This window comes from Streptomyces laurentii (assembly GCF_040635425.1).
GTDB classification, from domain to species: domain Bacteria; phylum Actinomycetota; class Actinomycetes; order Streptomycetales; family Streptomycetaceae; genus Streptomyces; species Streptomyces laurentii.
This window is the reverse complement of record NZ_JBEYHT010000040.1, coordinates 1-57,671: the sequence shown is the minus strand read 5'-3', so window position 1 is coordinate 57,671 and position 57,671 is coordinate 1. Positions and strand designations below refer to the sequence as shown.

Below are 57,671 nucleotides of genomic sequence, written 5' to 3'. Positions count from 1 at the left end.
ACCATAAATCCAGCATGGTGGCGTCTTGTCCGTCGCGTCTAGAGGGGCTTAACCCACAGGAGTGGCGCCTTGGATGGGTGTGCGAGGCGTGTCCGGGGAAGGGTGACGGGCGTGGTCGGCGGGTCACGTGGTGCCCGCGGTCTGGTAGGCGTCGGCCTGCGTACGGAAGAGGTCGGCGTAGTGGCCGCCCGTACGCAGCAGTGACACGTGATCGCCCTGCTCGACGACCCGGCCGCCCCGCAGGACGTAGATGCGGTCGGCGTTGCGGACGCTGCGCAGCCGGTGGGAGATCAGGACCACCGTACGGCCCGCGAACAGCCGGCGCAGCTGCGTGAAGAGCCGGTCCTCGGCGTGGGCGTCGAGAGCCGCGGTGGGCTCGTCCAGGATGACGAGAGGGGCGTCCCGGTAGAAGGCGCGGGCCAGCGCCAGGCGCTGCCACTGGCCGCCGGAGAGGTCCGCGCCCCCGGTGAACTCCTTGCCCAGCGGGGTGTCCAGCGCGTCCGGGAGCTCCGCCAGGAACTCCAGCGCCCCGGCCTGCCGGGCCGCTTCCCGCACCCGAGCGGGGTCGGCGGCGGTACGGGGTCGCCCGAAGGCGATGTTGTCCACGGCCGGCAGCTTGTAGCGGGTGAAGTCCTGGAAGACGACCGCGGTCCGCTCCCGATGGGCTCCGAGGTCCGTGACCGGCTCGCCGTCGAGCAGCAGGCAGCCGCTGTCCGGTGGATAGAGCCCGGCCAGCAGCCGGGCGAGTGTCGTCTTGCCCGAGCCGTTCACTCCCACCAGGGCCACGACCTGCCCCGGCCGCAGGTCCAGGCTCACGTCCCGCACCGCCGGGGTGTCCGTGCCGGGATAGGTGAAGCACAGCTTCTCGGCACGGAACTCGCCGAAGGGGACCTCGTCCACGGTCTTTTGACGAGGCATCAGAGGGAGCGGGATCGCGCCCTCGTCCGGGGCGGTGAAGGCCCTCAGGTCGGTGAGGCGGAGCAGGTTCTCGCCGATGCCGCTGAGCATGCCGGCGAACGTGTTGATCCGTACGGAGAGCAGCCACACCCCCGCGACCGCCGCCCCGGCCACGGACAGCGGCAGCAGGTGGCTGTCGGCCAGCCACCACAGCACGCCCACCGCCAGGCAGGTGAGCGCCCCTCCGACGGCCTGGGCGGCCATCCGCCGCCGGGCGTGGGACCTCAACAGCCGCTCGGTCGACTCGACTTCCCGCGCGTACTGGTCCTGCCACCGTCCGGTCAGGACGTGCCCGAGGTCCAGGGCGCGGATCTCCCGGGCCTCGTCCCGGCCGGTGAGCAGCCGTTCGAGGTACTCCCGCAGTCGCCGGTTCTCCGACAGGTCGTGATGCAGATCGTGGTACGCGCCGCGCTGCCTGCCCGCCGCCTTGACCGCGGGTACGGCGCTCAGCAGGACGAGCGGCAGCAGCCACCACGCCATGACGGCGAACGCGCCGCCCACCGCGAGCACGGTCAGGGCCGCCTGGAAGGCGGTGACGAGGAGGACGACGGCCTGGGCGGGTTGTCGGCGCGAGGCGAAGACCGCCCGCTGCAGCCGGTCGTGGAAGTCCGGCTCCTCGAACCGCCGCAACTCGGCCGCCACCGCGGCCTCCAGGACCATGCCCGCCACCAGACGGTCCACCTTTACCGTCAGCACCGCCATCCGCGCCGTCCCGGACAGCCGCAGCGCGCCGAACAGGGCACCCGCCACCAGCACCCCGATCACCCCCGGCACCAGGGCCGGCGACCGTCCGGCGGCCGCCGGGCCCTCCGCGAGGACCGAACCGAACACCTTCTGCGTCACCACCAGCGCCGCGGTCATTCCCGCCGCCGACAGGACCTGCACCACGAGCACGTGGACCAGGGCCCGCCGGTCGGCCAGCCAGGCGAGACGGACGGCGAAGGCCGCGGAGGACACCAGGGCGCGGGTACGCCGATCACCCATCAAGGGCCACCTTTCCAGCCCCGTCGGCCACGCCGAGAGCGGCATCGGTACCAACGGGTGCATATCACCATCACTGCCCCAAGTGATCCCCAGGCAGTCGACGATCTTTCCCGGCTCCGTGGCGGCGAGCCGGTCGCCTCGACGCATGCCGAGGCGACGTCCCCTCACGGACCGTCCCCGCGCCCCGGGGCAGAGTGCGTACACGACACGAGAAGAGCGCGCACTGACCCGCGCGTCCCACGGCTGCGACGCAGGCTGCGCGCATTCCCTTCCGCACCGGCGCCGGCGCGACCCGGAGCCGGGGTGAGGGCGGGACGACCGCTCAGGACCAGGACGCGGCCACCAACGAGCGCTCGGCGACCGCCAGATGGACGGCCGAGGCGAGCCAGGCGCGGGCGTAGCCGTCGGCCGACGGGTCGATCAGACGGCCGAAGGAATCGCGGGGACGGCGGTCCGCCTCGGCCGTCAGCGCCTGGGCCAGTCGAGCCGCCCCGACGAGCCCGGCCCGGCGCAGCGGGACGGTGAAGCCCGCCGTCTCCGTTCCGCGCGCCGCCTCGGCCACGGCCCGTCGGCCGCCCGCGACACCGGTCTCCAGAAGCCGGCGCACCCGCCACAGCGGCGCGTCGGCCAGCGGGTCCGGCCCGGTCGTGACCGGCCCGGAGGCCCTGCCGTCCGGTGCCGGTGCCGAGGTCGATGCCGGTGCCTCACGCGGGAAGTGACTGCCCTGGAGCCGGTCGTAGCCCAGATCCGCCCGGCCCCGCCACTCCTCGGGCAGCCGCAGCGTGTACGAGGCACCCGGCACCGGACCCACCGCCAGCGGACGGAGCGACGCCGCCCGGTCCAGGTCGGGCCGGCCCAGGACCCGCAGGACCAGACCCGGGAACGTGGCGATCAGCCGCAGGTTGCCGGCGTGCGGCAACTCGGGGTGGGGGTGGGCCGGACGCAGCCGCACCAGGGTTTCGCCGTCGAGGACCCGGACGAGCAGATGGTCCCCGGCCGCGCCGAGCACCTCCACGTCACAGCCCAGCAGCCCCGCTCCGGCCGCGTCCGCTCCCGTCCCGTTCTCCGCGCCCGCGGCGAGCGCGGCGGCCATCGCCTCGTGCACCGGCCGGGCGAACAGCGCCGCCGCGGGCTCCTCCGACCAGTCCACGCCTCGCAGCGGCGTGGCGCGCACGCCCTTGCCCGCGCCGAGCCGCCCGTCGGCGGAGACGGTCGCGCCCGCGATCAGCAGACCCCCGCGGGCCAGCCCGGCGTGGTCGAGGACGGCACCGCCGAGGGCCACCGACGCGGAGCCCGCGCCCTTGGCCCGGCCCAGGCCCCCGGGCCGTACGTCGGACAGGGTGTAGGCGGTCCCGTCGGCGCCGAGCAGATGCGTCGTCACGCCCCCGTAGCCGGTGGCGGACAGCACCGGTTCCCGGCACAGGCCGTGGACGCGCAGGCTGCCGCCCTGCTCGTACGCCCGGCGCGCGCCCCCCGCCGCGCCGGGCCCGGCCGTGCCCGAGGCGAGGGCGACGGCGCCGGCGAGCAGTTCGCGGAAGGCGTCCGTGAGGTCGCCGAGCCGCTGCCCCTGGCCGCGGTCCCGCGCCGCGCGCAGCCCCCGTACGACCCGCAGGGCGGCGGCCTCTGCCCGGGGCAGCCCGGCGAGGCGCGCGCTGTGGGCGGCGCGCAGGAGTTCGGCCTGGACGACCGCCCCGCCGGCCGCGACCCCGGCGGACAGCGCCTCGGCGGCGGCGTCCCACAGAGCGCTGGCGGCCCGCACCTGGGCGGGGGTGAGCGCGGGCTCCTCGGTGACGGGTACGGGCTCGTCCTCGGACACAGCCGACGGCGCCGGTTCGGCCGCACCGGTGGACGCGGGCGGCGGGGCGGCCGCCTCCTCGTCCGTACCGCCGGCGGACAAGACGTCCGCGTCCGCGATCGGGGCCGCGCCCAGCGCCGCCGCGCGATGCAGGCAGCGCGGTGCCAACAGGCAGGTGCACACCGCCTGTTCGGTGGTCGAGACCGCGCCCGACGGGCCGGGCCGCAGCGTGACGACGGTGTCCTCGCCGAAGCGGATCTCGACCGCCCCGCCCTCGTCGGCGGCCGTGACCCGCCCGGCGCAGTCCGCGATCGCCGCGTCGAGCTTCTTGCGGAGCCGCGCGGTCAGCTGCTCCACGGCCTCGGCGAGGACCTCGGGGGCGACGGGCGGCAGGAGTTCGGTGCTCAACGGGGTTCTCCACGGAGGCGGTCGCCGACCCAGCGGGCGAGGGCGAGCGGACTGAGGGCGGCCACCGGCATGCCGGCGGCGACGAGTTGGCGCGCCACCGGAACGGAGTAGCGGGGCGTCCCGGCGTCGTCGAGGGCCGCGCAGCCGAGCAGGTGTGCGCCGGACGAGGCGAGCGCGCGGACCTCGCCGAGGAGCCCGGCGATCGGCGCACCCTCCTCGAAGTCGCTGACCACGACGACGAGGGTGCGGCTCGGCACGGTGATCAGCGAACGGGCGTGCGCGAGGCCCGCCGCGATGTGCGTCCCGCCGCCGACGCGGACTTCGAGCAGCAGGGACAGCGGATCCTCGACCCGGTCGGTCAGATCCGCCACCTGCGTGGAGAAGGCCAGGAAGTGCGTGGACAGGGTCGGTACGCCGCCCAGTACCGCGGCGGTCAGCGCCGACCAGATCACCGAGGCCTCCATCGAGCCGGAGACGTCGACCACGAGGATGAGCCGCCAGTCCGCCTCCTTGGCCGACCGGGTGCCGAACACCGGACGTTCCGGCACGACGACCACCCGGCCGTCGTCCAGGCGGCGGGTGTGCGCCAGATTCGCGCGCAGGGTACGGGCGAGGTCGAGGCGGCCGCCGGGCCGGCGGGTGGGGCGCGGGGTGGACAGCCCGGACAGCGCCGGGCGGACCCGGGTGGCGAGTTCGCGGGCGAGTTCGTCGACGAGTCGCTTCACCAGCGGCCGCAGCCGGGCGATCCGGGCCTCCGGCAGACCGCCGGCCAGGGAGAGCACCGCGCTCAGCAACTCCACCGACGGGCGGACGGACGCCGGGTCCAGCTCGGTGAGGACGTCGGAGCGCCCGGCGTCGGCGGCCCCGGCGAGGACCTCCTCGCGGACGTCGGCCCCGAACAAGGCCTCCAGCTCCTCGGACCATTCACGGGCCGTGGGGAACGAGGCGTCCTGGCCGCCGCCGGTCCCGCCGCCGAGGTCCTCGGCGCCCTCGCCGCGGCCGTGCCCGTACAACTCGTCCAGGGCATGGGCGTACCGGCGGGCGTCGCCGCTCAGCCGCTCCTTCTGGCGGCCGAGGAGCAGACGCCAGCGGTCGGCGGTGCCGAGCAGGCGCTCCGACGACGCGGGTCCGGCGGAGGAAGCGGGACGATCCCCCGTACGGTCGTCCGTCGTACGCTCCTCCGCTGCCGGCGTGGTGGTCCCGGCCACCCCGCTCCCGTCGAGGGCCAGGCCCTTCAGCGCGGCCAGGCCGGCCGCGTCGGCCGCGGCCCACAGGGCGAGCAGCTCCGGCGGGGCGTCGAGGGACAGGTCGAGCCGGTCGCCGAGCCGTTCGGTCACCGTGGTCAGCATGCGGTCGCGGGCGGCCGGGGTGAGGACGTCGAAGCCGCCGCGCAGCGCCGGCAGCCGGTCGAGGAACTCCTGGTCGGCGAGCGTGTCGACCCGGTCGAGCAGCGGGGTGAGCGCGGCCGGCGACGACTGGAGCAGCGGTCCGGCCGCCGTGAGCAGTCCGGTGAGCCGCTTCATCAGGGCGCGCCGGGTGTCGGGGCCGGTGGCCCCGTCGATCCACCCCGCCGCGCGCTCGCCGAGCCCGTCGGCCGGATCGAGGTCGAGCATCACCCGGACCGCCCGGGCGGCGCCCTGGACGAGCGGGGAGCCGTCGGCGGCGAGGGAGGCGAGGACATGGTCCATCCGGAGCCCCGACCGGTGGGCGGCCGCCCGGTCCGCCAGGGCCACCAGGGCAGCGGCGTCCGCGGGGGAGTCGCTTCCCGCGAGTCCGGGCAGCGCGCGGACCGCGGCCTCCATCAGGTCGCCGGACAGCTCGCCCGCGGTGGTACGGGCGTCCTCCGAGGTGCCCGGGTAGTGGCCGCGCCGCAGGCCCTCCAACAGATCGAGCGCGGCGAGGAGTTCGGGCAGATCGGCGGTGCCGGGCAGCACGGCCGCGGCCTCGCGCAGCCGGACGTCGACCAGTTCGGGCAGGTCGCAGCGCGCGGCGGCGGTCAGTCCGGTGAGGATCTGCGCCGGGGTCGGGCCGCCCGCGGCGGCCTCGCGGCGCGCGGTCTCGCTCAGGGTGCCGGCGGCGGCCTGAGCGGCGGTGACCCCGCGGACCCCCGCGAGATCGAGGCGGGCGGGAACCGAAGGCGTCCAGGTCAGTCGCCACTTGCTGCCGAGCGCCGTGCCGTCTCCGGTGGCCGCGACGGCGACCGGCTCGCCGTACGAGGCACCGATCACCAGCAACCGCTGGAGCAGCACCTCGCGCCGGCCGTCCAGCGGCGACCGCAGCGGGTCGAGCCGCACCTCCCGGGGCTCGGGTTCCTCCGGGCGGGGCAGCCGCAGCCGGGTCAGCTCCTCCTCGACGGAGGGGCCGAGGCCCGACCGCGGGGCGTGCGGGGTGATCCGGCCGCGGGCGGTGCCGACGAACACGGCCTCCAGGGCGCGCGCCAGCGCCCGGCCCCGGCCCAGGGGCTCGCCCTGGCCGAGGACGGTGGTGACGGCTTCGAGGAGTTCGCCCCGGCCGGGCGCGGGCAGTCCGCGCAGCGCGGCCAGGTCGCAGGCCAGGCGCAGGGTCTCGGCCGCCTCGCCGGTGCCGGCCGTGTGGCCCGCCCGGCGCAGCTCGCGGCACAGACCCGTCAGCGCGGCGGAGGCCGCCTCACGGAGCCGGTCCGGGTCGCCGCCCGCCTCGAACACGGCCTGCTGCCAGCGCGGATCGCGGATGCCGGCCGGATAGCCGGAGCGGGAGTCGAGCAGATCGAAGGAGTACGGCACGAAGGAGGTGACGGACACCTCGCCGCCCGCCGCCGCACCTTCCGCCACGGGCTCGGTGGCACCGGTCTCGTCCATGACGAGGGCCGGGGCATGGAACGCGCCGATCACGGCGGCCACCCGGCGCCCGCCCGCCGCGGCCTCCGCGATGACCCGGCGCATCCGGGCCTCGCGCGCGAGGTCGGTCGCGGGCACCGTACCGTCCGAACGCAGCGCCCAGCCCACGCCGAGAGCCGCCCGGCGCACCGCCTCGGGTGAACTGCCGGGCGCCAGCACCTCCACGGCGCGGTCCCACATGTCGTCGCCGTCGCGGCCGGTGCCCGCCGCGGCGAGCGCGGCGGCGAAGGTACGGCGCCCGGGCCCGTCCGGTTCCGGGCGCTCCGTACCGTCCGCGTCATCCCCGTGGTCCGGACGGTCCGGAGCGCCCGGGCCGTCCGGACGCGGGGACCAGCCCGGGTCGGAGAGCGGCAGGTCGCAGGCGACGACCTCGGCGCCGCGGGCCCGGGCCCAGCGGATCGCCGCCAGCTCCGGAGAGAAGTCGGCGAACGGATAGAACGACAGCCGCCCCTCCTGGCCCGATCCGGCCAGCGCGACCGGAGCCGTGGTCTCGGGGTCGGCGAGGTGCTCCAGCCACGGCTGGAAGTCGGCGGGCAGCTCGACGCAGACCGTCTCGGCGTCCGCCGCGTCGAGGAGCGCGGGCACCATCGCGGCGAGCGCCGGGCTGTGGTGGCGTACGCCGAGCAGATACGGGGCGCGGGACGCGGCGAGCGCGTCCACGGCGTCCCGGGGGCCGAGGCGGCCGAGGGGATCGGCGGGATCGACGGTGGTCGTGGTCACCGCAGGCTCCCGCGCAGGTCCCAGAGGCGGCGCCACATGGCCGAGCCGTTCTCGGCGCGGCGGCGGACCGGCCCGTCCCAGTAGCCGAGCAGCCGGGCGTGGTCGGCCGGGTCGTCCTTGCGGACGACGCCCAGGAGGTGACCGGGCAGCAGGTCGAGGACGTCCCCGCCGGGCAGGTACGCGGCGGCCAGGCCCATGGAGGCGGCGACCTGCACCGCCTCGGCGGTGGACATGACGGTGCCGGGCCGTTCCACGTCCCAGCCCTCGGTGGAGCGGCCGGAGCGCAGGTCGCGGAAGACGGTGACGAGGGCGTCCAGGACGGCGTCGTCGACGCCGAAGTCGGCGCCCGCCCGCTGGACGGCGGCGACGGCCTGGCGGCGGATCAGGACCGCCTCGGCGTCGGCGTCGGCGATCGGGTGCACGGTCTCGAAGTTGAAGCGGCGCTTGAGCGCGGCGGACATCTCCGAGACGCCCCGGTCGCGCAGGTTGGCGGTGGCGATCACGGTGAAGCCGGGGACGGCGCTGACCACGGCGTCCTCGGTGGCGGTCAGTTCGGGGACGGTGACACGGCGGTCGGACAGCAGGGACACCAGCGCGTCCTGCACCTCGGGCAGACAGCGGGTGATCTCCTCGACCCGCACCACCCGGCCGGTGCGCATCGCGGACAGCACGGGGGAGTCGACCAGGGCCTCGGGGGTGGGGCCCTGGGCGAGCAGCAGGGCGTAGTTCCAGCCGTAGCGGAAGGCGTCCTCGGTGGTTCCGGCGGTGCCCTGCACGGTCAGGGCGCTGGTCCCGCACACGGCGGCGGCGAGCAGCTCCGACAGCATCGACTTGGCGGTGCCGGGCTCGCCGGTGAGGAGCAGTCCGCGCTCGCCGGCCAGGGTCACCACGCACCGCTCCACCAGCGCCCGTTCGCCGACGAACTTCGGGGTGATCGCGAGCTTCGTGGGCAGGCCGGCGCGGCGCTTCGGCAGGGCGAGTTCCACGCCGTCGCTGCCGCACACGAAGGTGACGACGGCGCGCGGGGTGAGCGCCCAGCCGGGCGGACGCGGACCCGTGTCCTGGGCGGCGAGGAAGGCGAGTTCGGCGGCGTGGCGTTCCTCGGCCGGCCGGACCTGCCGGGCGGGTATGGACGACGCGGTGTCGGTGTCGGTGACGGTCATGCGCGGGGTTCCTTGTGCGGGTCGGCCGGTCCGTCGGACGGACCGGGTGGGACGGATCGCGAGGGGCCGATCCGGGATCCGGAGAGGTATGGAGGGGGCCGCCGAAGCGGCCGGGGGCGGCGGGTCCGGCGTGCCCGGGCAGGGCGCGTCGGACCCGCCGCGATCGTGCGGCGACCGGCGTGGCCGGTCCGCTCAGCGGCGCCGGCGGGTGCGCTTCACCTTGAGTTCCTCGAAGCGCGGAAGGTCGCCGTCGGCGATCCGCCGCCATGCCCGGGCGTACAGCTCGGCGGCCGGTTCGACGGGCACCAGGGCGCCGAGCGCGGGCCGGTCACCCGCCAGCACGCCGTACATCGCCAGCTTCCACCGCTCGACGGGCAGCACGGGCGCCGTCTGCTCGACCCAGGCGCCGGGCAGGAACAGCGACCGTCCGGCCCTGGCCCGTACCGCCGACACCACCAGGTCGGTGGCGTCGAGTTCGGCACGGGCCGCCTTGAGACGGGCCGGCTTCCAGCCGGTCCACCGGGCCGTGTTGCGGTCCGTCGGATCGGGCAGGGCGAGCAGCATCAGATACAGCGTCGCGGCGTCGGCGCCGAGCCCGTGGGCCTCGGACACCTCGGCGACCAGCCCGGGCACCGAACGCGACGGGTCCTGCGGCCACCACACGCCGTCCTCGTCCGGCTCACCGGCCGCGGGCGCACCGGGATCGGCCAGGAGCCGCGCGAACGCCGGTTCGTTGACCCGCCGCAGCGCCACCTCCACCGCCGTCGGTTCCTGGTCCGCGCCGCGCAGCGCCACCAGATACGGGTCGGATCCGGTGGAGTCGAGGAGCGCGGGCCGCAGCGCCGGCAGGGGCTGGTTGTCGGCGGTGGCCATGAGGACCGCGCCGTACCGCTCGTGGTCCGGGGCCGTCTCCGTCGGGGTGCCCGCGACCTTGCGGAAGTCCGCGAGGCTCGTGTAACGGCCGACGGACAGCAGCAGGTCCGGCGACGCCAGCCGCTGCCGTACGGCGGTCAGCGCACCCGGCAGCGCGGCCCGCGCAGGGTCGCCGGCCGGCAGCCGGTGGGCCAGCCAGGCCATCAGACTCAGTGCGCTCACCAGCACCGTGCCGGTGAAGGGGGTTTCGGTCGGTACGACGGGCTCCGGGCGGTCGTTCTCGATCCGCCAGGCCACGTCGGTGCTCAGCTCCGGCGAGGCGGCCGGGTCGAGCAGCGCGGACAGCGCCCGCGGGGTCGGCCAGCCGCCGCGGACGGCGCGGGTGGCCTCCGCGGTCAGCCAGTCGGGGACGCGCACCCGGCGGCCGACGCGCGCGTTCCACACCTCGGCCGCGGCCGCCGCGTCGGGGCCCTCGGTCCACAGCGCCGCCGGGTCCGCGGGCAGCAGCGCGGCGACGACCGCCTGCCGCACCTCGTAGGACAGGGTGCGCAGTTCGTCGCGGGCCAGCTTGGCCTCGGTGACCTTCAGGCCGAGGCTCTTGCGCAGCTCCGTGGGCAGGAAGTTGTTCTCCCAGCTGTCGATGCCCGGCATGCCGGCGAGGACCAGCCGGGCCACGAGACTCGGGGCTCCGGTGAGCCGGGAGAACTCCTCGGCCGCCTCGGGGACGAACGGGGCCGGTCCGCGCGCCCCGGCCTCCTTCAGGAACGCGGTCAGCCAGTCGGCGCCCCGGGCGGGGTCGCCGACCGTCGCGCTGCCGCGCTCCGTGTAGGGCCCGGGGACCTCGAAACGCCCGCTCGGGTCGTACAGCAGCGCGCCGAACTCCCGCCCGTCGACAGCGGTGTGGGGAGCCGCGTGGTTCCCGGCCTGGTCGAGGGGCTCGGTGAAGCCGAGCACCGCGCCGGCGCCGAGCGGGAGCACACCGCGGTGCGCGGGGTTCCGGACCTGGCCGTCCGCGGTGGCCACGTGCGCCTCCGCCAGGTGGAGCCGGACCCGGCGCCAGCGGTCGGCCGAGCCGGCGGCCGACGCGAGACCGAGCGCGTCGATCTGCCCGAGCACGGTGAGCAGGGCCGCCCGGCCCTCGTCCTCGGTGCCCGGCGCCACCGCCCGGAAGGCGACGGCGGCCGGCCGGTCCAGCAGGGGGGTGAAGGGCAGCCGGGTGAATGGCAGCGAGGGTACGTCGAAGTGGAGCCGGCCGGGCACGGCCGGGGCCGTGGTGTCGGCGCGCGCCGTGGCGAGGTCCGCCAGGAAGCGGTGGGCCACGTCCGATTCGGAACCCCAGCGGTAGTACTCGGTGCCCACGATGCCGTTGAGGGTCGTGCCGAGCAGATGGTCGGACGGACCCTGCGGACGGGCCTCGGCGGGTTCGTCCGACCCGTCGAGCCGGGCGGCGACGCCGTCCAGCGCCTTCTGCTGCTGGACGGCGAAGTGGAGCACCTTCACCACACCGGCGATCAGTCCGGGCGTGGTGACGTCCGGCAGCGCGGCCGTGACCAGGTCGGGGACGTCCGCCACCCGCTCCGCCGCGGCGGCGGCCTTCAGCAGGTCCCGGGCGGTGTCGGCGGAGGTGGTGCGCAGCGCGGCCGACCCCCGCGGGTCGCGGGCGCGCAGCGCGTACAGGAAGTGCAGCGGCGGCAGGGACGAGGCCGCCGTCGCGAAGATGTCGTTGTAGTCGGCCTGCGCGGTCGTGGTGACGACGCCCTCCGGGTCGCCGAGCGACAGCGTCCGCCACTCCCGCGTCAGCGTGCGCGGACGCTCGTCGCCGGGGAAGGTCAGGGCCGCGATCGGCGGGTTGGCGCCCTCGGGCAGGGTGACCTCGCGTCCGGCGGTGTCGCCGGCGTGCCAGCCGTTGCCGGGAAGCTGGACGACACGCCAGCCGAGCAGACCGTCCGCGGGCGTGCCCAGGACGGAGCCTTCCACGGCGGGCGCGGGCCGGATCCAGGACCCGCTCGCGGAGAGCCGGGCACCCGGGGCGTGGGGGAGCAGCGCGTCGGCGAGGAAGCCCGGCTGCGAACGCCGTCCGCGCGTGCCCTCGGCCGGGTCGTACTCGACCCAGCCGGGCTCGGTGCCGCGCTCGCTGTCGTCCCACACCCAGTAGGAGGAGCCGTCGGACAGGACCCGGGTCTCCCGCGGTACCCGGGTGTCACCGGCGTACAGGACGCCGTGGCCCGTGGTGCGGCCGCCGCCGGGCAGCGGGAGGCTGAGGTGCTCGGAGCGCATCTGCCACTGGTCGATCCCGCCGGCCAGGGTGAACACCCGGTCGGGATCGGTGTGCCAGTAGCCCTCGACCTCGCCGCCGTTGTACGTGCTCCAGAACACGAGCAGCGCGCCGTCGACGTAGTGGAATCCGTACTGGCGGAGGTTGCTCGGGCGGGCCCGCAGGTCGTGGACGAGGACGGTGGAGTCGGCGTCGAGGACCCGCACCTGGGTGCAGTTCGCCACGATCAGGCAGGGCCAGGCCTCGACGACGGTCAGACTGCTGCGGGTGCAGTTCCCCGAGGTCATTTTCTCAAGGGCCTCCTCCCAGGCCGGCCACCGCAGTTCCTCCCACAGGCCGCCGCGCAGGGTACGGGCGAGCATCGCGCCGAGATCGGCGCCGGCCGCGGCGGCGACCTCCTCCGTCGCGAGCGCGAGGGCCTCGGTGGGCAGCCACGACAGGCGGGCGAGCGCGCTCGGCAGTCCGGGCAGTCCGGCGGACACCGACGTCCGGGCGATCCGGCGCATCCAGGCCGTGAGCAGCGGCCGGCCGCCGGCCGAGGCGGCGAGGGCGCGCATGACGTCCACGCTGTGCGGTCCGGCGCTGTAGTCGTCCGCGCCGGACTCGAAGGCCGGGTGGAAGCGCGGGTCGGCGGCGATCGCCGCCAGGTCCCGGCGCTGCTCCGAACGCTCCCAGTCCGACAGGTCGAGCGCGCGCCGGGAGCGGCGCGATCCCGGCTCCGGCTCCGGGTCGGCGACCGGTATGTCCAGGGAGAGCAGGAGGTCGAGCAGGTTGACGTCGTCGACGCCGATCCGCAGGGCGCCCGCGCCGTCGGGGCGGTCCGCCAGGTCGGCGCGCAGCCGTCCGGCCGCCCGGGTCACCAGCTCCAGCAGGGCCGGCGGGGTGGGCCGGTTGCCCCAGCCGCGGTGCCGCTCCGTGTGGAACCGCTCCAGCCAGCCGGCGGCGCCGTCCGCGCACCGGGTCTCCGCCGGAGCGTCGTCGTCCGTCAGCCCGGCGTCCGCGCCGGAGTCCGCGAGGATCCCCAGCCACAGGTCGCACATCTCGCCGTTCTCCTCGGGCGGAGTCAGCGACAGCAGGGTGCCGCGTACGGCCGGGACCCGGCGGGCCAGCGCGATCAGCGCCGTACGGTGCGCCTTCCACCAGCCGGCGGCCGCCCGCAGCGTGGCCGGCAGTGGCAGCAGTTCGGCGAGGTAGTCCTGCTCGGCCTCGCTCCCGGACAGGCCCGCGGCCCGCGCCAGCCGGCGCAGTTCGGCGGCGGCCTGGGCGGACGGGGCGAGTCCGCCGGCGGTACGGCGCACGCACAGCCGCCGGAAGCGCTCGTACGCCTCGACGGGCGCGAGCCGCGCCGCCAGCTCCTTGCCGTACCCGGTCAGGACCTTCACCGGCAGCGCGCCGGCCAGGGCGAACTCCAGGAAGACGGAGTCGAGACGGTCCTCGTCGACCGGCAGCCCGTGCTGTGCCTCGCTGGTGCGGGCGCGGCCGAACAGCTGGCCCGCGTACGTGGTGTTCTCCACCGAGAGGAAGATCCGCGCGGCCTGCTCGTAGAAGACGGGCAGGAAGTGCGGGACGGACGAGGCGAGCCGGCCGGCCAGTTCGGTGCAGGCGTCCAGGGCGGCCTTCGGCTTGGTCTTCGCCTGCCGGGCCAGCCGGTCCAGTTCGGGGACGACCGCGAGCGCATGGTGGCCGTCCTCCGGGTGGTGCACGAGCACCCACTCGGGGAAGCCCAGTTCCTGGCGCCGGCCGAGACCCACCACGGCCGGTTCGGCCGCGGGTTCGAGGCCGAGGAAGCCGGCGGCGAGGTCCTCGGCGGGGCCGAGCTCGGAGGCGGCCAGCCGGACCACCACGCGGTCCTCGCCGAGCACCGGGTGGCGGTAGCTCCGCGCGGTGAGCGCGACCGCCGAGGGGCCCGCTTCCCGGGCGTCGGCCGGGAGGACGGCCCCCGCCGCCAGCAGCTGCGCGTTGTCCGCCGCGGACATCGCCGTCGTCACGGTCGTCGCGTTCGTCGTGGTCGTGCCGGTCACGCGTTTCCACCCTCTTCGATCGTGCGGCCGGCGTACAGCGCGGCGGCCATGCGCATTCCCTCGGACCAGGCGACCGGCCCGACCTCCGTCAGCCGTATCGCGCGGCCGTCCTCGTCGTGCCAGCTGAGCCCGCCGGTCTCCGACTCGCCCTCCCAGTACGGTTCGCCGATCCAGACCGACGCCTCGCCGACGCGGCCGCCGTCGCGGACCTTGCAGGTGGCGTAGCCGCCGGAGACCCGGTAGCCGAGGCTCGTGGCACGTGCGGCGAGACCGAAGCGGGAGGCGAACTTGCCGCCCGCGTAGTCCCGTACCTCCGTGGTCTCCTTGCGGTGCGCGTCGTCGGCCCGGGTCCAGGTGGCCCGGTGGATCTGCTCGACCCGCTGGGTGATGCCGAGTTCGGCCGCGAAGTCCCGTACGTCCTCCAGATCGGGGAGGAGGACGGGGTGGGGGAGGGTCACGGTGCGCGGCGCGATCCGTACCGTCTCGCCGTCGAGGTCGACCAGCCGCAGCTCGCCGTCCGCGGACACGTCGCGCAGGAAGCCGACCTCGTCCGGGTCGTCGCCGACGACGGCCATGTCGCGCAGGGCGGACTGCCAGGCCTCGTCCGGCCACACCCGAGCGATCAGCTCGGTCGGCACCGGCAGCGAGGAGACCATCCAGGTGTCCACCTGCGCCAGGCACGAGGCCGTGTGCCGGTCCAGCCATTCGGACAGCCGCCGCAGGCGGTCCACCTCAGGGTCGTCGCGCAACGCCTTCGGCAGCGACTTCAGCTGCCGTCCCCCGGCGCGCCGTGCGACCACGCGCCCGTCCTCGAGGGTGATCTCGTACCCCTCACCCGCTGTCAGCCACGCCATCAGCCGTGCCCCTCCGCTCTGTTCCGTCGGAATCGGAATCCGCGCAGCCCGAACCAGAGGCTCCATGCCCCCTGGACTGCGGTATGCGGTGGACACTATCCAGGGCCACTGACAACGGCGGCACTGGTGTGCAGAACGGGCACACCGGGCAGGGTCGTTCCTGGTCAGGCCCTGTATGACGGGTTCATGACGGATCGTCGCGCGGGCGGGGGAGCCGTACGCCGCCGGGTCGGGGCCGGGTGTCCTCGGTCCGAAGGCGGAGTACACCCGGCGCGTGCGTCAGCCCAGCTCCGGCTCCACGGGCAGCCACAGCTCGGCTTCGACGCCCTTCCCGTCCGGGGCCATGCCGGCGCGCAGGATCTCCGGTCCGGGGCGGCTGCGGTACGGGTTGGACGGGAACCACTGGGTGAACGCGTCCCGCCAGAGCGTCTGGATCGCCTCGGGCATCGGCCCGGATGTGGTGAACACCGCCCACATGCCGGCCGGGACCGCGAGGACCGAGGCGCCCTCGGGGGCGTCGGCCGACGTGATCACCCCGTGGTAGTAGTCGAGTTCGGTGCCCTCGGCCCGGCTCGGGTCCAGATCGTCGCAGACGGCGACGATGCCCCGCGGGTCCTGGTCGGACAGCTCCGTCAGGCGGGCCACGAGGCCCGGCTCGATGCCGCGGACGAAGTCGATGATGGCCTGGTTCGGCCCCAGATGGATCAGGGGCACCCGGGCCTTGGGGCCGACGACGGTGAAGTCCGGCCGGTCCACGACGCGATAGCGCATGCTGCTGTTCCCTTCGACGACGAGGCGGAAGGACAGCCGGGGCTGGGAGACGAGCGCGGCACCGGTCCGCCGGGCCTCGCCCGGCCCGACGCCGTGCAGGGCCCGGAACGCCCGGGCGAAGGCCTCGCCCGAGCCGTATCCGTACCGCACCGCGACGTCCAGCAGCGGCTCGTGGCCCGAGAGCACCGCGGCGCCCGCGACCGTGAGCCGGCGGCGCCGTATGTACGCCGACAGCGGCATCCCCGCGAGCGCGGAGAACAGCCGGCGCAGGTGGTACTCCGAGGTGGCCGCGATCCGCGCCAGCTCGGCCACGTCGACCTCCTGGTCGAGACGGCGTTCGATGTGGTCCAGGCACTGGTTGAGACCCTCCAGCACGCCCGGCCTCCTTCCTCTTGCGTGAGCGTCACGCTAGGCGGCACGTCCCGTGCCGCACCCGACATCCTGTGCCCGGTCCGGTCGGGTGGAGCCATGTCCTCGACGGCGTCGATCCCGGTTCGCGCCGGGGCAGGGCAGGGCTTCGCCTGCGGGGTGGCGCGGTCACGGGCGAGGGAACGGATGTACGGACGGATGTGCGGATGTGTGGGCGCACGGTGCCGTCGGCGATCGGCCCGCCCGGTGGCAGCGCCACGCCCGCCGACCTGCCGATTCTTCATCTGACGTGGCATCAGTCGGGCCGTACCCGATTCTGAAAGCATGTCTCACCACCTGAGTGGGCCGAACCTGCGTTCGCCCATGGATGACGCCCGCCTCGACATGACCGACCTGTTCGCCTTCGCCGCGGGCGACGCCCGGACCGTGCTGATTCTCAACGTGAACCCGGTCGCCCCCACCGGCGGCGAGGCGTTCCACCCGGACGCGGTCTACCGGATCAACGTCGACACCGACGGCGACCACCGGGCCGACATCGCGTACAGCTTCGTCTTCTCCCCGCCCCGGGACGGCCGGCAGACCGTGACGGTCCACCGGGCCACCGGCGACCAGGCCCGGGCCCACGACGCCGCCGGCGACCGGCTGTTCACCGACGCCCCGGTCGGTCTCGGCACCGACACGCACATCATCGAATCCGGTGGCTACACGCTCTCCGCCGGGCTGCGCAGCGACCCGTTCTTCGCCGACCTCGACGGCATCGTCGCGAAGTTCCAGTGGACCGGCGTCGACTGGGGCGCGGACAAGAACGTCTTCGGCATCGTCCTGGAGGTGCCGGACGCCGAACTCGGCCCGGATCCGACGATCGGCGTCTGGGGCCGGGTCAGCCTGCGGCAGGACGGCCGGCTGACCTCCGTCGACCGGGGCGCCCACCCCTCCCTCACCGCCTACTTCAACGCCGAGGAGGCCAAGGACGCGTACAACGCGGGCGAGCCCGTCGACGACTGGGCCACGTACCGCGAGCCCTGGAACGAGGTGCTCCGGCACTTCGGCGGCTACGCCCCCGAGGCCGCCGACCAGGCCCTGCGCACCGTACTGCCGGACATCCTGCGGTTCGACCGTGGCCGCCCCGCCGCCTACCCCAACGGGCGCGCGCTCGCCGACGACGTCACCTCCGCCCGGCTGTCCATGCTGACCGACGGCAAGGTGCCGACCGACCACATCGGCCCGCACACCGATCTGCTCCCCGACTTCCCCTACCTCGGCCACCCTCACTGACCTGGTCCTCCGAGGGGCCAGGGGATCGAGCGGGGAGGGGAACGGGGCGAACGGGGGACGGGGGACGGGGGACGGGGGTCCGGGGGTGCCCGCGATCGTGCAGCTGTCGGACCGGATAGCCGCCCCGCCCCGCCGGGAAGGCGCTGACTGTCCGCACGGCGGCCGATGTCTTCCTCGACTCGCTCGGGAACGCCAACACTCTCCGGTCGTGCGGCGTCGGGGTGGGCAAGACCGCCGAACGGCTCGGAGAGGCCCGCCCGCTCGTTTCCGTCGCGGACGATGAGATCGGCGGCGCCCTCGAACAGCTGTGGGGCGAGGCGGCGGTCAACACCTGGAACGCCCGCCGGGCGGCGGTGCTGTCATGGCTGGGCTGGTGCGCGGAGCGCGGCTACGAGGGCCCGCAGGTGCCGGCCTGGGTGAAGCGGATGGCACCGCCGGACTCGGACACTGCGGCCCGCTCGAAGATGGCCATCGACCGGCTGATCGCCCGCCGTGACGTGCGCCTGCGGGAGAAGACGGTGTGGCGGATGCTGTACGAGACAGTCGCACGGCCGGGTCCAGCTCCTCGGCGTCAACGTCGAGGAGCTGGACCCGGCCGGGCGCCGGGCCCCGGTGAAGGCGAAGGGTGCCCAGCCGCGTACCCGGCGCCGGGGCGCCTCGCGCGAGGACTTCGTGCTGGAGACCGTGTACGGGGATGCCGGCACCGCCCGCCTGCTGCCCCGGCTGATCAGGGGCCGCACGCGCGGGCCGGTGTTCGTCACGCATCGCCGCCCAGGGGCGGGGAAGGTCGTCAGCCCGCGCGATGTCTGCCCGGACACCGCGCTCGTCCGTCTGTCGTACGGGCAGGCCCGCGCCCTGCTGGACGTGCACACGGCGGTCGGCGGAGTGCCGGGCACGGGCTGGGACCTGCATGAATACCGGCCCTCCGGCCTCACCCACCTCGGTGAGGCCGGGGCCGGCCTTCCGATGCTCATGGCGAAGTCGCGGCACAGGAAGCCGGAGAACGTGCGGAGATACTTCCACCCGTCGCCGGAGGCGATCGCCGAGGTCACCAGTCTGCTCGCGCCCGGCGACAGCAGGCGCTGAGACCAGCCGTGTGTGCCCCGGACTGCTGCCTGCGCCCCTGGCTCGCTACCGGCTGGTGACGTCGAGTTCGGTGTACATCCCGGCGAGGTAGTGGCCGGGGAGGTTGCACACGAGCTCGTAGCGCCCAGGGCGCAGCGTCAGCGTGGTCCACGCCATCGTGCCGGGGGCGATGCCGTGCCCCTCACCCGCTGCGCAGGTGCGGGACGCCTCGCCCAGGCTGTCCGCCTCGCTGGTCTTCCCGGCAGGACCGGTGGGGCGCTTTCCGATGTCCTGGCCCGGCGGCAGCGGGAGCACCACCACCTCGTGCGCCATGGCGCCGGTGTTCAGTACCCGCAGCGACACCACACCGGCGGTGACCGTGGCCGGACGGGCCACGAGATGCATCATGCGCATGTCGTAGCCGGGAGTGCCGCCCATCATGCCCGGCCCCATGTCGCTCGCGGTCACGTCCACCACCTTGCCCGGCAGCGCGGGCGCGCTGCAGCGCGCACCCTGGGCCCGCCATGCCGTGGGAGCCGTGTGGCGGAAGGCGCCGGTGCCGGCCAGCACCATGGTGGTCGCGATGCCCAGCACCAGCGCGGCGACCGCCCCGGCGACGATCAGCCATGTGCCGCGTCGGCGGTCGGCGTTCATCGGTGCTCCCGCAGCAGCGCGAGGCGTCGTCTGTACTCGTCTTCGTCGATTTCCCCGCGGGCGAACCGCTCGGCCAGCAGGTCCTCGGCCCGCCGGCTTCCCGGCTCGCTGGTGGAGGCAGAGCATCCGGACTGGCGGTCGTGACGGGCACCGCTGAAGTAGCGGACGAGCGCGACGATTGCGGCGATCACCAGCGCCCAGAACAGCACCATGAACACGGCCATGAAGAACCAGCCGCCCCAGCCCCAGCCGCCGTCGTACCACATCATGACGATCACCTTCCCGGCTTGCGGCCCTCCCGGTTTCCAGCGTGCGCCGAGGGTGGCCTCGGCGCACAGGGGCAACCTGGTGCCCTGGTGAAGGGCAGAACGGCCCGCCGCGTCTTCCCGTCAGTCCGGACGGCGTCATGCCGCCAGGAGCGGGCCGGGTCATTCCTCGTCGGTGGCGTCCGGATCGCGCAGCGGACGCAGGCCGCCGGGCAGGTCGGGAAGCTGGAACGAGTACCGGCCGAGCAGGTTGATGTGATGCCGCACGAACGGCGAGAGGCGGGCCACGTCCTCGTCACGGACATCGAAACCGTCCGCGCGCAGCCGGTTCACCGCGGCGTCCATGTACCGCGTGTTGAACAGCACGAGGGCGTTGAGGACCAGGCCCAGGGCGCCGATCTGGTCTTCCATGCCGTCCCGGTAGCGCTGGTAGAGCTGCCCGGACCGGCCGTGGAAGATCTTCCGGGCCAGGGAGTGGCGGCCCTCCTGGAGGTTGGCCTGGCTCTTGATCTGCCTGCGGTAGCCGGGCTCGTCGGCCAGGCGCAGGATGTGCAGGGTCTTCGCGATCCGCCCGTAGTGGGCGATCGCGTCGCCGAGTGGGGTGGGTCGTGCGTCGCGGGAAAGCATCCGGATGACGTCGTAGGCGCGGACGGCTCCGGTGTGGATGGAGCCGATGATCCGCAGGATGTCTTCCCAGTGCCGTTCGATGCGGGCGGGGTCGATCCGGCCGCGGGCCGCAGCCGGTCCGGCTCGGAGACCCGCTCGCCGGGCGGCACCGTCAGCAGCGAGAATCTCCCGTACACCTTCAGCACCGACGGGTCGCCGATGTCGAGCTGCTCGGCGAGGTAGTCCACGACCGCCGCCGGCACGTCCGTCAGGTCGTCCAGGAACACACCGAGGTAGCGCGCGGTCGTGAGCTGGGCGGCATAGTCCAGGCGGTTATGGGACCGGCGCTTGGACTCGATCAGTGCCCGGTCCGCGTCGTCCAGGAAGAAGAAGCGCTCCAAACTCCGTGCGGGACGGCGCCCCGCGATACGCCGCGTAGGCGGCAGCCTGCTCATCCGTCAAAAAGTCGACCGGCATCCCGGACCTCCAAACAGTCGACCAACACGACTGCCGAAGGTTCAGCCCCTACAGAAGCCCAGGTCAAAGCCCTCGTCGAGACGGGACCGGCTTAGCGCCGGTTTTCGTTCCGATGCTCCTCGTCCCCCAGCTCCTGCGGGCGGCCCGGCTGATGCGGGTGCCCGACGACATCGTGCTGTCGCTGCACGCCCTGGTGGACATCGAGCGGGCGGTGTACGACCTGCGGGCCGCGCTGTTCCACGTCAGCACCGTGCCGGCCGCCGCCTGAGACGACGCGTGGGCGCGGACCGGCGGTGAGGCCGGTCCGCGCCCACGCGGGCGGTACCCGGTCAGGGGCGCAGGATGAGCCGGATCGGGTCGCCGGTCTTGTTCTCCAGACGCTCCACGGCCTCGGCGGCCTTCTCCAGCGGGAGCTCGCCGCTGATCGACGCGGAGAAGTCCAGGCGGCCGCCCTGGAGCAGGGACAGCAGCTGCGGCAGCGCGACCGGCATGTCGGAGCCGTAGTGGCCGAGGATCTGCTGCTGGAGGTAGCTGAAGCGGGTGCCGTCGGTGACGGTCAGCGGCTTGTCGGTCAGGCCCGCGAGCACCAGGCGGCCCTTGGGCGCGAGCACCGTCAGCGCCTGCTCGCGGACGGCCGGCACACCGGCGAAGTCGAAGGCGGCGGCGAGGCCGGCCCCGCGGGTCGCGGCGCCGATCCGCTCGCGCAGCGCCGGGTCAGCCGGGTCGAGCGCCAGGTCGGCGCCCTGGGCGAGGGCGCGCTCGCGGGCGGTGGGGTTGGGGTCGACGGCGATGACGGGGCACGCGCCGATGGCCCGCAGCAGCTGGACGGCGTGCACGCCGAGCCCGCCGACGCCCCAGACGCCGACCGCCTCGGCCGGCTTCACGGCGCCCGTGACAGTGATCGCGCCCCACGGCGTGGAGACCGCGTCGGGGATGATCGCGCCTTGGTCGAAGGGGATGGAGTCCGGCAGTTCCGTGAGGGCGTGCTCGGAGGAGAGCGCGTACTCCGCCCAGCCACCGTCGTAGTCCACACCGCGGGTGTACGTGACGCCGCCGCGGACTTCGCCCGCGTAGAGCACGACCCGCTGACCCGGGGTCCAGCGCGTGACGCCCGGACCGGTCTCCGCGATGGTGCCGGAGACCTCGTGGCCGAGGGTGACCGTGTCCTCCCGCAGCAGCAGGGGCGTGAGGGTGCCGTCGATCAGGTGGACGTCCGACAGGCAGACGCCCGCGGCCTCCACCTTCACCAGGACCTGGCCGGGGCCGGGTGCGGGCTTCGCCACCTCCTCGATCCGCAGCGTGCGGCTGGGGACGTGCAGCCGGGCGGCGAGCATCTGCTCCATGACATTGCCTCCTTGACGCGACGACCCCGGGGCCCCGGGCCCCTTAACGCAAGTCGCCTTGCAAAGAAACGTACGCTCGCCTTCCCTGTAAAGCAAGTGGCCTTGCGTTACGATGGATCATGGCCTCGTCCGACCCGAACCCCCCGCTCTCGCCTCCGCCCCTGCGTCGCCGTGGGGCCCGTATGCGCTCCGCCGTCCTGGCCGCGACCGTGCGGGTCTTGACCGAGCACGGGCTCGCCGGCACCACCGTCGGTGCCGTCGCCCGCGCGGCCGGCGTCCACGAGACCTCCGTCTACCGGGGGTGGGGGACCCGCGAGAACCTGATCCTCGAAGCGCTGGCCGAGCAGGTCGACACGGCGATGCCCGTGCCGGACACCGGGCACGTTCGCGACGACCTCGTCGCCTACTTCGTCACGCTGGCGCGCCTGCTCGCGACGACGCAGGGCGAGGCACTGCTCCGGCTGAGCGCCGAACGCGACGACACCCTGCCGGACCGCCGCCTCCCCTACTGGGCCGAGCGCCTCGAACGCGGCGCGGTCATGGTCCGCCGGGGCGTCGAGCGCGGCGAACTGGCGCCGGACACGGACCCCGGCCTCGTCATCGAGGCCATCAGCGGCGCCCTGTTCACCCGCGCCCTCATCAGCGGCGCCCCGCTCGACGAGGACCTCGCCGCGCGACTCGTCACCCTGGTGCTGGGGGGCGCCTGCCCACCGCCTTCGGGTCGCTCCTGACCGCTGGGCCCTGGAAGTACGTGGAGTCTCCGCGCCGCCGGGGCCGCTTCTCGACCCGATGAGGTCTGGACCGAACTCCGTTCGGACGCCCCGGGTCCGCCGATGACGCCGCCTCTCGCCTCACCCCGCGCGTCACACAGCCGCCGACCAGGTCGATTTCGCTACGATTCTGCCGATTTCTTCCCCTCGCACACATCACCGTGGCGCTCTGGACCGCAGAGTGCGGCCACGCGCCGGAGGAGGGTCAATGAACCATCGCGCGAAGTTCACGCTGTCCGTGATCGCCGGAGCCTTCGGGGCGGCACTCGCACTCGCGCCCGCCGCGCCGGCGGCCGTCGCGGTGCCTGCCGACGGCTATGACAGCTGTAAGAAGGGCTATATCTGCTTCTTCTCGGAGAAGGACGGCGAAGGCCAGAAGTGCCAGTGGTCGGCGAACGCCACGGACGCCCGATCCATGTGCTCGTGGATGAAGTCCGGCACGAACACGCGCTCCGTCTACAACCGCACGGGTGGGCGGTTCCACTACTACCACCGGGCCAACTATGTGGACCGCATTGGCAGCACCACCGCCGGGGACAAGGGCAACCTCGCCGGCACCTACACCATCGGCTCCCTCTGCACCGGCTCCTGCCCGAGCTGAGCCGACCAGCCGGGGCGGAGGGAGAGCGCGGCAACACAACCCGGCTCGGAGTCCAGCCCGGCGTGCGCGGCCGAAGTGCGCGCCCCGTCGTGCGATCGTCCGCCCCGGCGCAGACGGCACTCGCTCGGGTCATATGCCAGCTTTCGCCTGCGCCGCGCCCTGCCCGTCCGCCAGGGTGGAAACCGAAGGGGCCGCCACGGATACGGCGGCGGACGCACGGCACGGACAGGGGAGATCGGCCATGTGGGAGCTGGACAGCGCGGAAGGGCACCGGGGCCGGGTGGGGGTGCTGCTGGAGGACGGCAGCGTGCCCGGCCCGGTGTACTACGACATCGGCAGCGGCGCGAGCTTCCACAAGTCCGCGGAATGGCACATCTACGACGGCACGCTCGGTGCTCCGCGCGCGGACCGGATGCGCGCCGCGTGCGCCTGCGGCTGGTACGGGGAGGCCGCCTACCCGATCGAGTGGGACCGGGTGTCGAGCCGCGAGCCGTATCACTACGACACCAGCGGCCCGCAAGGGGACTGGGCCACGCACGCCCGGGAGGTGGCGGCGCTCGCGAGGCCGCTGCCCGAGGACGTCGCCGCTCTCCTCTCCCGGCTGCGCACGCGCGTCGACGAGCTGGAGAACTCCGACATCCTGGCCGGGCTGCGGGTCATGGGCGAGCTGGAGTCCGTCATCGGCTGCTCGGCCCCGTACTTCGCCCGCGCCGCCACGGGCGCGTACCCGGAGGAGGAGATCGCGCGGGCGCTCGGCAGCACCCGGGCGGCCCTGACCACCCGCCTGCGCCGGTACGACCGTCCCGCGTACTGACGGGCCGTCGCGGCGCCGTCCTCCGGTACGGCCGACTCCTCCGGCACGGCCGTGCCGGGGGGCCCGACCGGATGGCGGGCCCGCGACCTACGGCGTGCCGGGTCGGCGCACGGCCGGACCTGCCCGGTGTACGGGTTAGTTTCGGCTCCGTGACCGGCAACGACGCGGTCCTGGCGTTGATGGTCGCCACGGCGCTGGGCTTCGACTTCACCAACGGCTTCCACGACACCGGCAACGCGATGGCGACCTCGATCGCCACCGGGGCCCTTCCGCCGCGCGTCGCGGTCACGGTCTCGGCGGTGCTGAATCTGGTGGGGGCGTTCCTGTCGACCGCCGTGGCGGCGACCATCGCCAGCGGTCTGGTCGCCACCGAGCAGGTCACACTGGCGGTGGTGTGCGCCGGTCTGACCGGCAGCATCCTGTGGAATCTGACCACGTGGTATCTCGGGATCCCCTCCAGTTCGTCGCACGCGCTGATCGGCGGGGTGATCGGGGCGACGGCGGCCGCGGCCGGCGTCTCGGCGGTCAAGTGGCAGGACCTGGTCTCCAAGGTGGTGGTGCCCGCCGCGCTCTCGCCGTTCGTCGCCGGCGGGGTCGCTGTGGCCGGCACCGCCCTGGTCTACGGTCTCACCCGGGGGGTGCCCGAACGCGCGCGAGGGCACGGCTTCCGGCTCGGCCAGATCGGCTCGGCCTCCATGGTCTCGCTCGCGCACGGCACCAACGACGCGCAGAAGACCATGGGCGTCATCACCCTGGCCCTGATCGCCGACGGCACCCTGCCGGCCGGATCGAGCGCCCCGACCTGGGTGATCACCTCCTGCGCGCTGGCGATCGGCCTGGGCTCCTACATGGGCGGCTGGCGCGTCATCCGGGCGCTGGGCAAGGGCCTGACGGAGATCGAGCCGACCCAGGGGATGGCGAGCGAGTCGGCCACGGCCGCCGTGATCCTCTGCTCCACCGACTTCGGCTATCCGCTGTCCACCACCCACGTGGCCACCGGGGCGATCGTGGGTTCCGGGATCGGGAAGCGGGGCGCCGAGGTGCACTGGAAGATCGCCCGCCGGATGGTGACGGCCTGGCTGTTCACCCTGCCCCTCTCCGCGCTGATCGGCGCCGTCGCCTACTGGACCGCGCACGGCATCGGCGGCACGGCGGGCGTGGTGGTCGTCTTCACCGTGCTGGTGCTGGCCTCGATCGCCTTCTTCGTGGCCTCCCGCCATCCGGCCGTCACCCCGGAGAACGTCAACGCCGTCTGGACCGGTTCGGTGGTCCCGCCCGCTCCAACCGACAAGGTGTCCCCGTGAGCACGTGGATCAACCTGGGCGCGCTCTGGAAGATCGTCGTGATCGGCCTGCTCACCGGCGCCGGCCTGCCCGCGCTGTTCGCGGTCGCCCTGCGGCTGCTCAATCCGCCCGGCCCGGAAACCGCGCCGCGGGCCGCCGCCGGTCCGGTCCGTCTCACGCTCGCCCTGCTGATCTTCGCGGTGATGCTCGCGACGATCGGCTGGGGCATCTCCGTCATCGTCAACCAGCGCTGACCGGCCGCAGGCAGTGCGACGGACCCTCGGACGGTCGTGCCGGGGCGTTCCGACGGCTGAGGGGCGCCCCGGCAGGTGGCTCCGGCGGAGACCTCCGACGGAGTTCGGACGGCGGTGCTACTCGCGCGGGTGCAGGTAGAAGGTCTCGTTGGCCACGGGGTCGGGCTGGTGAGGGCCCGGCTGGTAGGGCCACTGGATGACCCAGGCGCCGTCGCCGGTCTCGTTGCGGTTGATGTTCGCGTACAGCCCGGTCCCGTTGTCCCGCAGGACGGTCAGGTTGGGGAACGTCGGGTCGGGGTGCTCCAGGGTGAAGTTCTGCGTGTCGTGGCGCGGGCCGCCGGAGCCGGGCTCGCCGATGGCGGGGTGGCAGTCCCAGATGTTCAGGTAGTCGCCCGCGTGCGAGCTCTGGCCGTTGGCCACGTCCACGCACTTGCCGTTGGACTTGCTGACGATCCGGTACATCGGCTTGCCGGTGTCGCCGAGCATCCCGAGCCAGCGCAGATACCAGCGCTGGTTGTCGCCGCCGTTGTCGTGGTACTGGATCACGTGGGTGCCGTTGGCGCTCTCCGCCTGGTACACGTCGAGGAGCCGGTCGCTGTTGTCCGCGTGGATGGTCAGCTCGGCGGGGCCCGCCGAGGCCCGGAGGGCTCCGAACCGTACCGGCCAGTGGTCGCTTCCGTAGTTGGGCAGCACGCTGGCCTGCCAGCGGTCGGTGTCCACGTCGGAGACCATGTAGTCGAGTTCGTTGCCGGACTGCTGGGTGGCCTGTCCGCCGTTGTAGATCCGCGCGCCCCCGGGCAGGCCGAGCGCGGGCAGGTCCTGTGGGGCGCGGTTGAAGTCGCCCAGCGCCGCCCAGTCGAGGAACCCCTGGTAGAACGCGGCGTCGGCGATCCGGCGGAGCAGGGATCCGGCGTCGTTCCCGCCGCCGGAGGCCGCGTGCACGGAGGCGAACAGGATGCCGTCGGCGCGGTTGACCACCCCGAGCGCCGGGCGGTAGACGCCGTTGATGGGCAGGACGTTGTCGGGCTGCCATGCGGTGACCATGCCGAGGTCGCGGGTGGTGGTGCGCAGGATGTAGAGGTGACGCAAGGGTCCGTTGTCGCCCTGGACCCAGAGGTAGTGTTCGACGCCGTTCACCATGCCCTGGTAGTACGACCCGGCGGGCTGCCCCTGGGGCACTTCCTGCAGGGCCACGACGTCATGGGTGCGGGCCAGGTTGTACGCGCCGGCCCACCGGTCGGGGCCGGCCTGCATGTTCCAGGTCGCCGCGACATGGCTGTCGGGGTTCGCCGCGTGGGCGACGTCGCCGCCCGCGACCAGCCCCGCGCAGGCGAGCAACAGGGTGACCACGGCCGCCAGCAGGCGGCGGAGCGGGGCCCGGGAGACGAGCCTTCGGGAGCCGCCGACTCCTTCGTTCCGGCTACGGGTTGTCATGTTCCGCACTGTCCCAGAGCGCATACACCCGGAATAGAGGGACGAGCGGTCGAACATGTGGACGGGGGAGGATTCCGGCCTGCCGGGGTCCACTCGTTCCCTCCGTTCCGGCCGGCGAGATCCGCTCGCGCCGATACGGCGTGGGGGAGGCGGGTGACCGCGTCGGTGGGTCCGCGCGGGCCTGGCACTCGCGCGGGCCCGGCACTCGCACCGGCCGCCCCGCGGCGGCGACCCCCCGGGAGTGAACCTTCGGCTCACCCGCTCGTTTCCCCCGTGGACGGTGCGCCTCCGTCCGCCCGGCGATCGCCTGCCCGACACTGGATGCCTCCGGGATGCGTGTATGCGGCACGTAGTTCACCTCGGTGTCGCTCATGCCTGATGGTCTGGCCCCGGGCCGGACATCCGCGCCGGTCCGTTCGTCACCTCGAGGAGGGGTATTCGTGCCCAAGTCCACTCGCCGCCGGGTCGTGGCCGTCGCCACCCTGGTCGCCGCCACCGCGGCCGCTGTGGCCGTCACGTCCGGCGCCGGCGCCTTCGACACCGTCCAGCGGACGAAGGCGACGATCCAGGGCGGCAAGGCGAAGAACGTCATCCTGCTCATCGGTGACGGCATGGGGGACTCCGAGATCACCCTCGCCCGCGACTACACGGTCGGCGCGGCCGGCCGCCTCGACATGGACACGTTCCCGCTGACGGGCGCGTACACGACGTACGCGGTGCACGCGGACGGCACGCCCGACTACGTCACCGACTCCGCGGCCAGCGGCAGCGGCTGGGCCACCGGCGTGAAGACGGTCAACGGCCGCATCTCCAAGACGCCCGGCTCCGACAAGGCCGTGCCGACCCTGCTGGAGCTCGCGCAGCGCAAGGGCTACGCGACCGGCAGCGTCACCACCGCCGAACTGACCGACGCCACCCCGGCCGTGCTCGCCTCGCACGCCACCGACCGTTCCTGCCAGGGCCCGGCCGACATGGCCAAGTGCCCCGCCGACACGGTCGCGGCCGGCGGCCCGGGCTCCATCGCCGAGCAGTCCGTCAACCACAAGGTCGACGTTCTCTTCGGCGGTGGCAAGCAGCGCTTCGACCAGAAGATCACCGACGGCCGCTACAAGGGTCTCACCGTCACCGAGCAGGCGCGGAAGCTCGGCTACCAGGTCGTCACCGACGACGCGGGTCTCAAGAACGCCAAGGCCGACGGCCCCGTCCTCGGTCTCTTCTCGGCCGGCAACGTGCCCGTCGAGTGGACCGGCAAGCCCGCAGCGGTCGGCGGCACCGACCCACAGCGCTGCGTCACCGACAACCCGAAGCGCCCGGCCACCACGCCGAGCCTCGCCGACTCCGCCACCAAGGCCATCCAGCTCCTGGAGGCCAAGCAGCGGAAGAACCACGCCAAGCAGGGCTTCTTCCTGCAGATCGAGGGCGCCTCGATCGACAAGCAGGACCACTCCGCCGACCCGTGCGGCCAGATCGGCGAGACGGCCGCCTTCGACCGCGCCGTCAAGGTCGCCCGCGACTACGCGGCCAAGCACCCCGACACCCTGGTGGTCACCACCGCCGACCACGGCCACAGCAGCCAGATCGTCCCGCTGGAGGCGACCCCGCCCGGCCTGTCCTCCACGCTGATCACCGACGAGGGCCAGCAGCTGAAGGTCAACTACTCGACGAACACCCCGGGGCAGTCCCAGGAGCACACGGGCACCGAGGTCCGCATCGCCGCGCAGGGCCCGCAGGCGTACCGCGTGCTCGGCGTCACCAACCAGACCGACCTGTTCACGACGATCAGCGAGGCGCTGCGCCTGCGCTGAACGTCCTGAAAGCCCGCTGTTCTCGACGGATCCGGCGAGAACACGAGCGAGTCAGCCGAAGGGGGACCCGGCCACCGGGTCCCCCTTCGGCTCGTGGCGGGGCCGCTGACGGGCAGTCGCCAGCCGCGATCCCGCCGGGGTACGGCGGTAGAGCACCGCGCGCCCGGAGCGGGCACGGCTGACGAGGCCCGCCTCGTGCAGGACACCCAGGTGGTACGAGACGGTGGCCGGGCTGAGGAAGTGGCGCGCGGCGAGCTGGGTGGTGGAGGCCGGGCGGACCAGCGCGGAGAGCAGTCCGGCCCGGGTCGGGCCGAGCAGCCTGGCGAGTTCGGCGGAGGGCGGCACCTCGGCGCCGGCCCGGTCGCGTACGGGATAGACCATCATCGGCGGCCTGAGCGCGCCGCACACCGGGTCCACCGCCACCGCCGGCCAGGCCGCCACCAGCGAGGGCACCACGATCACCAGCCGTACGGTCTGCCGCACGGCGAACCGGCTGTCGACGCGCAGCGCGCCGCCGGACCACACGATGCCGGGATGCAGCGAGTTGAAGAGTTCGGCCGCGCCCCGCCGGGCCAGTACCCCGGCGCACCGGTCGATCTCCGCTTCGAGGGTCGCCCGGGCGGTCTCCCAGTACGGGGCGAAGGCCAGGTCCCAGTAGCGCCGCAGCTCCTCCGCGATCTGCCGGGCCACGTGCGCCCCGCCGCGTGCCATGGCCCGCCGCACCTCAGGGGGCAGATGGGCCCCGGCCAGGCCGCTGGCCGGGCGGCCGGTACGCAGCGCCTCCAGCTCGTCGAGGACGCGGCCGGGAGGCGTGTCGCGTACCCGCTCCAGTTCTTCCTCGACCGAGGCCGAGGGGCCGTCCGGCAGCGGGCTGAGGAAGTCGGGCACGTAACCCCCGCCGTCCAGGGCCAGTTCCGACAGCAGCGGCAACCGGGCCCGGCGCAGGACGCGGCGGGCGCGCGCGATCCACGGGTCGACGTCCTGGGCCGGGCACGCACCCCAGGGCAGCAGCGTCGACGTGACCTCCTGCAAGGGCGAGATCGCGAACCGGGACCGGGCCAACCCCTCGGCGTCCACGACCAGTTCGATCACGACTCCCCCTGCCGCCTTCGCCGTCTCGTCCCTTCGAACGTGCTCGAATCCTGGCATAAAGACTCGCGCCGGCAGGCGTGTTCGGACCAGTCTGGTGTCGCACGGAACGCGGAAGACGGACGGAAGGCACGCGGAGGCCGCGCACCAGCGGCGTCGGCGCGCCCACAGCGTCGAAGACGCGGGACGCGGAGACACGGGGATGCGGAGAGACGGGGGTACGGGGATGTGGCGTAGACGGGGAACCCGGGAGCGCCGAGCGGCGCGAAGGGGCACGAGAACCGCGGCGCTGGGAACAGCCGCCGCGCTGGCGGCCGTCGGCGCACTGCTGTCCGGGACGGCGACGTCCGCGGCACAGGGCGGGATGGTCGCGGCACAGGGCGGGGCGGCCGCGGGTCGGCCCGGAGGGGACGGGGGTCTCTCCGGCGCCGCGGCCTGCCCCGGCTTGACGGGCTATACCTGCGCCACGCTGAACGTCCCGCTCGACCACAGCGGCGGCGTGCCGGGCCGGCTCGGCCTGAAGGTCGCCATGGCGGACAACGTGCGGGCCCCGAAGGGCGTACTCCTCTTCCTCACCGGCGGTCCGGGCCAGCCGGGCGTGCCGTTCGTCGAGCGGCTGAGCAAGAAGCTGGAGCCCGTACTGAAGGACTACCGCCTGGTCATGATCGACCAGCGCGGCACCGGCGCCGGTGCGCTCCAATGTCCGCAATTGCAGGAGGAGATGGGGTCGTCCGATCTCACGCCGCCGACGGCCCGGGCGGTGACGGACTGCGCCGCGGCCATCGGTCCCGAGCGCCGCCACTACAGCACCAACGACACGGTCGCCGACCTGGAGTCGCTGCGCCAGGCGCTGGGTGTGCGGAAGATGACCCTCGACGGCGTGTCGTACGGGACGTACACCGCCGAGCGGTACGCCCTCGCGTACCCGCGGCACGTGGCGCGACTCGTCCTCGACTCGGTCGTGCCGCAGACGGGCTACGACCCGATGGACCGCGCCGCCCTGCGCGCGGCGCCACGCGTGCTGACGACGGCCTGCCGGGCGACCGGCTGCGCCACGGACCCGGCGGCCGATCTGGCCGAGGTGGTCCGCCGGTACGGCAACGGGGTCGACGTGATCGACGCCCTGACCACCTGGGAGTTCGTGGACCCCGACTACACGGCGATGATCGACGCCCTCCACCAGGCGGCGAACGGCGACCCCGCGATGCTGCAAGGCCTGATCGCCGGGGTGCGCGAGGGCGGCGCGGCGAGCGCGGAGGAACTCAGCCAGGGACTGCACGCCTCCACGCTGTGTCTGGACGGGCGCTATCCGTGGGGCAGGTCGGACACCCCGGTGGCCGACCGCCAGGAGGCGCTGGAGAAGGCGGGCGCGCGACTGACACCCGCCGACTACGGCCCCTTCGACGCCGCCACGGCGACGGGCCTCGGTTCGATGCTCAGCTGCCTGCACTGGCCGCGCACCCCGGTGCCGCCGCTGCCTTCGCGGGAGCGCCGCCTTCCGGACGTACCGGTCCTGCTGCTCGGTGGCGACCGCGACCTGTCGACCCCCCTGGAATGGCTGTACGACCAGAAGAAGCTGACCCCGCGGGCCCGGGTCGTCGTGGTGCCGGGCGCGGCCCACTCGGTGCAGAGCCGGGCGGCCAGCGACGCCGGGCGTCAGGCGGTGTGGGACTTCCTGCTCGACCGGCGCTGACGGGGGCCCGCTGGACGAGGACGAACGCCCCGGCCGGTGCCGCGCACTCCACGGCGCGTGGTACCGGCCGGGGCGTGAGCGCGAACCTTGCCCCTTCACCGGCACGCCGGGAGCGACGAGGGCGGGCCGGACTCGGCTGGCCTGGCCGCTCGCCGTCCGTCATCCGGGAAGGTTCACCAAGCGCGTGAAGGTTCTGATCGCCGGAGGAGCCGGCTACATCGGCAGCACTGTGGCCTCGGCCTGTCTGGACGAGGGCATCACTCCCGTCCTTCTCGACAGTCTCGTTCGTGGCCGGCGGGAGTACACCGAGGGGCGGATCTTCTTCGAAGGCGACATCTCCGACGGTGCCGTGGTCGACCGGATCTTCGCGGAGCATCCCGACATCACGACGGTGGTGCACTGCGCGGCGCTGATCGTGGTGCCGGAGTCCGTCGCGGACCCGAGCGCCTACTACGAGGGGAACGTCGCCAAGAGTCTCGACTTCTTCGGCCACCTCCGCCGGAACGCGTGCGACCGGGTCGTCTTCAGCTCGTCGGCCTCCATCTACCAGGCCGAGGACGGCTCCCCGGTCGACGAGCGGTCCCCGCTGGGACCGCAGAGCCCCTACGCGCGGACCAAGGCCATGTGCGAGCAGATGTTCGCGGACATCGCCGCCGCCGGACAGACGCGCGTGCTGTCCCTGCGCTACTTCAATCCCATCGGCGCCGACCCGAAGATGCGCACGGGGCTCCAGCTGAAGCGGCCCAGTCACGCGCTGGGAAAGATGATCTCCTGCCATCAGGAGGGAACGCCCTTCCCGATCACGGGCACGAGCTACCCCACGCGGGACGGATCCGGCATCCGTGACTACGTACACGTCTGGGATCTGGCCGCGGCGCACGTCGCGGCGATCCGTCGCTTCGACTCCCTCCTGACGGAGTCGGCGCCGTCGATGGCGATCAACCTCGGCACGGGCTCCGGGACCACGGTGCGCGAGCTGTGCGAGGCGTTCGACCGGGTGGCCGACACACCGCTCGCGACGGTCGACACGGAGCCGCGCCCCGGAGACGTCGCGGGTGCGTACGCCTCGGGCGATCTCGCGCGGCAGACCCTCGGCTGGGTTCCGAAACTCTCGTTGGAGGAGGGGATCCGGTCCTCCCTGGACTGGATTCCGTTGCGCGACGAGAAGCTGCGGTAGCGGCGAGGACGAGGCGTACGCCGGACCGTCACAGGTCCCGGAGCACGGGTGTCCGGAGCACGCTCTCCCACCCGGCCCACTCGAAGATCAAGAAGTGGCCTATTGGGGGGCGTGGATGGGCGACTTTCGTGTGTGTCGGGGAATGCCGTTTGAACAAATGGCCCGCCGTCCGAGCGGGGCGGTGGCGGAGGGCCGGCAGCGGTGTCAGTGGGCCCGCCTAGGGTGCCGATCAAGAGCCACCGCCGGTGCCGCGACCGGGGCCGTTCCGGCAGCCGACGCGACCACTGCCACCACGGGAGACGCACGATGACCAGCCCGCTCGACCCTTCCGAGATCCTCACCGCCGTGCGCGCCGGAGACACCGGCCGGCTGCCCGTGCTGCTGGCGCCGCTGGACCGCGCGCAGCGCCGTGAGCTGCTGGCCGGGCTGAAGGAACTGCGTGCCGAACTACGGGCCTCCCGCTGGGACCGCTGGCGGGAACGCACGCTGGTGAGCCCCGCCCTGCTCGTCGCCGGCGCCGCCTGCCAGACCGGTGCCGCCGCCGCGGCCTCCTGGATAGGCGGCCGCGACATGCGCCGCTCGCGGCGCACCCCCGGCCGTGAGCTCGTCGAGGTGCTCGCGGACCGCGACCCCCAGTGGCTCGGCGACCTCGCCCACCGGCTCGCGGCCCGCCCCTCCACCGCCGAGGAGGACTACCCGCTCATCGCCGAGCTCGTCCGGCGGGCCGGCTGCCCCATGCCCACCAGCGACGGCTGCGTCGAAGGCTGGGCGACGGCCGTGTGGTCCGAAAAGGGCACGCTCACCGACGCGTTGCGCCGCGATCCGCACCTCGCCGCGTTCGCGCCCCGTCTGTTCGAGACGCCGGAACCGGTCACCTCCCTCACCCGGTACAACGATCCGGCCGCGCACCACCACTGGCCCGGCGCGCTGGCCCGCCTCGCCGCCGAGGGCCGGCTCGACCGCGACGTACTTCTCGACGCCTGCGTCGCCCGCCTGCTGCGCGGCGGCACACTGCTCCAGCTGAAGCCGTACCGGTCCGTCCTGGAAGCCCTGCACCCGACCGCGGAGGAGGAACAGAAGCGGACCGCCGACTGGATCGCGCTCACCGCCGACGCGCCGTCCCCCGTCGCCGGACACGCGCAGGAGGTACTGGCCCGCCTCGCCGCGGCCGGGCAGGTCGCTCCCGCACGGCTGGCGGAGATGTCCGCCGCGGTGTTCTTCCGCCCGGAGAAGAAGCTCGTACGGGCCCAGTTGGTGCTGCTCCGCAAGGTACTCGCCCGCGAACCGGCCGCCGCGTCCGCACTGCTCCCGGTGCTCGGTGAAGCCTTCGGCCACCCGGACACGGACGTCCAGGAGCGGGCCCTGAAACTGGCCGCCGCGCACCTCGGCGAGGACGAGGCCGCGCGCGCCGGACTCGCCGACCGCGCCCATCTGCTCAGCCCCGTCCACCGTGCGGAGGCCGTGGCTCTGTTCGGCGCGGACGCCGCCCCCGAGGAGGACACCTGCCCGTACCAGGAGATCCTTCCGCCGCCCTCGCTGCCCACGCCGCTCGCCCCGTCCCCCGAGTCCATCGACGAGACCGTGGAGCTCGTCGTGGCCGTCGTCAAGTCTCCTGCCGAGTCCGTCGAGGCGTTCGAGCGGGCCTTCGACGGACTCGTCCGCCGCGCCCACCGGGACCGCGCCGCCCTGGCCGCGGCCTTGCGGCCGGCCCTGGCCGACCGTTACTGGCTCGACCCGGTACACCGTCGCTACTACACGAGCGAACTGCCCGGCCTGGAGCACGTCGCCGCCGCCGTCCTGGACGCCCGGCCTTCCGGGCCGGAGCCGGAGGCACTGGCCGGCTGGCGCAGCGACTGTCACCACAGCGACGCCTCCGAGGCCCGCCACGCCCGCCTGGCCGAGGCCGCCCAGCGCATCACGACCGGCCCGCTGCCCTTTCTGCTCGCCACTCCCACACGGAGCAACGGCGCCCTGGACCCGCACGTCCTGGTCGCCCGGCTCGCCGAGTACGCCCGGCTGGGTGCCGCGCCCGGCCCGGTGGACTTCGCGCAGGCCCTGCTCCGGGTACGCCGCGACGCGTCCGCCGCGCCGGACGCGACCGCCCTGGGCACGCCCGAGGGTCTGCGGCTGGCGGCCTGGCTCGACGGGGCCGGCCGGCCCGCGACCGTCACCCGCGATTCCTCCCTCGCCGGTCGCCACGTTCTGGAGACCGGCGAGCGGCCCGTGGTCGTGACGGAGTTCCCCGCCGCGTTCCGCGCGCTCGGGCAGGCGCGGAAGACGGCCGACCGCTGCTGGGACGGAGGGGACCCCGAGACGCTGATCGCACTGCTGCCCGAGGACCGGGACACCCTGGCCGCCTGGTCCCTGCCGGCCGTCACCTCCTGCGCCGCCGACGACGAGCGCGGCGGCACCGGCATCCTGCCCGGACTCGCCGCCGCGGGCCCCGCCGGAACCGCCGGACCCGCCCTCCACCTCGCGGTCGCCACCGGCCTCGGGGCCCGGCACGCCGGGGACCGGCTCCGGGCGGTCGACGCGCTGCTCACCCTCGCGGGCCGCGGCGAGCTGGACCCCGTACGCCTGGGAGCCGACCTCACCGAACTGCTCGATCTGGACACGCTCAAGCCCAGCCGGCTCGCCGACGCGCTGCGCACCGCGGCCGCGACGGGTGCCTACGCCACCACCTGGGCCGTCCTCGCAGGCGTCCTGCCCACCCTGCTCGCCGGCTCGGCGGATCCGCGCGGCGCGGGGGAGTTGCTGGAGACCGCCGCCGAGTGCGCCGAGCAGTCCAGGGCCGTGGCGGAGCCGCCCGCCGGACTCGACGCCACCGCGGCCCGTCCCGGCCGCTCCCGCCTGGTCGCCCAGGCGGCCCGCCTGCGCGACGCCCTGCACCGCAACCGGGAGGCGCCGGCCATGGCCGCGGGGTGAGGCGGCCGCGCGGGGTGAGGTCATCCGGAGGGGTGCGTATGCGCGGTGGAGCCGAGGAACCGGCGCACAGGCCGTCGGCCTGTGCGCTCCGCTGTCGGCCAGGCCGGTGCACGGCCTCGGTCAGTACGAGAAGGTCCACTCCTGGGTGGGCATGTCGTGGCAGGTCCACTGCTGGGCGCGGGCACCGTTGGTCAGCAACGAGTTGTCGATCTCCAGGCACTTGCCGCTGTTGCGGTTCTTGAGCCAGTAGCCCCAGCCGGCCTTGACGAGGTCCCAGCGCTGGGTGGGGATGTCGTAGCAGGTCCACTGCTGCGCGCCGGCGCCGTCGGTCAGCAACGAGTTGTCGATCTCCAGGCACTTGCCGCTGTTGGCGTTGCGAACCACCCAGCCGTTTCCGGCCCAGCGCAGGTTCCACCGCATGGTGGGCATCTCGTAGCAGGTCCACTGCTGGGCCCGGGTGCCGTTGGTCAGCAGGGAGCTGTCGATCTCCAGGCACTTGCCGCTGTTGGCGTTGACCAGGGGCACCTGCCAGTCGGCGGTCACGGTCTGCTGGATCCAGGAGGCGAGGTCGTCGGTACGGGCGGAGACGGCGCCCGTACGGGTCTCGGTCGTGGGTGTGCCGAGGCAGCCGCCCTGCCAGGAGCGGGAGTTGACGCCGACGATCCGGCCGTCGGCGTTCAGCAGCGGACCCCCGGTGTCGCCCTTGCAGAGCGCGTCCGTGCCCTTGCCCGTGAGGGCGAGGCTGGTGGACGTGCTCGAGTCCACGGTGAAGGTGCCGGTGTGGAGCTTGTCCGGTACCCACTCCGTCTTCGTGCGGCCGAACCCGGCCGCGGTCAGCTCCGTGCCCGGGGCCGGCAGACCGGTGGCCGGGGACGCGGGCGTGAGGGTGGTGACGGGGGTGGTGAGCCGGACCAGGGCCGCGTCGCGGTCGTCGCGCGGGGCGATCTCGGCGATGTCGACCGTGGTGCCGTCGCGGAGTACCGCCGTGGCCTTCAACGCCGGTTTGCCCGCCGGAACCGGTGTACCGGGAGTGGCCGCGAAACAGCTCGCGGCGGTGAGGACCCAGACGGGGTCGACGAGGGTGCCGGTGCAGGCGCGCGCGTCGGCCTCGTCGCCGAGCCGGAGCTTCACGACGGCCGGGAGCTGTCCGGCGGTGGCCTCGGGGCCGGTCACGGCCGCGGCGGGAGTCGCCGGAACGGCGAGCCCCGCCGATATCGCGGCGATGGCGGCCAGCAGGCCGGGGATCCGCGCGACGCGCGGACGGGGAACGGACATGTGCCTTCCTTCGACAACAGAGCGCGGAATTGCGGGAATATCCGCATGCGCCACGGCCCGACCCGGCTGCTTTGGCCGGGCGGATTCACGGGAATGGCGTCATACGGAGGTGTGGCGCGGGAGCCGCCGGCGCTATGTGCCGGGTCGGATCTCCATGAGCGTGACGTCATGACTCCGGGGGTCGGCGCTTTCGCCGTCCGGCGTACGGGACCGGATCTCCCTCAGGTCCGGGGTGCCGGCACGGTCCGCCGTCGGAATGCGGCCGTCGCACCGCTTCAGGGTGATGTCCCGCTTTGCGGGGATCTCTTCGGTCTTCGGGTGGCCGCAGTCCTCGATCGCATATCCCGGCACCTTCTCGGCGGCCGCCGTCCTCGCGGAGGCGTCCACCCGGGCGGACCCGCCAGGGGCTCCGTCGACAGCGAGCCGGGCCGGGGCACCTGCGCGCGGTGCGGTGCCGGCGGTCCGCGGCATTGCGTGGTGTGCCGTCATCGATGTCCCGTTCATTGATTCCGGCCATGGGCCGGAACTGCGGTCGACGCGTGAGCGAGGGGGCAGGCCGATGGGGGGGGGTGCCGCGCGATCCGACGCTGCGTCAGCTCCCCTGAAATGTCCCCGTCTTGACCGGGATCGTAGTGATCGTCGGAGGAAATTCAACCGCCGCCGAGAAAGATTGACGCTTTCGAAAGAGTGGAAGAAAGCCCTCCAGATCAAGTGACAAGTGATGTACGCCACTTCGCGCGTGAGGGAATGGGGGCACGTCCTCCTGGATTCATGCACAAAGGCCGTCTTCGAACTGCCGCGTGTGCACGGAATGCGCGCTTTGGCTGGGCGGTCGTGATGGCCGGTCCATGCCCTCCGGACATTCTGACGGGTGTTCAAGCAGCTGCCCGCTGCTTAGGCTCGCGGAGCAACGCTCTCGGAACTCGCCGGGGAACACCCATGTCTCGGTGAAGGAAGCGCGCGCCGTCAGGCGCCGATAGCGAAGGGCTGTTTTGGACACCATCTATTGGAGCCGGCGCCGGGTTCTCGGCGCTGTCGCCGCCACCGCTGTTGCCGTCACCGCATCGAGTCTCGTGCTCAACCCCGTGGCCGCCCTGGCCGCCGTTCCGCCGCCGGGCGGCGAGGACGGCGACCCGTTCGGTCTTCCCGACACCGACCGGGCCAAAGTCGTCAAGGCCTGGCTGCTGGGCGGCAGAGCCGTCCGGGCCGCCGCCGAGGAAGCGCTGACCGGCACCGACGCGGACATCCAGAACTTCCTGGCCACCAAGCTGGCTTCGGAGACCGCCGAGGACAACCGCGTCGCGATCGCGAGCTCCATCGCCGGCGGCGGCAAGGGGAGCCGGCGCGAGGCCACCGCCGCGATCGACGGGGGCGACTCCGCTATCGCCGCCTATCTCGCCGGCGGGTTCAAGGCCGCCATCCAGGAGGACTTGCGGGTCGCCACGGCCACGGTGATGGCCGTGGGCGGCAAGGCGGTCAACCGCGTCGGCAACACCGCACTGAACGACGGCTCGCAGACGGCGCTGGAGACGTTCCTCCTGGACGGCCAGTACACGGCCCGTCTGGAGGACATGCAGGTCGAGGTCTCCAAGCTCTCCTTCCAGGCGGGTCCGGAGGTGCGGAAGTACGCGGACCGGGCGCTGTCCGGTTCCGCCCGGGACATCGAGTGGTTCCTGGAGACCGGCCAGCACATCGCGCGGGCCCGCGACCAGGAGACCATGCAGATCCAGGAACTGGTCGCGGTCGTCCAGCGCGAGGGCAAGAAGGCCGAGGCGATGACCTCGCAGGCCGAGGAAGCCTCGGCCCGGGCCGTCGAGGCCGCCGCCAAGGCCAAGGATGCGGCCGAGAAGGCCGCCGCGGAGGCCCAGGCCGCGCAGCAGGACGTGATCAAGTCCGGCAAGGCGGCCCGCAAGGCCGGCGAGGCCGCCTCGGGCGCCGCCGACGCGGCACGGGTCGCCACCACCGCCTCCCACGCCGCCATCCAGGCCTCGCGCCGTGCGGCCAACGCGTCCACCGCCGCGAGCCAGGCCGCCGCCAACGCGGGCTCCGCCGCCGCCCGGGCCTACAACGCGGCCATCGCCGCCTCGAAGGACGCCGGCCAGGCGCAGGCCGCCAAGGACGCCGCCGTGGCCGCCCGCAACGCCGCGGCCCAGGCCCGCAGCGCGGCCTCGGCCGCCGACAGCGCCGCGACCGCCTCCGCCCGGGCCGCGTCCGCCGGCGCCTCCGCCGCGTCCGCGGCGCGTAACGCGGCAGCCGCGGCGAACGCCTCGGCCGCCGCCGCCAGTTCCGCCGGCGCGGCCCAGGCCGCGGCCGCCGAGGCCAGGCGCCAGGCCCAGATCGCCGGCACCAACGCCACGATCGCCACCAACGCCGCCGGCACCGCCCAGGCCCTCGCCAACTCGGCCGCGGCGGCGGCCCGTACCGCGCGCGACGCGGCCAACAGCGCCGCGGACCACGCCGACAACGCCGCCACGGCGGCCGAATGGGCCGCGAAGTACGCCGGTCAGGCCGTGGAGTACGCCAAGAAGTCCACCGAGTTCGCCAACGCGGCCACCACCGCCGCGAACGTCGCGACCACGGCGGTCGGCAAGGCCGTCGAGGTGGAGAAGGCCGCCCGCGAGGCGGAGTGGCAGCGCCTCGACGAGGACACCCAGCGGGCGGTCGAGGAGGTCCGGCTGCTCGCCCGGCTCGAGCAGGACGAGCGGGCCGCGTATGTCGAGAAGCGCACCCAGGCCGAGCGGACCGCACAGGCCACCAAGGATCTCATCGCCCAGGCGGAGACGGCGCTCCAAGCCGGCGACTCCGCGCTCGCCGCCGGGCTGGGCCGCAAGGCCGCCGTCGCCGTGATGAGCGCGACCCACGGCACCTGGTCGCAGGAGGCCGCGCGGTTCGCCCTGTCCGGCGTGGAATCCGACGTCCACGTCTGGATCGACACCGACCGTCAGCTCGCCCAGCGGCAGGACGACCGGGAGACCAGCCTCTACCTGGCCCAGACCCTGCCGCCGGACATCGGCTTCGCCGCGGCCAGGGCCCTGGAGAGCGCCGACCAGGACGCCGTGGGCACGTTCCTGGACACCGGGCTCGTCCAGGCCGCCTCGACGGAAGCCCGCGTGGCGGTCGCCCGAGCCCTCGCCGCCAACCCGGGCAAGGCGGTCATCAAGGCCGCCAACGCCGCCCTGGACGCCGGGACCACGGAGGCGCTGTACGAGTTCCTCACCGTCACGGGCGAGGAGGCGCAGCGGGAGGACGACACCGTCGCCACCGCCGCGCTCCTCGCCTCGGCCACGTCGGGCCCCTACACCAAGGCCCACGCCCAGACCGCGCTGGAGGGGCCGGCCTGGATGCGCCGGAACTTCGTCGGCTCGGTCCAGCACTGGACGGCGCAGCTCGACTTCGACTCGGCCAGCCACATCGCCGGCATGCAGGGCGCGATAGCCGCGGCCGCGAAGATCGCGCACAAGGCCCAGGAGGACGCCGCCCGCGCTCAGCAGGCGGCGGCCACGGCCCGTAACGCGGCCGCCGAGGCCATCGAGTGGGCGAACAAGGCCAAGGAGTGGGCCACGCAGGCGGCGAACTCCGCGAATCAGGCGAAGGCGAACGCCGACGCGGCCGACCAGTCGGCCAGGGACGCGCAGGCGTCCGCCGACAAGGCGAAGCAGGCGGCGGCCACGGCCCGTACGGCCGCGCGCTCGGCGAACTACTCCGCCAACCGTGCCTTCTCCGCCGCGCGCAGCGCGTCGGCGTCCGCCAACGCCGCCCAGTCGTCGGCCGCTTCCGCCCGCGCGTCGGCCGTGCAGGCCGGCCAGGACGCGCGGACGGCGGCCGCGGCCGCGAGCCAGGCCCACCAGATCGCGGCGGTCAAGCGGCAGCAGGAGATCGCCGCGGCGGCCAAGCGGGCGGCCGAGGCCGCGCAGGCCGCGAAGGACGCGGGCAAGTCTCCGGTCGACACTCCTGACAACGACAGCGTCGACGGCAGTGACGTTCCTTGGTACAAGGACCTGAAGTGGTGGGCCAACGCCACGAGTTGGGTCAGCACCGGCCTGGGCTACGCGAGCGCGCTCGCGGGCATCGCCGGACTGATCTTCCCGCCCGCCGCCATCGTCCTGGAGCCCCTGGCCCTCGGCCTGGGTATCGCCTCCGCCGCGGTCTCCGGGGTCAGCACGATCCTCAACGGTTTCGCCTACGGCTGGAACAGCAGCGAGTTCTGGGCCTCCGCCGGCGGTACCGCGCTCGGACTCATCACCTTCGGGCAGTCTCAGTGGATCGGCTCCCTGGGCAAGGTGGGCGGAAAGGTGGTCGCTCCCGTGGCCACGAAGATCACGCAGTTCGGTCACGACCTGATCTCCCCGGTCACGTCGACCCTGTCCTCGATCTTCGGCTGACAGGGCAGGCGACAACGCCCTGACGCATCTCGTCGGGGCCAGGAGAGAGCCGCGCCGGCTCTCTCCTGGCCCGGCCGGGAAAGGAACCGGCATGCTCGCGCGACTCCCCGTCGGCTGGCTGGTGGCCATGGCCGCCTTCGCCACGGCCGTCCTCTGCCTCGGTGTGCAGCGCTGCGCGCGCACCCGCGGCCCGGTCGCCAGGACCGCCGTCCTCTCCTTCGCGTTCCTGCTTGTCATGACCGGTATGGGCAGGCTGGGAATCGTGCCGTGGGACGCCCGGCAGATGATGGTCATGTACTCCTTCGTCTGGGTCGGGTTCACCATCGGCGCGCTCCCCTCCGGAAAGCGGCTCCGGGAGGCGTTCGCGGCCGGGGACCGGCGGCCGGAGAGCGACGCGCCCGCGTTGCCGGTGCGCTACGTGGTCTTCATGTGCGTGGCTGTCACCCTCGCGCTCTTCCTGGCGTTCCCGCTCGCGATGTGACAGGTGCTCCGGGCCGGGGTCGGCGTCGCCCGAATCGGGGTAGACGAGTCGGGTGACCATGTCCGCGCGCACGGCAGTCCACGACCGCCGCCTCGACAAGGAGCGCCATGTCCCGAACGGACGCGACGAGTTCCGCCGTACAGGGTTCCGACGGCCGGCCCGAGCTGAAGCGCGTGATGGGTCCGGGTCTGCTGCTGTTCATCGTCGGTGACATCCTCGGGACCGGCATCTACGCGTTGACCGGGCAGGTCGCGGGGGAGGTCGGGGGCGCGGCGTGGCTGCCGTTCGTCATCGCGTTCGCCGTCGCGCTCGTCACGGCCTCCTCGTACCTGGAACTGGTCACCAAGTACCCCCAGGCCGCCGGTGCCGCCCTGTACGTGCACAAGGCGTTCGGGAAACACTTCCTGACCTTCCTGGTGGGCTTCGCCGTGATGTGTTCCGGCATCACGTCGGCGTCCGCGGCCTCGCGGGCCTTCGCGGCGAATCTGGTGACGGGCTTCGGGATCGACGCGGGGAACCTTCTCGTCCTGCTGATCGCCCTCGGCTTCATGTGCCTGGTGCTGCTCGCCAACCTCCGCGGTGCCGCGGAGAGCCTCAAGGCCAATGTGCTGCTGACCGCGGTGGAACTGTCCGGTCTCCTGCTCGTCATCCTGATCAGCGGCTATTTCATCGCGGGCGGGAACGCGGACTTCTCCCGTGTCGTCGCCTTCGAGAGCGGCCCCGAGAAGGGCGTCTTCCTGGCGGTGAGCACCGCGACATCGCTGGCGTTCTTCGCGATGGTCGGCTTCGAGGACTCGGTCAACATGGCGGAGGAGACGAGGAACCCGACGCGCGTCTTCCCCCGGGTGATGTTCACGGGTCTGGGCATCACCGGACTGATCTACGTCCTGGTGTCCGTCTGCGCGGTCGCCGTGGTCCCCGTCGGCCGGCTCGCCTCCAGCGAGACCCCGTTGGCCACGGTGGTGCGGACGGCGGCGCCCGACTTCCCCATCGCCGACCTGCTGCCGTTCATCTCCATGTTCGCGGTGGCCAACTCCGCGCTCATCAACATGATGATGGCCAGCCGTCTGCTGTACGGCATGAGCAGACAAGGCGTGCTGCCGCCCTCCCTGGCCAGGGTGCATGCCGTACGGCGCACTCCGCAGGTGGCGATCCTGTTCACCACCGTCATCGCCTTCGGCCTCATCACCTTCGTCTCGCTGCGACCCGACAGCCCGGTCGTCGCCTTGCTGGGCGGGACGACGTCACTGCTCCTGCTCACCGTGTTCGCGGTCGTCAACCTCTCGGTGCTGGTGCTGCGCCGGGACACGGTCGATACCCACCACTTCAGGGCGGGCCGGGTGCTGCCCGCGGTGGGCGCCCTCACGTGTCTCTACCTGGTCCTGCCCTGGTCCTCGGGACGCCCCGCCGACCAGTACCGCATCGCCGGGGCCCTCCTGCTGATCGGCGTGGTCCTGTGGGCGGTCACCTGGTTCATCCGGCGCCGCACACCGGTCCCGGACGCGGTCCCGGACGCGGACCGACCGGACGAGACGGTGCCGTACACCCCTCCTTGGTGACGCCGCATCACCCGGATCCTTGCGGATGCGACAGCGTCACCGGTCCGATGACGGTCTGCTGGAGGCCGGCCACCCGTGGTGCTGTCGCCGTGTCCGCGTGGTTTACCGTGCGGCATGACGCCGTTACAGTCCGATGTCATGACGGAGACCAGTGGGGCCGGAGTGGGCGGGCGGCTGGCCGGGAAGGCCTGTGTGGTCACCGGCGCGGCCAACGGGATCGGCCGCGCCGTTGCCGAACTCTTCGCCCGCGAGGGCGCGATGGTGGTGGCCACCGACCTGGACGAGGACGGTCTGCGGCGGTTGGCGGAACAGCTGCCGCGGGCCGTCACCACCGTGGTCGGCGACGTGTCGCGGGACGAGGACGCCCGGCGGATGATCGCCGCCGCCGTCGAGCGGCACGGCCGGCTGGACGTCCTGGTGGCCAACGCGGGGGTGATCCCGCTGTCGGAGATCACCGAGGCCGGCGCCGAGGACTGGGACCGCGTGATGGCCGTCGACGGCCGGGGGATGTTCCTCACCTGCAAGTACGCGATCGAGGCGATGGCCCCGGGGGAGAGGGGCGCGGGTGGTGATGGTGGCGCCATCGTGTGCGTGTCGTCGATCTCGGGCGTCGCCGGACAGCGCGGCCAAGCGGTTTACGGGCCCGCCAAGTTCGTCGCCTCCGGACTCACCAAGCACCTCGCCGTGGAGTGGGCCGACCGCGGCATCCGGGTCAACGCGGTCGCCCCCGGTACCATCACCACCGAGCGCGTCGCCCGCCTGCGCGACGAGCCCGGCGGGCCCGCGTACCTCGCCGACATCGAGCGGCTCCACCCCATGCGGCGCCTCGGCGCCCCGGCGGAGGTGGCCGCCGCCGTCCTCTTCCTCGCCTCCGACGAAGCGTCCTTCATCACCGGCGCCGTGCTCCCCGTGGACGGTGGCTACCTCGCGCAGTGACGGCCGATAGGTGGTCGCTGTGCACCTCCCGACTACGCGCCGGAAGCGCGGACGGCGGACAGGGACCGCTTCTGTACGCCGTCCGCGTCGAAGTTTTCGGGCGAGAGCCACTCCCGCAACGCCTTGCCGACATGCGGCCGGTCGGAGTCGATGACGGAGTGCCAACCGCTGTCGCCATGCCCGCTGAACGCGCGGGCTCCGATCCGCCAACCGTGCGCCGCCGAGCCGACGCAGGCCCTCGGAAACTCTCGCAGGAATACCCCCCGGGGGTATATGGTTGCGGTGATCGCGGGGAGCGAGAACCCCCGGGAGAGCCGCACGCATTCATCAAGGAGGTGCCATGAACGACCACGCTCGTCCCGAGCGCCGATGTCGGCGGGGCAGCTGTCGTACGAACCCTCTCGCCGGCGCCTGCACCCATCCCTCCGTTTCTCACGTCGGGGAGTGACGCCAGTGCCCAGCGAAGCCGCCCTTGCCTGTACCCGCGGGGCACGGCCGCCACCTCTCGGCCGCGCCCCGTCGCATGAACCCGGAAGGAACCCGTCATGCGACTCTTCGCCATCCGCGACTACCGCCATCTGTTCGGCGCCCAGGTCATCGCCCTCTTCGGCACCGGGCTGACCACCGTGGCCCTCGGCCTCCTCGCCTACGACCTCGCGGGCCCTCGCGCCGGCACGGTCCTCGGCACCGCCCTGACCATCAAGATGGTCATGTACGTGATCATCGCCCCGCTGGCCGCCGCGTACATCGACCGGCTCCCCAGAAGAGCCCTCCTCGTCGCCCTCGACGTGATCCGCGGCGCGGTCGTCCTCGCGCTGCCGCTGGTCAGCGAGGTCTGGCACGTCTACGTCCTGATCGGGCTGCTCCAGGCCGGCTCCGCGGCGTTCACCCCGACGTTCCAGGCCGTCATCCCCGACATCGTCACCGACGAGTCCGCCTACACACGTGCGCTGTCCGCCTCCCAGGTCGCGTCCACCATGGAGAGCCTGCTCAGCCCGGTGCTGGCCGCCGTCGCCCTGACGTTCATGAGCTTCGACCGCCTGTTCCTCGGCACGTCCGCCGGATTCCTCGTCTCCGCCGTGCTCGTCCTGTCGACCCGTGTCCCCGACGCCCGCCCGAGCACCCACGCGAAGGCCTGGGACAAGGCGGCGGCAGGTGTCAGGACCTTCCTCACCACCCCGCGGCTGCGCGGCATCATGGCGCTGAACCTGACCGTCGCGGCCGCCGGTTCGATCGTCGTCGTGAACACGGTCAACTACGTACGCGACGAGCTCGGCGGCTCGCAATCGGACGTCGCCTGGATGCTCGCCGCCTCCGGCACCGGCACGCTCGTGGCCGCCCTCGTCCTCCCGCGTGTCCTCGACCGCGTCGCCGCCCGCACCGTCATGATCACGGGCGCCGCCGTCCTCGTGGCCGCGACCACCGCCGCGGTGACCGTCATCGCGACCGGCCTCGGCACCTGGACCGGTACGGCGGTCATCTGGGCGGTGACCGGCGTCGGCATGGCCCTGGTCATCACCCCGACCGGCAAGGTCCTGCGGGCCTCCGTCGAACGCGGCGCGATCCCCGAGGTGTTCGCGGCCCAGTTCTCCCTGTCGCACCTGGCCTGGCTCGTCACCTACCCGATCGCGGGCTGGCTCGGCACGATCGCCGGCTTCTCCCTCACCTGGAGCGTCCTGGCGATGCTCGCCGCGGGGGGAGCCGCCGGAGCCCTCGTCCTGTGGCCGCGCCACGAGGAGCGGGAGACCGCGAGCGTGCCCGCGGCGATCACCCGGCACGCGTCGAGCAACGACCCGTCCACCCTGGTCAAGGCCGCGTGAAGCGTCACGTCCGACATCCCAGGACCCTCGATGAGGGGCCCGGCATCAGCCGGGCCCCTTCCGGATTCGGTGGGTGGAGGGAAGCGGCCGACACCACTGGAACTTCCTCACCAGGCCAGGGGTTCGCCCTCCCGGAAGAAGCCGCCGGTGGGGCCGGAGTCGGGCAGGGTGGCCGCCCAGACGACGCCGGCGGCGCCCTGGTCGACGGGGGCGCCGCCCGGGCCGCCCATGTCGGTGGCGGTCCATCCCGGACAGACGGCGTTGACCAGGATCCGCTCGGCGCGCAGCTCGTCGGCGAGCTTGCGGGTCAGGGCGTTGAGAGCGGCCTTCGAGACCCCGTAGGCAGGGGTGCCGCCGGACATGGTCTCCAGAGAACCGGACTCGCTGGAGACCATCACCACACGCGGGTGGGGCGACCGGCGCAGCAGCGGCAGAAACGCCTGCGTCGCCCGCCAGGCCCCGAAGAGGTTGGTCTCCAGGGTCCGGCGGACCTCGTCGAGGTCGACGGAGACGGCTCGCCGGGACGTGTCGTAGTTGACGGCCGCGTTGTTGACGAGGACGTCGAGGCGCCCGAACTCCTCCTCCACGCGATGGGTGAGGGCACGGACGTCGTCGGCGTCGGTCACGTCCAGCCGGCAGGGCACCAGCGCGCCCCGGACTCCGGGGGCCAGATCGGCGACGGCCCGTTCGGCGTTCTCCGGGCGGCGGGCGGACAGCAGGACGGTGTGGCCGAGTCCGGCAAGCCGGCGCGCGGTCTCCCGGCCGATCCCCCTGTTGCCGCCCGTGACCAGCGTGACCGGTGCAGCGGTGCTCATGCTTCTCTCTCCTCAAGCGGACGATTCGGAGTCGGTCAGCACCGTATGCCGTCGCTCGACGTACGGAGATCGGGCCCGAGGCGGAGACGGGCCGCTGCCTTGGACGTAGGGCCTTTCTTTTGGATCTTGCTGGGCTCGCGTGCCCCGGCACGCGCTCCCCCGTAGCCCTTCGGGCACGGGAGGTACCCCCACGCCGCGTTGTCGTCAGTCGCCAACTCCCCCGTAGCCCTTCGGGCACGGGAGGTACCCCCACCGCGTTGTCTCCCTCCTCCGCCTTGCGATCACCCGCACCGGACCCCGCTCCCTGATCCAGCCTGATCCAAAAGAAAGGCCCTAGCCCTCACGCCCTGAGTCCGCCCCGCATCCGAATCCGTGCCGGCTTCGCGGCGCCCTCCGTGGCGGCCCCGTGTCTGCGTCCGCCCCACGTCCGTTCGAGGCCTGTCGTCTCCTCAGCCCTCCACCGTCAAGGGCCCGTTCACCTGCGCTGACGCCCCCGCATCGTCGCGTCCACGCCAACCTCGGCACGCGCCCCTCCGCGCCCGTCCCTGTGACCAGGGCACTTCACCTCCCCTCACTTCGGCCCCACCACCACAATCCAGCCTCATTTCGTCCCACGCGTTACGGCGGAGGCTTTGTGGATCAGCATCACCGAGTCCCTGCCCACTGCTGCCTCACAGGTGATTCACCATGCGCACACAGGCTCGAAGACTCGGTATGGCCTTTCTGGCCTTCCTCCTTCTGGCGATAGCGGCCGCCACCCCGTCCTGGGCGGTTCCCCCGGACCGGCCGGGCGGTGCCGCGGCGAGCGTCGTCCAGGCCAAGGCCCGTACGGCCGAGGACCTGCCCGATCCGCCCAAGGCGATGACGCTGACCGAGCGCCGGAAACAGGTCGCGAAGGACCGGCACGAACAGTCGCCCATGCGCGGCTATATGAACGCGCCGGAGCGCGAGGCCACGGCCACCCCTCACGGCCGGCCGAAGACGGAGCGCGTCGAGCGCGGTCCCGCCGCCCAGCCGGGCGCGGCCGCGCAGCGCCTCGCCGCCGCGCCCGGGAATCCGGTGTCGGTGTCGGCCTGGGCGACCGCTTACCCCGGCATGCTGTCGATCGGCGGGCAGGTGAAGCTGCCGCTGCGGGGCTCGTCGTACACCGGACTGTGGCTGTACGTCCTGGACGAGGCGGGCGTCCCCGTCGTCCAGCAGGAGATCAAGAAGTCCACCGACGACCCCAGCGGCGACACCCCGGACACCGGCGCCTGGTGCTACGACTGGTGGGCGGCCAACTCCTACCCCACCGACCAGTGTTTCTGGTGGGCCGGCGGTGAACTGGGCGGCATCCTGCAGGACGGCAAGAAGTACTACGCCTGGGTCTTCCTGAACAACGCCGACGGTTCGAGTCCGGGCGGCACCACCTCGGGGCTCGTGCAGGCCTTCTACACGCCGGGTATCCCCGGCGCGGCGGCGGGCATCTGCACCTGTTACGCCCAGGCCCACCGCGCCGACCCGGTCAACACGGCGACCGGCATGTTCTACGAGCGGCTCACCGACGCCTCGCTGACGGGTCCCGGGATTCCGCTGGCCCTGGAGCGCACCTACCGGTCCGACTCGACCACCACGGGTCTGCTCGGGCGCGGCTGGACGACGCCGTTCGACACGCGGCTGACCCTCGCGACGGGCAAGGCGACGTACCGGACCGGCGACGGGGCGTCGTTCGTCTTCACGCAGGCGAGCGACGGCACGTACACCGCGCCGGCGGGCACGACGGCCAAGCTGGTCAAGGGCACGAGCACGTACACGGTCACCACCCCGGACCACACGGTGCGGACCTTCGACAGCACCGGCCTGCCGACCTCGGTGGCGGGCGCGGCGGGCAAGGGCCTGAGCCTGACGTACGCGGCGGGCAAGCTCGCCTCCGTCAAGGACGCCGCCGGCCGCACCACCTCCTTCACCCTGGGCGCCGACGGTCTGCTCGCCACGGTGAGCCTGCCGGACGGCACCTCGGTCGCGTACGGCTACACCGGCGGTCTGCTGACCTCGGTCACCGACCCGGCCGGCCGGACGTCCACGTACGCCTACGACACGAACAAGCGGCTGTCGTCGTACACCGACCCGGCGGGCGGCACCGTCAGGAACGTCTACGACGGCGCGGGCCGCATCACGTCCCAGACCGACCAGAACGGCAAGACCACCACGTTCACCTGGGACGGCAAGAGCGAGTCCCACACGGTCGCGCCCGACGGCGGCGTGTGGACCGACGTCTACGCGAGCAACGTCCTGATGGAGACGATCGACCCGTACGGCAAGAGCGTCACCTACGACTACGACCGTCAGCTGCGCCCCGTCGCCCTCACCGACCAGCGGGGCAACACCACGGCGATGACGTACGACACCGCCGGGCGGATGCTCACCCGCAGCGCGCCGGCCGCGCTCGGCTACCAGGAGGGCTGGGGCTACGACACCGGGGGCAACCTCACCAGTCACACCGACGGCCGCGGCAACAAGACGACGTACGCGTACACGGCGAACCGGCTGACATCGGCGACGGACCCGGCCGGCGGCAAGACCGCCTACACGTACACCGCGTTCGGCTCGCTGGAGACCGTGACGAGCCCGCGCGGCAAGGTCACCACGTACGGGTACGACGCCGCGGGCAACCGGACGTCGGTCACCACGCCGCTGGGCGAGAAGACGACGTTCACATACGACGCGGCGGGCCGTGTCCTGACCAGGACGGACCCGCGCGGAAACGTCTCCGGCGCCGACCCGGCCGCGTACACCACGACGTACACCTACGACGGTCGCGGTCTGCTCGGCTCGGCCAAGGACGCCCTGGGCCGTACGACGACCTACGCCTACAACGGCGCCGAGCAGCTGACGTCCGTGCGCAACCCCGCGGGCGACACCGCCACGCTCGGCTACGACGACGCGGGGAACCTGACCCGGACCACCGACCAGGCGGGCAAGTCCCTCACCCGCACCTACGACGCGAGCGGACGGCTCGCCTCCGAGACCGACGCGGCCGGCGGCCGGACCACGTACGCGTACGACAAGGTGGGCCGGCTGCTCAGCAGCGTCTCGGCACGCGGGAACGTCTCCGGCGCCGACCCGGCCGCCTTCACCACGTCCTACGTGTACGACGCGGCCGGCAACCTCACCGAGACCACCGGTCCCACCGGCGCGGTGACGAAGACGACCTACGACGCGGTCAACCGGCCGCTCGTGGTCACCGACCCGCTGGGCCACACCACCGGCTACACCTACGACGCCAACGACAACGTCACCAAGACCACCGACGCCGCGGGCAAGACGACCACCGCCGTCTACGACAAGAACAACCGGCTCGGCAGCAGCACCGACCAGCTGGGCAAGACCACGACCTACGCCTACGACGCCGACGGTAATCTCCTCGACCGCGTCTCCCCGCTCGGCCACAAGTCGAGCTGGACCTACGACGGCGACGGCCGCCAGGCCACCGCGGTCGATCCGCGCGGCAACGCCACCGGCGCCGACCCCGTCCCGTACACGACGACGTACGGCTACGACCCCGCGGGCAACCCCACCAAGGTCACCGATCCGCTCGGCGGGGTGACCAGCACCGCCTACGACCCCGTCGGCAAGGTCGTCGAGCGCAAGGACGCCGACGGGCGCACCACCACCTACGGCTACGACGACCGGGACCAGTTGACGAAGGTCACCGCCCCCGGCGGCGCCGTCACCGCCTACGGGTACGACAAGCTCGGCAACCTCACCGGGCGCACCGACGCGGGCGGCCGCGTCACCGCGTACGGCTACGACGCGGTGCACCGCCTCACCTCGGTCACCGACCCGCTGGACCGGAAGACGACCTACGCGTACGACGCGGAGGGCCATGTCACCGGCAAGACCACACCCCGCGGCACCACCGGGTACACCTACGACCCGCGCGGTCTGCTCACCAAGGTCGACTACTCGGACGCCACCCCCGACGCGACCTTCGGCTACGACGCCGCCGGGCAGCTGACCGCCCGGGTGAACTCCACCATCTCCGAGGACTTCGTCTACGACGCGGTCGGCCATCCGACCAAGACGCGCGGCTTCGCCTACACCTATGACGCCGCCGGGCGGATCCTCACCCGCAAGTACGCCGACGGCAACACGATCACGTACACCTACGACGCCGACGGCCGGAACGCGACGATGGCGGCCGACGGCAAGACCACCACGTACACCTGGGACCCCGCGGGCAACCTGGTCGCCTCGGCCCTGCCCAACACGGAGACCGAGGAACGCACCTACGACCGGGCGGGCCGGGTCACCGCGGTGACCGCCGCCAAGGCGGGCGCCACCGTCACCAAGACGGCGCTGACGCTGTCCGCGGCGGGTCTGCCCACACGAGTCGACGTCACCCGGGCCGGCGTCGGCACCGGCGGCTACGACCTCACCTACGACGCGGCCGGCCGGCTCACCTCCGGCTGCGCGCCACAGCCCTGGGTCACCGGCTGCGCCGCCGGCCGCACCACGTCCTACACCTACGACAAGGTCGGCAACCGGCTGACCTCCACCCTCGGCACCACCTCGACCAGTTACGCCTACGACGCGGCCGACCAGCTCACCTCGGCCACCACCGGCACCACGACGACCGCCTACGAGCACGACGCCGAGGGCAACCGGACCAAGGCCGGCGCCGACACGTACACCTACGACCTGGCCGGACAGATCAACGCCGCCACCGTCGGGGGCGCCTCCTACACCTACGACCACGACGCGAGCGGGAACCAGGTCGCCACCCTCAAGGACGGCGCGGTCACCAGCCGCACCCAGTGGGACCCCAACGCGCCGCTGCCGATCCTGGCCACGGAGTACGACAGCGCCTGGGCGGTCAAGCAGTCCTACCGCTACGACCCGCTCGGCCAGCCCACCGCCACCAAGACCGGCACCGGCGAGCTCTTCTACTACCACCACGACACCCAGGGCTCCCCGGTCGACGTCGTCGGCGGCACCGGGACCCTCCACCAGCGCTGGGCCTACGACTCGTTCGGCACCCGCGTCCTGAACACCACCGCCGCCGGCGCGCCCGCGAGCACCCCGTCGTACACCGGCGCCCGGTACGAGACCACCACCGGCAACCTCGACCTGCACGCCCGTCAGTACGACACCGGCACCGGCCGCTTCACGCGGTCCGACCCGGCCGCCCGGGACCTGTCGACGCCGTACGTCTCCGCGTACGCCTACGCCGACAACGTGCCCAGCGCGCTCACCGACCCCAGCGGACTGACCCCCGGCGACCCGGACGACGACCGGGTCGGCAGCGTCGGCGAGGTGCTCGGCATCTTCGGCGACGCCTTCGTCGACGTCGCCAAGTCGCCCTTCGTGTTCCTCGGGGACCTGAAGGACGCGTTCACCGGCGAGAACGGCGGCGCGGGCGGTTTCCTCGACAAGTACCTTCCCGTCCGGCCCGCCTACCGGCTCTACCGCGCCGAGTACATGCTCCGGCAGCAGGGCTGCGACGCGCTCGCCGATCTGTACGCGGAGACCGCCGACGAACTCGTCCAGCAGCTGGTCGTCACCGGGGTCGGCGGACTGACCGGATGGCGGCGGGCCGCGGTGGCCACGGAGCGGGAGCTGCAGTCCGGCGGTTCGGCCTTCCGACGGCCGCGCGGCGAGATGGACTTCGAAGTGGAGTGGGCGGACCACGCCTACAACGCGATCCGCGCCGACGCCCAGCTCGACCGGGTGGCGCAGAGCGCGGCATCCCGCGGCTATTCCGCTGCCGACATCAACCAGATCTACAACCACCTGTTCGTCGAAAAGCATCAGCTCGACGCGGGAATGCTGCGATTCGACGCCAATCCGCGGATCGCCAGGGCCTGGGAACGCCTTCAGAACGGAAACCCGCATCCCAGCGACTTCGATCTGCTCGCACACGAACTGTACGAGTCGAGCTGGATGCGTCAGCACGGCGACCAGAACTACCGCCGCGCCCACCAGGCGACCCTGGACGCCGGCCGCACCTGGGACGAACACGCGCCCGCGGCGGACGGGATAGGCTTCAGATGATCGGATCCCTGGCGCGAGCGAACGGATGGAAGCCTTCGTGACAGCATCACTGACCTGCAGGAAGACCCTTTCTTCCGAGGCCGGATCCGTCTACGCCTGGGAGACCGCGGAAGGGGCTTCCGGGAGCATCCTGATCGACGTGGGGGAATCGGTCGCCCGCCCCTGCACGCCGGAGGGAACTCTCCTCGGAGCCATGCTCCTGGACCGGAACGTCGGGAACGTGGAAAACCCCGACCCGGATCCGGTGATCCGCCGCGCCTTCCTGATCACGGCATCGGTGATCTTCCAGGAGAGGGAGCGGCAGGGACGACTTCCCGACGAGATCACACGCACCTACTGGTAGGCGCCACCTCACCATCCGAGAGGCCGTGCTCAGCCCGAGCGCGGCCTCTCGGCATCGGCATACGACCGGGCGACGCCCGTCTGCGGAGTCCCCGCCCGGCGGCGACAGGTCGCTCCCGTCCACGAACGGGATCCGCCCGGCAGCCCTCAGAGCGTCGGGACCGGGGGCCGGATCGGCATGGTCCCGGCTATCCGGGCGGTGGCCGCGCCGGTCGCGTAGAACGTGGACCCCGCCACGGCGAAGGGGAGGGACAAGGCGAGGACGCCGAGGAGCTTCGGCCAGTCGCGGGACGTGACGCAGACGGACGATTCGTTGTGCAGCCGCTCGGTGGCGATGCGGGCCCTGCAGTCCCGGTCGTGCTCGCCGGCGGTGTACGGGAACAGCAGCAGGATCGCGAACCAGATCCATGCCAGCCCGGCCACGGCGAACAGCAGGATTCCGATCCTCTTGGTGGCGTGGGCCTTGTCGCGGAGGTCCATGACGACGTGTGCGCTTGGGTTCATGATCCGTCAACCTATCGCGCGTCCCCCGGAGCGCCTGGACGCCCTCAACTGGCCTTGAGCGTACGAGAATGGCGCCTGGGACGGACACCCTGGCCCCCGTGTCACACCGCAGTGGCAGACTGCGGGACAACGATGCTTCGGAAGAGCAGGGCGTTGCGGCAGGGGTCACCCGTCGAACGTCACTGTTCGAGGGTGGCTGGTGCCACGGGGGAGGGGTGCGGCGGTGATCTTCGACAGTCTTGATGTGTCGTACGGCGAGATGTGGGGTTCCCATCGGGGACCGACCCATCCGGACCCGATGTCGCGCGCGCTCGCGGCACGCAAGCACGCCGCCGGGATGGGTTACGCGGTTCTGCTGTCCGCGCGGGAGCAACCGCTGGCACTGGTCGAATACTGGCCGCGCCGGATGTGGCGTGTGTATCTGTTCGACGACAGGTCCTGGCGCACGCAGATGATCGACCTCAAGCCACAGGGCACGGGGATGTTGCTGGCTCAGCGAAACACCCGATGGCAGTTCTCCGGTGAGCGGGAATACTCGTCCGGGAAGTGGGACGTTCAGGAGACCACGACTGTCTCGGCCGACGGGCAGGTCGAGGTGAGGTCCGAGTTCGCCGAGCCGCGGGGAGCGGCGACGGAGTCCCCGCACGATCGGACATCCGGCGCGTCGAACGTCCCCGTGCGGCGGTTCGCGGCGCCCGTCGACAGCTTCCTCTGCCCCGTACCGGAATTCGGCGACTGGCAGGTGTTCGCGCCGTTCCTCGCCCAGCAGGGCCATGAGCCCGCCACGACCGTAGTCCTGAACGACGTGTCGGTGGACGAAGGGCCGGGACCGCTGCGCCCCACCGGAATCGAGCGACTGTTCAGTCCGGGCGCGAGCGACACCGCGGACGGGCCGGCCGTCGTCGAACCCGTCGACGCCGGTCTGCTGCGGATCACGTCAGGGCAGCTGGTGGTCTCGGACCCCGGCTGGATCAGCGACCCACGGACCGTCGCCGTGCCACAGGGCGAGTTCCCGGTCACGCTGTCGCTCTTGCGCACGGCGTACGGGGTCAACGTCGCCGCGGCCAGGGTGACGTTCCTGGACGTCCCGCCCCGCGAGTGGGACATGGCCCTCGGCCCCGACGAGGACCTCGGGCTGCTCGGCGACGGCCAGTTCCACGGGGTCGGCGTGGATACCGGCACAGCGGCTTTCATGGATGCGACTCGGACGGTGGCCGAAGACCAGCTGGACGAGGACCTGTTCATCCCCCTCGACAGCCACTTCAGCGTCGAACTGCCCGGCCCGGAGCCCGAGCCGAACCTCATCGCCTTCCGCGCCGGCCAGGGCGACGGGACCTACCCCGTCTGGATCGGCCGCACCGATGACGGACAGGTTGGTTGCGTCGTCGTCGACTTCCGGCTCTATTCCGCCGCAGAGGGAGCGTAAGGAGCCGCCGACCATCGGCGCGAGGCCGCACCACCCGAGACCGGGACCACGACGAACCCCCGGAGCGCGCACGGTGATGGAGGGGCTCGATGACTCGCGACCTGCATCCGGACCTGCCCCCACCTGGCTGCCGACCGCTCCCGCACGACCGAGACCGGCCCCGATCCTTCGATCGGGGCCGGTCTCGGTGCGTCAACCGGTGACGGTGGTCAGGTTGCCGGGTGCGTAGGATCCACCCTGGCTGTTGAGGATCACGCCGAGCCGGTTGGTCGCGTTGATCATGGCGACGAGGGAGACGAGAGCGATGGCCTGCTCCTCGTCGTAGTGCTTGCGCACCCGGGCCCAGGTCTCGTCAGTGACCCCTGCGTGTCCGTCGGTGATGCGGGTGCCTTCCTCGGTGAGGGCCAGCGCGGCTCGCTCGGCGTCGGTGAACACGGTGGAATGCCGCCAGGCGGCGACGAGGTTGAGCCGGGCCGCGTCCTCGCCGGCCGCGGCGGCGTCCTTGCCGTGGATGTCGACGCAGAAGCCGCAGCCGTTGATCTGGCTGGCTCGCAGCTGCACCAACTCCTGGGTGGACTTGGGCAGCGGCGACGCCTGGATGACCTGGCTGACGGCGTAGATCCGCTTGCCGACCTTCGTGCCGAGCTCGGTGTCGAACAGGTTCATACGGGTTTCCATCGGGGCTTCCTCACTCATGGGATCGCGTGGCTGATGCCCATGAGGCGCCGGTCGCCGCGTTCCTGTGACACGGGGCGGAGGTGATGTGGGTCACGGGGTGCGGCTGTCACGGAACCAAGGCCGGCGGCGTCCCGTGCGCGCGACACGCACCACACGCACCACACGCAGCGAGGCAGAAACCGGGAACTGGCGATGGTGGACAGGGATGCCGGTATCCATGCGGGGGCGACCGCGGCCGCGACCGAGGCCACGGACAGCTTCATTGCCCATCGCAATCTGCTGTTCACGGTGGCCTACGAGATGCCGGGCTCGGCGGCCGACGCCGAGGACGTCCTCAAGGAGACGTGGCTGCGCTGGTCGGGGCCCGCCGCGAGTACGAGAGCCGGGTCAGCGAACTCCCGCCCCGACCATGAGCGTTGTCACCGATGACCGCTGTACCGATGTTCCCCGAGGCCGCTCTGCGAGAACACGGCCGCAGAGGCGGAACCTCTGGCGGGGGCGTGTCCGCATGGCCCCTGCCGCCCGGCCCCGGCTCCGCTCTGCCCGCGGTTCTTCAGCCCTCGGCCGAAGCGTGCCGTTCGCACTGGCCCCTCGGCGGCTCCTGGCGTCTTTTGAGCCTTTCGAGCGCCCCCGCTCCCGAGGGGGTCCACGGAGGGCGTTCACATCCCGGCGAGGATTGGCAAGAGGCGACGGGGTCACGTACGAGAGATTTTGACCCTCATTTGCCGTGGATTTCCTCCGCTTCGACTTTCGGGGCCTTCCGGCGCCGGAAGGACGCATGATCGAAATCACACGGCGGTTCAAGCACTCGGAAAATGGCCGGAAAGTGTTGCCTTGTCAGGCGGGTTGTCCGGCCTTAGCCTCCAAGGTGCCGACCTGTTGCGATATCGCCCCGATCGGCGGAAGGTCGCGGGAACGTGGAGGCACACACCATTGTCGCGAGGCCGACCGCCGGATTCGGTGCGGTGCTTCGCGAACCTCCACGTGCAAAGGGAAAACGGTATTACCGTGGTGACCAAAAGTCTCACCGCCTCATCCACCGCCGGTGTCACAGCGGGCGCCGGCGCGAACCGCCGCCGCACCTACACGGCTCACGCGAGTACCCACGACATGACCATCACCGCGGCGGAATCCGACTTCGCGGCCCGGTTCGGCCTGAGTCCCGGCCAGATATGCGGGCGCGCGCTGAGCGACCTGCTGCAGGCGGGCCCGCCCACGCGTCTGCGTGACAGGGTCGCCGAGCTCTCCGAGGGCCGCGCGGGCTGGTTCACCGAGCGGGTGACCGGCCGACACGCAGGCGGCCGTGCCTTCGCCGCCGACCTGACGGCCATCGCGGTCACCGGCGCCGCCGGGACGGCCGGACTGGTCCTCCTGTTGCATCCGTTGGGCGAGGTGGACGTGCCGCGCCCCCGCGAACTGACCCTCAGCGCGCTCGACGCGCGCATGCTGGAGGGCGTGGCGGTCGGTGCGTCGACCGTGCAGCTGGCCGCCCGGCTGTATCTGAGCCGCCAGGGCGTCGAGTACCGCGTCGGCCTGCTGCTGCGCCGTTTCGACGCGCCCAACCGGCCCGCCCTGGTGGCCCGCGCCCATGCCCTCGGCCTGTTCGCACCGGGCCAGTGGCCGCCGCAGGTGCTGCCGGACCTCGTCGAGTGACTCCGGCGGTGGCCAAGGCCGTGGCCGTCGCTTCGACGGGACCCGGGCAGACCGGATCCGTCCGCCGGACGCCTGGCCCCGCAGGCTCCTCGTCCACACCCCCGACAGTTCGCCCAGCGACTGGAAGAAGACCCACAGCATGAACGCCGAACCGAGCAGCGGCCACGCCG

Annotated in this window: 36 protein-coding genes and 4 pseudogenes; 22 read left to right on the top strand and 18 right to left on the bottom strand. The window is 73.0% G+C overall.

All coding sequences use genetic code 11. The features are described from left to right. Window positions 1–123: 123 nt before the first annotated feature. The 7 genes from ABZ693_RS23340 to ABZ693_RS23310 form a co-directional block, all read right to left on the bottom strand. Window positions 124–1,941, bottom strand: coding sequence for an ABC transporter ATP-binding protein (locus tag ABZ693_RS23340; RefSeq protein ID WP_359880458.1), 1,818 nt, complete (start codon window positions 1,939–1,941; stop codon window positions 124–126). Between the two features lie 322 nt (window positions 1,942–2,263). Then, window positions 2,264–4,144 carry a hypothetical protein gene (locus ABZ693_RS23335; RefSeq protein WP_359880455.1) on the bottom strand — a complete coding sequence of 627 codons (1,881 nt, stop codon included), beginning with the start codon at window positions 4,142–4,144 and terminating at the stop codon, window positions 2,264–2,266. Next, on the bottom strand, window positions 4,141–7,740 hold the full coding sequence (locus ABZ693_RS23330) for a vWA domain-containing protein (protein ID WP_359880453.1): 3,600 nt from the start codon (window positions 7,738–7,740) through the stop codon (window positions 4,141–4,143). The genes ABZ693_RS23335 and ABZ693_RS23330 overlap by 4 nt, the downstream gene beginning before the upstream one ends. Further along, window positions 7,737–8,903, bottom strand: a complete 1,167-nt coding sequence (locus ABZ693_RS23325; RefSeq protein WP_359880450.1) for an ATP-binding protein — start codon at window positions 8,901–8,903, stop codon at window positions 7,737–7,739. The genes ABZ693_RS23330 and ABZ693_RS23325 overlap by 4 nt, the downstream gene beginning before the upstream one ends. A 192-nt stretch (window positions 8,904–9,095) precedes the next feature. Continuing rightward, window positions 9,096–14,027 (bottom strand): DNA-binding protein, encoded by a 4,932-nt coding sequence (locus ABZ693_RS23320; RefSeq protein ID WP_359880497.1) that lies wholly within the window; start codon window positions 14,025–14,027, stop codon window positions 9,096–9,098. A 41-nt stretch (window positions 14,028–14,068) separates the two neighbouring features. Next, window positions 14,069–14,926 carry a DUF4132 domain-containing protein gene (locus ABZ693_RS23315; protein ID WP_359880447.1) on the bottom strand — a complete coding sequence of 286 codons (858 nt, stop codon included), beginning with the start codon at window positions 14,924–14,926 and terminating at the stop codon, window positions 14,069–14,071. A gap of 279 nt (window positions 14,927–15,205) precedes the next feature. Next, window positions 15,206–16,072 carry an AraC family transcriptional regulator gene (locus tag ABZ693_RS23310; protein WP_359880444.1) on the bottom strand — a complete coding sequence of 289 codons (867 nt, stop codon included), beginning with the start codon at window positions 16,070–16,072 and terminating at the stop codon, window positions 15,206–15,208. A gap of 357 nt (window positions 16,073–16,429) precedes the next feature. Here ABZ693_RS23310 and ABZ693_RS23305 point away from each other — a divergent pair, with 357 nt between their 5' ends. Both ABZ693_RS23305 and ABZ693_RS23300 read left to right on the top strand, forming a co-directional pair. After that, entirely contained in the window at window positions 16,430–17,341 is a 912-nt protein-coding gene (locus tag ABZ693_RS23305) for a DUF4331 family protein (RefSeq protein WP_359880441.1), read from the top strand. 143 nt (window positions 17,342–17,484) lie between these two features. Continuing rightward, a pseudogene (locus ABZ693_RS23300) lies at window positions 17,485–18,427 on the top strand (site-specific integrase). A 45-nt stretch (window positions 18,428–18,472) separates the two neighbouring features. Here the strand turns inward: ABZ693_RS23300 and ABZ693_RS23295 are convergent. The 4 genes and pseudogenes from ABZ693_RS23295 to ABZ693_RS23280 all read right to left on the bottom strand — a co-directional run. Further along, complete coding sequence (locus ABZ693_RS23295) at window positions 18,473–19,060, bottom strand: hypothetical protein (RefSeq protein WP_359880438.1); 588 nt, start codon at window positions 19,058–19,060, stop codon at window positions 18,473–18,475. After that, complete coding sequence (locus ABZ693_RS23290; protein WP_359880435.1) at window positions 19,057–19,329, bottom strand: SHOCT domain-containing protein; 273 nt, start codon at window positions 19,327–19,329, stop codon at window positions 19,057–19,059. Before ABZ693_RS23290 ends, ABZ693_RS23295 begins: the two co-directional genes overlap by 4 nt. Window positions 19,330–19,488: 159 nt before the next feature. Next, a pseudogene (locus ABZ693_RS23285) lies at window positions 19,489–20,067 on the bottom strand (Tn3 family transposase); the annotation flags it as partial. 62 nt (window positions 20,068–20,129) lie between these two features. After that, window positions 20,130–20,387: pseudogene (locus ABZ693_RS23280) on the bottom strand (DUF4158 domain-containing protein); the annotation flags it as partial. Window positions 20,388–20,521: 134 nt separating this feature from the next. Here ABZ693_RS23280 and ABZ693_RS23275 point away from each other — a divergent pair. Continuing rightward, window positions 20,522–20,677, top strand: a complete 156-nt coding sequence (locus ABZ693_RS23275) for a hypothetical protein (RefSeq protein ID WP_359880432.1) — start codon at window positions 20,522–20,524, stop codon at window positions 20,675–20,677. Window positions 20,678–20,738: 61 nt separating this feature from the next. Here ABZ693_RS23275 and ABZ693_RS23270 read toward each other — a convergent pair whose 3' ends face one another. Beyond that, a complete protein-coding gene (locus ABZ693_RS23270; RefSeq protein WP_359880429.1) occupies window positions 20,739–21,752 on the bottom strand; it encodes a zinc-binding dehydrogenase in 1,014 nt (337 codons plus the stop codon). A 182-nt stretch (window positions 21,753–21,934) separates the two neighbouring features. Between ABZ693_RS23270 and ABZ693_RS23265 the strand changes: the two genes are divergently transcribed. The 5 genes from ABZ693_RS23265 (at window position 21,935) to ABZ693_RS23245 (ending at window position 25,474) form a co-directional block, all read left to right on the top strand. Next, entirely contained in the window at window positions 21,935–22,483 is a 549-nt protein-coding gene (locus ABZ693_RS23265) for a TetR/AcrR family transcriptional regulator (protein ID WP_359880426.1), read from the top strand. A gap of 247 nt (window positions 22,484–22,730) precedes the next feature. Continuing rightward, window positions 22,731–23,123, top strand: coding sequence for a peptidase inhibitor family I36 protein (locus ABZ693_RS23260; protein ID WP_359880423.1), 393 nt, complete (start codon window positions 22,731–22,733; stop codon window positions 23,121–23,123). Window positions 23,124–23,364: 241 nt separating this feature from the next. Beyond that, window positions 23,365–23,937 (top strand): hypothetical protein, encoded by a 573-nt coding sequence (locus ABZ693_RS23255; protein WP_359880420.1) that lies wholly within the window; start codon window positions 23,365–23,367, stop codon window positions 23,935–23,937. A 149-nt stretch (window positions 23,938–24,086) separates the two neighbouring features. Beyond that, window positions 24,087–25,241, top strand: a complete 1,155-nt coding sequence (locus ABZ693_RS23250) for an inorganic phosphate transporter (protein WP_359880417.1) — start codon at window positions 24,087–24,089, stop codon at window positions 25,239–25,241. Continuing rightward, on the top strand, window positions 25,238–25,474 hold the full coding sequence (locus ABZ693_RS23245) for a hypothetical protein (RefSeq protein ID WP_359880414.1): 237 nt from the start codon (window positions 25,238–25,240) through the stop codon (window positions 25,472–25,474). The genes ABZ693_RS23250 and ABZ693_RS23245 overlap by 4 nt, the downstream gene beginning before the upstream one ends. A 117-nt stretch (window positions 25,475–25,591) precedes the next feature. On the opposite strand, the gene ABZ693_RS23240 is transcribed toward ABZ693_RS23245, so the two are convergent. Beyond that, entirely contained in the window at window positions 25,592–26,908 is a 1,317-nt protein-coding gene (locus tag ABZ693_RS23240; RefSeq protein WP_359880412.1) for an RICIN domain-containing protein, read from the bottom strand. A 440-nt stretch (window positions 26,909–27,348) separates the two neighbouring features. On the opposite strand from ABZ693_RS23240, the gene ABZ693_RS23235 reads away from it, so the two are divergent. After that, window positions 27,349–28,713, top strand: a complete 1,365-nt coding sequence (locus ABZ693_RS23235; RefSeq protein ID WP_359880409.1) for an alkaline phosphatase — start codon at window positions 27,349–27,351, stop codon at window positions 28,711–28,713. A 51-nt stretch (window positions 28,714–28,764) separates the two neighbouring features. Here the strand turns inward: ABZ693_RS23235 and ABZ693_RS23230 are convergent, their stop codons facing one another. Continuing rightward, window positions 28,765–29,805, bottom strand: a complete 1,041-nt coding sequence (locus ABZ693_RS23230; protein ID WP_359880406.1) for an ArsR/SmtB family transcription factor — start codon at window positions 29,803–29,805, stop codon at window positions 28,765–28,767. A gap of 442 nt (window positions 29,806–30,247) precedes the next feature. Between ABZ693_RS23230 and ABZ693_RS23225 the strand changes: the two genes are divergently transcribed. The 3 genes from ABZ693_RS23225 to ABZ693_RS23215 all read left to right on the top strand — a co-directional run bounded on the left by ABZ693_RS23225 (window position 30,248) and on the right by ABZ693_RS23215 (window position 35,597). Continuing rightward, on the top strand, window positions 30,248–31,495 hold the full coding sequence (locus tag ABZ693_RS23225) for an alpha/beta fold hydrolase (protein WP_359880403.1): 1,248 nt from the start codon (window positions 30,248–30,250) through the stop codon (window positions 31,493–31,495). Between the two features lie 184 nt (window positions 31,496–31,679). After that, window positions 31,680–32,672: a UDP-glucose 4-epimerase GalE gene (galE, locus tag ABZ693_RS23220; RefSeq protein ID WP_359880400.1), complete on the top strand. Its 993-nt coding sequence runs from the start codon at window positions 31,680–31,682 to the stop codon at window positions 32,670–32,672. Window positions 32,673–32,978: 306 nt separating this feature from the next. After that, window positions 32,979–35,597, top strand: a complete 2,619-nt coding sequence (locus ABZ693_RS23215) for a DUF7824 domain-containing protein (protein WP_359880397.1) — start codon at window positions 32,979–32,981, stop codon at window positions 35,595–35,597. A gap of 120 nt (window positions 35,598–35,717) precedes the next feature. Here the strand turns inward: ABZ693_RS23215 and ABZ693_RS23210 are convergent, their stop codons facing one another. After that, window positions 35,718–36,872 carry an RICIN domain-containing protein gene (locus ABZ693_RS23210; RefSeq protein ID WP_359880394.1) on the bottom strand — a complete coding sequence of 385 codons (1,155 nt, stop codon included), beginning with the start codon at window positions 36,870–36,872 and terminating at the stop codon, window positions 35,718–35,720. Window positions 36,873–37,864: 992 nt separating this feature from the next. On the opposite strand from ABZ693_RS23210, the gene ABZ693_RS23205 reads away from it, so the two are divergent. The 5 genes from ABZ693_RS23205 (at window position 37,865) to ABZ693_RS23185 (ending at window position 46,050) form a co-directional block, all read left to right on the top strand. Then, a complete protein-coding gene (locus ABZ693_RS23205; RefSeq protein ID WP_359880392.1) occupies window positions 37,865–41,254 on the top strand; it encodes an ALF repeat-containing protein in 3,390 nt (1,129 codons plus the stop codon). Between the two features lie 91 nt (window positions 41,255–41,345). Next, entirely contained in the window at window positions 41,346–41,735 is a 390-nt protein-coding gene (locus ABZ693_RS23200; RefSeq protein ID WP_359880390.1) for a hypothetical protein, read from the top strand. Between the two features lie 107 nt (window positions 41,736–41,842). Next, complete coding sequence (locus tag ABZ693_RS23195; RefSeq protein ID WP_359880387.1) at window positions 41,843–43,294, top strand: APC family permease; 1,452 nt, start codon at window positions 41,843–41,845, stop codon at window positions 43,292–43,294. A 138-nt stretch (window positions 43,295–43,432) separates the two neighbouring features. Continuing rightward, on the top strand, window positions 43,433–44,230 hold the full coding sequence (locus tag ABZ693_RS23190) for an SDR family NAD(P)-dependent oxidoreductase (RefSeq protein WP_359880385.1): 798 nt from the start codon (window positions 43,433–43,435) through the stop codon (window positions 44,228–44,230). 545 nt (window positions 44,231–44,775) lie between these two features. Then, a complete protein-coding gene (locus ABZ693_RS23185; RefSeq protein ID WP_359880382.1) occupies window positions 44,776–46,050 on the top strand; it encodes an MFS transporter in 1,275 nt (424 codons plus the stop codon). A gap of 107 nt (window positions 46,051–46,157) precedes the next feature. On the opposite strand, the gene ABZ693_RS23180 is transcribed toward ABZ693_RS23185, so the two are convergent. Continuing rightward, window positions 46,158–46,865 (bottom strand): SDR family oxidoreductase, encoded by a 708-nt coding sequence (locus tag ABZ693_RS23180; protein ID WP_359880379.1) that lies wholly within the window; start codon window positions 46,863–46,865, stop codon window positions 46,158–46,160. 861 nt (window positions 46,866–47,726) lie between these two features. Here ABZ693_RS23180 and ABZ693_RS23175 point away from each other — a divergent pair. Together ABZ693_RS23175 and ABZ693_RS23170 are read left to right on the top strand one after the other, a co-directional pair. Continuing rightward, a complete protein-coding gene (locus ABZ693_RS23175) occupies window positions 47,727–52,898 on the top strand; it encodes a DUF6531 domain-containing protein (RefSeq protein WP_359880494.1) in 5,172 nt (1,723 codons plus the stop codon). A gap of 25 nt (window positions 52,899–52,923) precedes the next feature. Next, window positions 52,924–53,241, top strand: coding sequence for a hypothetical protein (locus ABZ693_RS23170; RefSeq protein WP_359880376.1), 318 nt, complete (start codon window positions 52,924–52,926; stop codon window positions 53,239–53,241). 146 nt (window positions 53,242–53,387) lie between these two features. Here the strand turns inward: ABZ693_RS23170 and ABZ693_RS23165 are convergent, their stop codons facing one another. After that, window positions 53,388–53,744 (bottom strand): hypothetical protein, encoded by a 357-nt coding sequence (locus ABZ693_RS23165; RefSeq protein WP_359880373.1) that lies wholly within the window; start codon window positions 53,742–53,744, stop codon window positions 53,388–53,390. A 223-nt stretch (window positions 53,745–53,967) separates the two neighbouring features. Here ABZ693_RS23165 and ABZ693_RS23160 point away from each other — a divergent pair, with 223 nt between their 5' ends. Next, window positions 53,968–55,170 carry a DUF4241 domain-containing protein gene (locus tag ABZ693_RS23160; RefSeq protein ID WP_359880370.1) on the top strand — a complete coding sequence of 401 codons (1,203 nt, stop codon included), beginning with the start codon at window positions 53,968–53,970 and terminating at the stop codon, window positions 55,168–55,170. A 192-nt stretch (window positions 55,171–55,362) separates the two neighbouring features. On the opposite strand, the gene ABZ693_RS23155 is transcribed toward ABZ693_RS23160, so the two are convergent. Continuing rightward, a complete protein-coding gene (locus ABZ693_RS23155; protein WP_359880367.1) occupies window positions 55,363–55,848 on the bottom strand; it encodes a carboxymuconolactone decarboxylase family protein in 486 nt (161 codons plus the stop codon). A gap of 192 nt (window positions 55,849–56,040) precedes the next feature. On the opposite strand from ABZ693_RS23155, the pseudogene ABZ693_RS23150 reads away from it, so the two are divergent. Together ABZ693_RS23150 and ABZ693_RS23145 are read left to right on the top strand one after the other, a co-directional pair. Further along, window positions 56,041–56,211, top strand: a pseudogene (locus ABZ693_RS23150) (sigma factor); the annotation flags it as partial. Between the two features lie 747 nt (window positions 56,212–56,958). Beyond that, on the top strand, window positions 56,959–57,501 hold the full coding sequence (locus tag ABZ693_RS23145; protein ID WP_359880364.1) for a LuxR C-terminal-related transcriptional regulator: 543 nt from the start codon (window positions 56,959–56,961) through the stop codon (window positions 57,499–57,501). The last annotated feature ends 170 nt before the right edge of the window (window positions 57,502–57,671 follow it).

Coding starts and splice junctions, on each gene's coding strand:
- ABZ693_RS23340 (WP_359880458.1), bottom strand. CDS start 1,941: ATGGGTGATCGGCGTACCCGCGCCCTGGTGTCCTCCGCGGCCTTCGCC.
- ABZ693_RS23325 (WP_359880450.1), bottom strand. CDS start 8,903: ATGACCGTCACCGACACCGACACCGCGTCGTCCATACCCGCCCGGCAG.
- ABZ693_RS23320 (WP_359880497.1), bottom strand. CDS start 14,027: ATGTCCGCGGCGGACAACGCGCAGCTGCTGGCGGCGGGGGCCGTCCTC.
- ABZ693_RS23315 (WP_359880447.1), bottom strand. CDS start 14,926: ATGGCGTGGCTGACAGCGGGTGAGGGGTACGAGATCACCCTCGAGGAC.
- ABZ693_RS23305 (WP_359880441.1), top strand. CDS start 16,430: ATGGATGACGCCCGCCTCGACATGACCGACCTGTTCGCCTTCGCCGCG.
- ABZ693_RS23295 (WP_359880438.1), bottom strand. CDS start 19,060: ATGAACGCCGACCGCCGACGCGGCACATGGCTGATCGTCGCCGGGGCG.
- ABZ693_RS23290 (WP_359880435.1), bottom strand. CDS start 19,329: ATGATGTGGTACGACGGCGGCTGGGGCTGGGGCGGCTGGTTCTTCATG.
- ABZ693_RS23275 (WP_359880432.1), top strand. CDS start 20,522: ATGCTCCTCGTCCCCCAGCTCCTGCGGGCGGCCCGGCTGATGCGGGTG.
- ABZ693_RS23270 (WP_359880429.1), bottom strand. CDS start 21,752: ATGGAGCAGATGCTCGCCGCCCGGCTGCACGTCCCCAGCCGCACGCTG.
- ABZ693_RS23265 (WP_359880426.1), top strand. CDS start 21,935: ATGCGCTCCGCCGTCCTGGCCGCGACCGTGCGGGTCTTGACCGAGCAC.
- ABZ693_RS23260 (WP_359880423.1), top strand. CDS start 22,731: ATGAACCATCGCGCGAAGTTCACGCTGTCCGTGATCGCCGGAGCCTTC.
- ABZ693_RS23255 (WP_359880420.1), top strand. CDS start 23,365: ATGTGGGAGCTGGACAGCGCGGAAGGGCACCGGGGCCGGGTGGGGGTG.
- ABZ693_RS23240 (WP_359880412.1), bottom strand. CDS start 26,908: ATGACAACCCGTAGCCGGAACGAAGGAGTCGGCGGCTCCCGAAGGCTC.
- ABZ693_RS23215 (WP_359880397.1), top strand. CDS start 32,979: ATGACCAGCCCGCTCGACCCTTCCGAGATCCTCACCGCCGTGCGCGCC.
- ABZ693_RS23210 (WP_359880394.1), bottom strand. CDS start 36,872: ATGTCCGTTCCCCGTCCGCGCGTCGCGCGGATCCCCGGCCTGCTGGCC.
- ABZ693_RS23200 (WP_359880390.1), top strand. CDS start 41,346: ATGCTCGCGCGACTCCCCGTCGGCTGGCTGGTGGCCATGGCCGCCTTC.
- ABZ693_RS23195 (WP_359880387.1), top strand. CDS start 41,843: ATGTCCCGAACGGACGCGACGAGTTCCGCCGTACAGGGTTCCGACGGC.
- ABZ693_RS23190 (WP_359880385.1), top strand. CDS start 43,433: ATGACGGAGACCAGTGGGGCCGGAGTGGGCGGGCGGCTGGCCGGGAAG.
- ABZ693_RS23185 (WP_359880382.1), top strand. CDS start 44,776: ATGCGACTCTTCGCCATCCGCGACTACCGCCATCTGTTCGGCGCCCAG.
- ABZ693_RS23180 (WP_359880379.1), bottom strand. CDS start 46,865: ATGAGCACCGCTGCACCGGTCACGCTGGTCACGGGCGGCAACAGGGGG.
- ABZ693_RS23175 (WP_359880494.1), top strand. CDS start 47,727: ATGACGCTGACCGAGCGCCGGAAACAGGTCGCGAAGGACCGGCACGAA.
- ABZ693_RS23170 (WP_359880376.1), top strand. CDS start 52,924: ATGGAAGCCTTCGTGACAGCATCACTGACCTGCAGGAAGACCCTTTCT.
- ABZ693_RS23165 (WP_359880373.1), bottom strand. CDS start 53,744: ATGAACCCAAGCGCACACGTCGTCATGGACCTCCGCGACAAGGCCCAC.
- ABZ693_RS23155 (WP_359880367.1), bottom strand. CDS start 55,848: ATGGAAACCCGTATGAACCTGTTCGACACCGAGCTCGGCACGAAGGTC.
- ABZ693_RS23145 (WP_359880364.1), top strand. CDS start 56,959: ATGACCATCACCGCGGCGGAATCCGACTTCGCGGCCCGGTTCGGCCTG.